Source organism: Methylobacillus methanolivorans (assembly GCF_054588515.1).
In genome coordinates this window covers 166,045-221,704 of sequence record NZ_BAAILT010000004.1, presented here as the reverse complement: position 1 = coordinate 221,704, position 55,660 = coordinate 166,045, and the positions used below count along the sequence as shown (strand labels likewise).

Genomic DNA, 55,660 nt, shown 5'->3' with positions numbered 1-55,660 from the left:
ATCGAGACCCCGGCCAGCCGGCCGGGTTGCCAATGACCACCGGTTGAAGCAAAATTCGTTGCTCTTGCAGACAACGGGCGAGTCAAGCCAAATCAACTTGCTGCAGTCGTAGAACTCACTTCTGTTGTCTGGCTGGACAACAATGTATCAGACTTGGTGCCAAACTGCAAATGGTGGGCTTGGTGCCGCAGAACGCAACTGCTTCGGACCGGACACACACCGTTGTCCGCCGCAGCCACAAGGAACGGAACGGATGTCACAAACAGGCCTGGGCGTCGCCCTCAAGACGCTACGCGAGCGCAGAACCCTCTCATTGCGCGAAATCGGTCAACTGTCTTCGGTGGACCATGCCTATGTCCACCGGCTGGAGTCCGGCGAAAAGACAAATCCGTCAGTGGACTTAGTCGAGAAGCTGCTGAAGGTTCTCAAACCAGGTGAAAGAGATGCTGCGCTGGTGATGTGGCTTGTCGACCATGCGGAGGCCGATCCCCGCCTTGTTGAATTCGTGCTGAACGATCCTTCCATCAGCATCGACATCTTTTCGGCTGCAGCAGGCGTGAGGCATCGTGGAAATACAAGGCCCGATCCCGCGACACTGATCGCCCGGATACAGCGAGCATTCGAGGACGAGGATGACTGAATATGGATGAAGCGGATGTCACACAGAAAGCACGGGCCTTTGTTGCGAAGGTTGATGTGTCCGGCATCCGAGAAGACCTGACGCCCTATGTGGTCGCGGCCAACGCCAAAGTCAAGAAAGAGGAGCTTAGTGAGGGGGAGTCCGGCTACACGATCACCAAGCCGAATGGCAAGCACGTGATCACGGTGAATTCGCTGGAGACAGAAGAACGCCAACGCTTCACCATCTGCCACGAAATTGCGCATATCGTCCTTGCGCTGGAATCGAGCCACGAAGAGGTGCCGTCCTGGTCCTATGCGAAGCGGCATCCGAACGAAATCGCATGCGACACTTTCGCCGCCGAGTTGCTGATGCCGTATCAGCAATGGCTATCGCTTGTGCCCAAGGAAGAACCTTCGCTGGAGCTGATCCAGGGCATGGCGGCGCTTTTCAGCACATCATTTCCCGCCGCTGCGTCGCGGTTCGCCTCCCTCAGCGACATCCCTTGCGCCTTCGTCACCATGGAGCGCGGTGCAGTGCGCTACGCGGCACGCTCCACCAGTTTGCGACAGGCTGGGGCTTGGATATCTCCCAGGTCTGCCATTCCTGTCGGCTCTGTGGCTCACCGTCTCCGTTCTTCAGGCAGCAGTGCTGCCGACACAGATGAGGTTGCACAAGACATCTGGTTCGACAACTGGGAAAAGGGCCTCGATCTCTGGGAACTCTCCAGGCACTACGCACGTACTGACACCACGACCTCGCTGCTCTGGTTCGACAGCGACGATTTACCTGAGGTCGAAGTGAACCGCTTCGGTGTACGCGTCGAGGACGACGGTGGCTTGGCTGAACTCACTGGGCAGCTACCGTGGCCGGGACGCAGCAGGCGCCGCTGAGACCATTTGCGTTCGTGTGTCTGAGTGGCCACATGGCCTCGAAGATGTAGGGTGGATGCAGTGTCAAAGGTCAAAAGATGTTTGGTGTCGATGAGTCGCCATGAAGAGTGAGACGGAGATTATCTTGAACCGCTTTCACAGATACTTCTTGAACGTCGCCGACGCGATGCACACCGCGACGCCGAGCAGCGCCGCGCTGGGCAGCAGGATCAGCAGCGGATGCACGCTGACCGGCAGCGCGAGGTAAGTGACCCAGGGCAGCACCGCCAGCGGCATCAGGCTGGCTCTCGCCCGGTGGTAGACGAAGCCCGATTCGCGGCCGGCGCCGAAGCCGCGCACGTCGCGGCGCACGAGCCCGTCCACCAGGCCGGTGAAGGCCGCCATCAGGAACAGCGGCAAGGTCAGGACCAGCACCAGCAGCCGCACGAGGAACACCAGCACTGTGTACGCCGAGGCGATCAGGTAGCTCTCGACATGCACGTAGAGCTGACCGATGTAGTAGCGGAAGTCCTGCGCCTGGCTGCGCGCGCCGGCACGCGATTGCGCCGCCGCGTCGCGTATCCAGTCCAGCAGGCCCGTTTTCACGAACAGTCCTTGGTAGGCCCACTCGACGAGCTGGAGGGCGCTGCGCCCCGGCTCCTGCACCAGCACGCTTTGCGTGAAATGCTCCGAGACCTGCGACAGCTCGTAGTTCAGCATGCCCTGCGCATGGCGCCAGCCCTGCTCGGGCCAGAAGAAGTGCATGCCGATGCACTCGATCGCGATGCACAGCACCAGCGAACCGGCCAACACCCCGAACAGCCGGAACGGCAGCGTGATGAGGCCTGCGATCAGGCCCTGCTGGCGAACCTGCTGGCGCTGGACGGCGACGGCGGGGTCGCTCATCCCGTGGCCCCTTCATCCGCGCTGGCCATCTGCTTGAAGTCGGCGAGCAAGTCGTCGGGCAGTGCTTGGTCCTGCAGTCCGGGAAGCCCATTGTTGTCCCACCAATCGCCGGCCTCGACGTAGTGCTGGCGCATGTAGCCGGCCAGCTCCTGCAAATCCTTGGGCATGGCCTCGTCGGGGTCGGGCGCCGGCAAGGGCATGCGCACCTTCCAGAGGTGCCCGCCCTCGATCAGTGCAAAGCACTGGCCCTTGGGCAGCCCGACCACGTGCGCCGGTTCAATCAGCGGCACGCTGTTGCTGCTGATGCGGTCCTGCGTGTTGGAGGTGAAGGCGGTGTTGCCGGTCGGGTCCGAGCTGTCGGTGGCGCCGCTCATCACCGTCGTCGTGTAGACCTCGACCTTGGGCAGTTGCCGCGTCAGCAGTTCGGCCGTGGCGGTCTCGCGCACGCGCAGCATGAACAGGTTGTTGAAGTTGCCCACCACCTGGCCCGCCTTCGCGCGGTTGCCGATGCGTGCCTCGATGTCCGAGAGGGTCTGCGTGTAGGCCGTGACCTGGACGCCCGCGCCGCCGCCCTTGTTGACCATGGGTATGAACTCGTCGCCCATGAGTTCGTTGAACTCGTCGGCATGGACGTTGATGGGCACCTTGATGCCCGTCGCGGCACCCGGCAGGCCGTCGTCGATGCCGAACTTGTAGATGTGACCCGCGACGGATACGAGGTCGGAGAACATCGAATTGCCGACCGCCGCCGCGACTTCCGCGTCCGACAGTGCATCGAGGCCGACATAGACCACGGCCCGCTTCCTGATGATCTGCATCCAGTCGAAGATCGGGCGTGGGTCGGCGAGGTCCGAATAGTTCGGCGCCAGCAACTGCGCGATCTTGCCGGTGGTCAGCTTCTCCAGCAGCGGTAGGAGCGATGCGACGATCTTGTCGAAGTACGTCCTGTCGTAGCGCACCGCGCTGCGCAGGCCGTCGAGCACAGGGTCGTAGATGCGCACCTGCGACAGGTACTGCTCCAGCGCGACGACGCGCTTCTCGCGGCCGATCATGTTGCGCGGGATGTTCTTGTCGTTCAGCTTGGCTTCGAGCTGGACGATGACCTCCCAGGCCTTGGGCTCGTTCCGGGCGAAGTAGTGCTGGGCGTACTCGATGAACAGCGCATCGATGTTGATGACATGGCGCTGGATCAGCAGGTAGTCGGGCCGCTGCCCCAGCTCGACCAACGCCCGCGCGATGATGTTGACGAAGCGCCAGGCGAACTCGCGGAACGCCGCGCTGTTGCCTTCACCGGAAAGCTGGCCGGCGATGCGCGTGGCAACTTCCGAGATGCGTCCGAAGCGGCCCACCGCGTTGTAGCGGGCGCTGATGTCCGGCCAGCCCAGGTGGAAAACGTAGAACTCGCCTTCGCGTCCGGCGCGCTTGGCCTCCACGTACATGCGCTTCAACAGATCCGCATCGCCCTTGGGATCGAAGACGATCACGACCTCGTGCTGTCCATTGACCTTGCGCCGGATGTCCTGCGTGATGAACAGCTCGGCCAGGCGGGTCTTGCCGACGCGCGTGGTGCCTAACACCAAGCTGTGGCCGACGCGCTCGGCCAACGGCAGGGTGACGTCGACCTCGTGCGGCTCGATGCCGTGCAGCCGCGGCAGGCCGCCCACCGGCGGCAGCGGCCGCGCCGGGTTCAGCGGGCTGTCCCAGGCCAGGGCCTTCGCCATCTTGGACAACGGGTACGGCGCGAACTCCAGGCGCTCTTCCATGCGCCGTGCCATCCGATAGATTGCCGTCGGCTCCACGTAGCGACGGAACTCCGACCGATACGTCTGCATCAGTCGGTGCGTGTGACGCTGGTCCCAGTGGAAGCCCCGGCCGACGAACAGCCGCTGCTGGCTGACCGGCACGTCGCGGCTGGTCATCACGTAGCGCGGCAGGCGCCGGATGTTGCGCCGGTAGCGCAGGATGGCCCAGGCGTCGCGAAAGCGCAGCGCGCCGAAGGTGAGGAAAGCGAGCGCGCTGCCCAGGCCCAGCAAGGGACTCAGCGCGAGCGACCACGGGGCCACCAGGCACAGAAACGCGGCGCCCGCACAGACCGCGACGGTGTATAGCTCCACCGCTGGCCGCAGCAAGACTTCGACGGCTTGGGACTGGGGCATGGCGGGTGCTTCACGTCACGTCAGGGCTCGATGCCGGTGGCGGTGATCAGCACCGGGTAGTGCTTGAGCCCCAAGCGCTGCGCCAGCTCGTCGCCCGAGGCCGGCGACAGCATCAAGCCCGGTGCGAGGCGACGCAGCGCGGCCAGGGCTTCGGGCGTCGCCACGTTGACCACCAAGCCCACGGCGCGTAGCGCCTGCAAGTCCTTGCCCCGTCGTTGGAGCCAGGCTCGTGAGCGGTCGTCGTCGCCGATCAGGAACAGCGGCGTCAGGCCCGGCGCGCGGATCACGCGGCGCGGCTCGTCGCCGGGTGTCAGCCGCATCGAGCGCACCGGCAGCATGGCCGCCTCGGCTTCGGCCGGGCCGCCAATGCGCGGCTTGGTTTGCGGCGTGGCTGGCTGACCGGGCTGCGCATCCTGCGGATTCAAGGCCCGGTAGTACGGCAGCGCCGAGGTGCCGCCTTTGTCCTCGACCACGATCAGCGGCGGGGAACTGTTCTTGGTAACGGGGCCGCGGTCCTGCGCGTCTGCGGTGGTGGCCAGCAGCGCCGCAGTCGCGGCGACGAGGATGCGGTTCATGGCATGGGACTCCGGGCAGAGGGAAGTGAGGCTCCCGGCCCGAGCACGCGGGTCAGGTGCTGGTGGACGCTGCGGCGGTAACGGGCGGCGGGCGCCCCGCCCGCGGGGCGGTGGTAGCGGCCGATGGCGACCAGCCAGTCCTCGCCCGGCGTGTGCTGCTCCTGCAGGATTTCCGCGGCGATGGCGAGGTTGCGGTATGGGTCGAGCAGCTCGCAGGGATGCGCGTAGCGGTGCGCGTGGTAGCCGAGGTTGACCTGGCCGAGGCCGGCGTCGATGCGGTTGACCGGCGTGCGGGCGAGCGCCCGGCGGATGCCGGCGCAGGCCTCGGCCCGCGTGGCATAGCGTTCGGCGCGGCCGGCGACGTTGAGCGTCCACGGCCACGGGATCAGCCGGCCGCGCAGCCGGGCGCCGCTCTCCTGCAGCGCCACCGCATACAGCACCGGCGACGGCACGCCCGCCTGCTGGGCGGCGAGCTGGTAGGCGGGTGGTGGCACCTCCTGGCCGAAGACGATGGCGGCATGGGCGCTGAGGCCGAGGACCAAGGCCGCGCAGCCTGCACGGCGGGTTACTGCCGCTGCCATTGGCCGTTGACCTCGCGCACCACGGCGGGCAGATCGCCGGGCAGGCCGAGCGACAGCCAGCGCCCGGCGTCATGGTTGAGCGTGATGGTGCGGGAGCGCACGCGGCCGGCGTCGATGCCGGCCTGCGTCGCCCACTGGCGGATGCGGGCGTCCTCCTGGCGGCTGCCGACCATGTAGAGGTCGAAGGCGGTGCCGGCCACCTGCAGCTGGCGCACGCGCTGCTCGCACGACGGGCACTCGGCCTTCACGAAAACCGCCAGCCGGCCCGAGCCCCGGTTGCCGGCGCCCGGCGCCTTCGCACCCGGCATGTTCACGCGCTGCTGTCCCGGATAGAGCCGCTTCCACGCCGCGTCGTAGGCCCGCTGGTAGGCCAGCGTCTTGCCCACGCGCTTCGATTCCGCCTGCACCTGCAGCTCCGCATAGCGGTTGCGTTCCTCGTCGCTGCGCGCCTCGATGCCCAGCGCCGTGAGCGGATCGAGGTTCGGGGAATAGATGCCCAGCGGCCCCTGCATCAGTTGGCGGTAGCGCGCCCACTCATCGGAGCGCAGGCCCCAATCGCGCGCCAGCCGTTCGTCCAGCGCGGCGTCGCTGCTGTTCTGAATCTGGGCGGGCACCGTGCGCGAGGACGCGACCGGCGCCGACTGTGCCGAGGCCGTGCCTGCCGTTCCTGCGACAGCGGCGAGGATGGCGGCGAAGCAGATCGCGGCGTGCTTCATGGCCGGCTCCTACGGCAGCGCGAGGCGCTGGGTCTGTCCATCCACGCGGAACACGGCGGCGCGCGCCTCGATCGCCAGCAGATGCCACGCGCCCACGGCATCGCCTTCGCGCAGCAGCCACACGTCCAGCACCGACGACGCCTTGGGTGCCGCCACCGACAGGAAGCGCTCGCCGCCGCGCAGCTCCACGCCCACGACGTTGAACGGCGGTTCGGGCACCTTGGGCTTGGCCGGCTCGGCGGTGCGCCGGGGTGCCGCGGCAGGCGCGGCGGTTCGCTTCATGCGAGCTTCGAGGTCGCCCATGCGCGCCTGCAGCGCCTGCAAGTCGCCGGCATGGGCGTCTGCGCCCTGGGTGTGCTCCACCTGTGCCAGGCGTTCGTCCAGCAACTTGCGGGCGGCCTCGAAGTCGGGTTGGGTGACGGGCTTGGGCTGGTTCTTCGAGGCCGCCGCCTGCTGTTCGAGTTCGGCGACGCGCGTGTTGAGCGCCTGCACGTGGGCATCCTGGGCGCTGGCCTGGCTTTGCTCGCTCAGGCGCGACAGGCCCACGCTGTTGACCACGGCCAGGATGCTCACGAGCAGCAGCCATGCGGCCGCTGTGATCTTCAACCAGCGCGCGCGGCCGGCGTTCTCGTCGGGAAGCTGCGGGATGGTCATGGCTGGGCCTCCTGGGGCACGTGGGAATCGGCGGGTTCGGCGGCCGGCGCGCTCGGTGCCGGAGCCGCGGGAATCGGGCTTGCGCTCGGCGCACGCGCAGTCGTCACGCGCGTGAAGCACACCGCGCGCGAAGCGTCATCGACGGACAACTCCCAGGCCGGGCCGGCGAGTGCCAGCAAGGCATCGCGCAGCGGCAGCGGCCCGAGCCGCAGGTGCGCCGCCGGCAGCGGCAACGCGTACAGCGCGGTCGCCTCCGTCGCGTCGCAGAGCCGGTAGCCGGTGCGCAGCAGCACGTGCCGAAGGGCATCGCCGACGCTCGCGTCCAAGATCGGCGGAATCGAAATCTCGATCACCTGTCGCAGCAGGTCGCGCTGTGCCGGTTCCGGCACCATCTCGACCAGCGTGTAGCGCCCGTAGCGGGCCACCGGGATCAGGCCCGGCTCGGGCTCCGGGGCGATGGTTCTGACCAACACCGCAGGCTCGGGGAGCGAGTCATGGACAGTGGGAGGGCTCGTCGTGCCCGTGGCGGCGCAGCCGGTGATGAGCACGCAGCCGGCCAGCAAGGCAGGCACAGCCAAGCGGTGAGCGACGCAGGTGAGTGGTTGCATGGGGCAATTCCCTGGAACACGGAGCCCTCACCATCGCCGCCGCGAAGCGTTCGGGCAGCAAACAAAGGGAACTGGCAGGCGCCCGACTTCATCGCGCGCCATCGATGCACGGAAAAAAGAAGCCGGCGCCCCGAAGGGCAGCCGGCGTGGGTGGGTGGATCAGGCCGCGACGAGTTGCCGGGCCAGTGCCACCTCGACGGAATCACCGTCCTGGTTCAGCACGTCCAATCCCGACTCGGGCACGTCTCCCGACGTGCTCTGCGAGACCATGATCTTTCGCGCCATCAGCCCCAGGCAGGTCATCTGCGAGGAAGCCGCGTAGCCGAGGTAGATCACGCGAACCGGCAGCTTCTGGCCGATGCGCCATGAGCGCCGGGCCGCCTGCTGCAGGCTGTAGACGTTGTAGCCCGACTGCATGAACACGATCGTCGGAAACTCCAACAGGTCCAGGCCGGTTTTCACCAGCTCGGGGTTCGTGATCAGCACGTCGATGCCGCGGTCCAACTGCTCGGCGATCCAGTCCTCGCGGCGGGAGGCATCCACGCTTGCGCGCAGCACCGCCACCTTGAAGCCTTCCTGCTCCAGCAGCACCTTCAAGCGCGACGTGGTGTCGCGCGTGCCGGTGTAGACCGAATAGACCAGCGTCTTGCGACCCGCAGCCTTCTCCTGCTTGCAGATCTCGATCAGCTCGCGCTCCTTGGGCATCACCTCCAGCTCGTTGAACTGAGCCGGAACGAAGGCCAAGGTCTGGCGTGTGCGCGGGTGCACCACCGTCTCCGACCGGAAGCAGCAATCCGGCCAGGCCAGCAGCACGTTGAGGACCACACCGAGCAGCGTCGTGTCGCGCTTGGCCAGCGCCTGTTTCAGCGCCGAGGTCAGACGAAACGACAGATCGCGATAAGCCGCGGCTTGCGCCGTGTCCATCGCCACCTCGCGGAACTCCTCGTCGTAGGACGGCAGCACGTTGCCGCCGATGTCCTTCAACTTGAGGAATACCGTGAACGGCAGGACGCAACGCAGCACGCCCTTCGGGCCGAAGCCCGGCGCCTTGACCGTGCGCACCGAGACCTTGCTGCCCTTGGCCGTCTTGTGCGCCGTGCCCGTGCTCTCGGAATAGATGTCCTTGAGGATGCCGTGATCCCTCATGAACGCCATCGCGGCCGAGGTCATGCTGCCGCTCTTGGTCGGGCGGTAGCCGTCTTCGATCATTCGCCCAGGCAGGGCTCGGAACAGCAGGTGGAACAGGTCGTCGCCGTAGCCGCCCATCAGCGTGCCAGTGAGCAGCAAGGCCTTGCGCGCCTTCGCTGCGAGCACGCCCATGGCCTGGCCTTGGGCGCTACCGCCGTTCTTGTACTCATGCGCCTCGTCGGCGATGAGCAGGTCGAACGTGCCTTGCGGCAAGTACCTTTTGATGAATTCGCTGGGCTGATACCCGCCCTCGCCGAAGCCGAACTCCATGTTCGCCATCGCCCGCTCCATGCGGTGCGCCTGACGATCCGAGAACACCAGCTCACCGTTGGCATCCATGAGGTTGATGAACTCGTGGATGTTGTCGCCCAGCATTGAGGCCAGGAAGCCGTCGCCGAACTTCTTCATCAGCTTATGCGCCGTGACCTCTCCGATGGTCGGGATGCGCTGCAAGGCTTTGAAGACGGCCGTGGACTGGTCGCTGGCGGACAGGCTCCGCGGTCGCATCAGCGTCCACAGCGGTGCGGCGCAATGGCTGCACCGGCGGCGGTAGTCCTCGGCTTCGAGTTCGACCGGGTTGATCGGCTCGCCGTCGAGATTGGTGATGACCTGGCCGCAGTCCGGGCATGCGCCCACTTCGCCGTGCCGCGTGCGCCGCACGTTGAAGACGGGCTTCCAGTGGAAACCCATGCGCATCCGCACGCGACCGAGAACGTAGAACTCCTGGCCGCGTACCGGCACGCCCAATTGCTCGCGCAGTTTGATGAGCTTGACCAGCGTGTCCGGGCCATTGAGCACCCAGACCTTGGCGCCGGCCACCGTCTCCTGGATTTCCCGGCGCCATTTGTAGACCAGGTGAGGCGGCGAGAGGATCAGCGTGCGGCGATAGCCTTCGGCGTGCAGCACGGCCGCCGTGGCGATGCCGACCGTGGTCTTGCCGCAGCCCATCTCGCCATTGACGATCGCGGCGCGTTCGCCGCGGTCGGCCAGCAGCTCGGTAACGGCATGCACCACCTCGGCCTGCGCGCCGAACAGCTTGCGCTTGAGACTGGCCAGCACGAGCTGGCGATGCGGCCGGGCCTGGCCGGTGTAGACGGGAGGGTTGGCGCGGTTGAGCGAGTCCAGCAGCTCGTCGCCGAATTCGGCAACGAAATCCTGAAGGCTCATCGCCAGGGGAGAAGCAGTCGCTTCGAGCACGTCGCTCTGGACGGGCGTGCCATCAGCGGCGGGAACGACTTCGGTATCGAGGGACATGGTGATGCTCCAAAGAAGATGGGGCATGCACCTCCCCCTGCGGGGCGATGGCATGCCCCGGGGTGGGAAGAGAAGAACGGCGCGAAGCCGCAGTGGAAGAACAGATCGACGGCGACCGTCAGGGAACAGCGATCAGCGGATGGTCAACACCTCGCCGCAGGTCGGCGAGCCTGGTGTCATGTCCCAGGCACGGATGACCGGCACGAACTTGTCGGTCAGGATGCGCGTCTCGGCCACGGAACCGTCGTCGCGCTCGGTGTACTCCGTGTGCAAGGTCTTCTCCTTGTGGGTGTCGCCTTTGACGACGAGCACGCGGCCCGTCTTGGACTTCACCACTCCGGAGATCGCACCTGCGGCGAGTGCCAAGGCGAGATGCCAATGCGATAAACCTCGCGCCGGGGACCGCAGCGACTGCTGCGCGGCGCCCAGGTGCGTGTCGAGCGTCGGCCAGAGCCCTTGCAGTCGGCCGACTTCCTCGGCGAACTGCTCGGGCTCCATCGTCACGCGGTAGAAGTGCTCCGGCTCGGCCGTGGCAGGCACCGTGTAGGGCAGGAACGGCCATTCGACTGGCAGCTCTTCCGCTTCGGCGTCGCCAAGACCTATCTGCAGCAGCAGCGCGCGCGTGGCCTTGACAGACTCCGATGCCTGGTCGCGCTGGCGAACCTTGCGACCGAAGATCACGACCTGCTTGAACTGCGTGTCCACCGCGCGGTAGATGCGCAACTCGGCGAAGTGCCGGGTCAGCCATCCGACCAGCTCGGCGTCGAGCACGTAGTGCGGGACGATGTAGATCAGCACGCCGCCGTACTGCAACAGCGGCAGCGCCTTCTGATAGAACAGCTTTTCCAGCCGAGCGCGGCCCTGGCCCTGGTAGCCGACGTTGCCGTTGGTGTCCTTGGACAGGTCGCCATACGGCGGGTTGAGCCACAGCAGGCCGAAGCTCTGCCGGCTGATCAGTGTGTCCATCAGGTCGCCGTGGATGCAGCGATCGACCAGTTGCCGGGCATGGCGTGCGCGCTCGGCCTCGTACTCGACGGCGAAGGCCTGGACCTGCTCGCGCCCGAGGGCGTGCGCGGCTTCGGCGATCGCCACGCCTTCGCCGGCGCAGGGATCGAGGATGCACAGCGGCCCGGCCGAGGCCTCGGCGGGCGCCAGTGCGGTGAGTGCTCTTTCGAGCGTGGGTTCATCCGTGGGGAAGTACCCGTTCTTGACGAAGTTGCGGGCGAGCCGCGGGAACATGAGGGCCATGGGAATCTCCTGGCATTGAAGATGAAGGGATGCGGACATGCGCGCGTGCATGTCCGGTGAAGGAACCTCAAGCCACCGCTTCGAGCGGTTGCGCCGAGGGGGTGCGGCTGGCGGGTGCGCCGCCGACGAGCGCGCCGCTGCGGATCAGGCCGCCCAGCACCTCGGTCAGCGTCGGCACGTCGATGGCGAGCCGATGGCCTTCCAGAGGCCCGAGGGCGAACGGCAGGCGCGTCAGCATCGACTTCGCCTGCAGCAGTTCCAGTACGCTGTCGCGCCAGGGATCGAGAAGCGGCAGCGGGCACGTGTCCCGCACCAGCGTCCACAGCCGGTCGAGCCGGTGCGTGGAATCGCGAGGCAGGAGCGCCAGTGCGCTGGCGTTGGCCTTGTCGGGTTTGACGCAGCGCCGATCGAACAGCCAGATGTTGGTCAGCGAGCCGAACAGCGTGCGCCGGTAGGCGCGTGCGCTGCGTTTCTCCAGGTTCTCGACGTTGCCGACGAAGACCGGGATGCTGGCGCCCTGCTCGGTGATGACGTGGAACTGATCCAGTCCCTGTTCGTCCCGGCCCAGGGTGAGGCGGGCCAGGAATTCCTGGACGGCGGTGTCGCGCGCCCAGAGGGAGATGAAGACCAGGTTGCCGTTCTCGTCACCGACGACGCCATCGGCCATCAGGTCGGGGCATTCGTCGATGCGATAGAGCGTCTTGGGGGAAGAAGGTGCAGGCATGGTGATGTCCTCGAAGTGAGCGGAGACAGCACCAACCGCGAGGGCAGTCACTGCCCCAGGGGGATGGAAGAAGACGCGGTGAGCGTCGTGGTGAAGAATCAGACCGTGCGTCGCAACGCACCGTAGCCTTGAAGGTCTGGACTACCTGGGCATGTTGTCGGCAACGCCGACGGACATGGGACATAGCCTGCGCCAAGGTGCGCCTACAGCGGGAGCGGAAAACCGACCCAGCGTCCAACCCTGTTTGCGCTGGCGCATCGCCCGCGGCCTGGAAGGACGGCCATAAAAGAAAACCGCCCCGGGAACACCGAGGCGGCAAAGATGACTGCTTGGCTCAGGGAGGAAAAGCCAGGGAGGTATGCAGTCGAACCGCAATTTTCGCGGCGGCAGCGAATTGCCGCATTAGGGTTACACCGAACCAAACTGAACGTGGTGCGCTGGCAGCACAGCGCCGCCAAAGAAAAAGCGGACCATGCCGCGAGGCACGATCCGCTTGTGGGTCAGGCTTTGAGCTGACGCAGGCCATCCGCGAGCAGCCAAAGCGCCCGGTTGAGCCGGACGTTCTGGTCGATGCTCTGAACGGGTCGCGTGCGCTGCTGGCGCCCGTTGGCGGCACGGCCAGTCAGGCCGCCCTTGACCAGGTTCTCCTGAACCCGGTTGAAGACCGACCAAAGATCGGCACGGTTGTCGTCGAAACGACGAGGCCGCAGGATCTGCGTCTCCGTGATGGGCAAGGCCTTGCCCGACTCGTCGTACTTCAAGGTCAGCGCCGACCTGGCGAAGACTTCGGCCTCGCCGTCGTCGAGGGTGATGACGCGCATGGCGTCGCGCGAGTCCTGCACGCGCTCGAAGCCGTGCAGCACCTCGTAGGCGCCTTCGATCACGTGATCGGTGACGTTGCCCTTGTGGGGCACGCGCACGTCGGCGAAGGTGTCGCCGCACACCAGGCCGTTGTGGCAGACGAATCTGAACATGCCCGCGAGCATCTGGTAGCTGCTGGTGCCGTCGTGCGAGTTGAGCAGGATGATCTCGTTCGCCTCGGCGCCGTTGATCTGGCTGGCGTGGCGAAGGCGCAGCATGTGCTTGGTGTAGTCGCGGCGATCCTCGTGTCGCACGCGGGTCTGGCACACCATGAACGGCTGGAAACCTTCTCTGCGCAGTTCGGTCAGCACAGCCGCCGTGGGGATGTAACTGTACCGTTCGGAGCGGCTTTCGTGCGGGGTGTCCGCGAAGATGGATGGGGCCACGGTGCGAATCTGATCGTCCGACAACGGATGGTCGGCGCGCAGCACCGGGGAACGAGGGGCGAAGCGAGATGCGAGTTGCATGATGATCTCCTTGCGGAATGGAGCAATCGGCATCCAGCGGCCGAGGCCGGATGCGTGCGATTGCGTAGGACGAAGAAAAGCCCTGCTGAACAGGGCCTGATGAAAGGGATGAAGAAGTGCGCCGCGTGAAGGCCGGCCTATGGGTTCGGAACCGGCTCCCAGCCGCGGCTGTGCGGGTTGAAGCAAAGCGCTTCCTGGCCTTTGAGGATCGGCGTGAAGCCGTCGAGAAAGACGTGTCGCAGGTACAGCGCGCGGTAGGTCAGTGCCTGCCACGCCTGTTCTTCGCTCAGGCCGTTGGCGATGAAGTGCTCGCGCAGTTCGTCGTCGTCGGAAACCTCGTTGTTGGCCAACTGGTCTTCGACGAAGCGAAGCAGCTCGGGCGGCAAGGACGACATGAGGGTGTCCATGTTCGCCTCAGTCGGTGGCTGCATCGCCGGCCGCTTTGCGCGTCGGCTGCTGGTGGAAGGCATGCACCCTTGCGCGCCAGGTGGCGCAGCGCTGCGGCGCCATGTCGAGATAGCGCAGCGGGCACGAGTAGCAGTACGGGTGCTCGGCCTCGACCAGGAACTTGTAGCCCCATTCGCGGCCCTCGCTTTCCAGCAGATGGCAGCCGATCAAGGTGGCCGACTCGCCGGGTGCGAGACCCAGGACGCCGGCCTGCTTGGCGGTGACGCGCGCCACCGTCCACAGCACGTTGCCGACCAGCGTGTGGTCGATGACCTCACTGCGCGACCGCTCGGTTTCCTCGGTTGCGGTCAGCTCGCGGATCAACTGATCGCGCGTCAATCGAACGAATGTCCAGCCCATGGAATGACTCCTGTGAGAAAGGGCCGGAGTCCTCCCGCCGGGGAAGGAGCCCCGGCGGGTGGTGGAAAGCCGCAGGCATGCGGCGTGAAATGGCGATGGGATCAGACCCTGGTGAGGTGCCAGTCCTGGGACAGCGGAGCGAACTCGTAGCCCAGGTCGCCGAGGCGGTCGCGCTGCTGACGCAGCACGCGCCGATCCACGGTGGCATCGAGCTTGACGACATCGCCCAGCGGCCAGAGTGTGCCGAACAGCGCCGCGTCGCCGTCGTCGTCCGCATGGGCCGTAGCCTCGGCAGACGCAGCAGCCGGCTCGCTGCCGAACGGCGTGGTATCGACCAGCGGGTCGCGCGAGCTGCGCGCCTTCTTCCGGCCGGCCGCCTTGGGGGCGGTCGTCGGCGTCGGCGTGGCGGTCTGCGCTTCCTCGTCGATCGGATCGACTTCCTGCGGACTCAGCCGGCGGGCGTCGTCACGGCTCAGGGCGTCGATGTTGGACAAAGTCATCCCACCCAGGAGGGCGCGGATCTCAATGACCATGCGGCCGTTGGCGGTGTACGTGGACGGGCGAATCTCCGCGATGGCGAAATCGCCCTCGTACTTGCCTTCGGCGTACTGGTCGAGTTCGGCGTTCTTCACGACGAACTCGCCGATGGAGGTCGCAAGGCGCCCGACGTTGAAGTCGCCGTTACGGCCGTGGATGGTCTTGATGGCCAATTGGCCGGGAATGGTGATCATGAAGAACTCCTGCGGACGAAGCTGCGATCACGCACACGGCCGTCATGGCGACGGTCGCATGCGCACGCGAGTGGGAGAAGACAAGGCCCCGGACTCAATTCAGAGTCGGGGCCTTGCGGATCAGAACGACTCGGCAACTTCCAATGCAGGCGCATCGGCAGTGGCTTCGTCGGCAGCTTCGGCGGCGGGCCTGGCGGGCTCGAACGCAGCGGCTTGCGGCTCAGCGAACGTCGCGGGGACATCCGTGTTACGCACGTCGCGTTCGTCGCGCTGGTCGGCATCGGTCGGCTTGGGCTCGGCCTTGTAGACGAGCTTGCCGTCGACCTTGATCCAACCGACGAACAGCAGGCGGGCCTTGAAGCTCACCCCCTGCTCGCCGGCACGCTTGCCCTTGGAGTAGGTGAAGGTGTCGGCCCACAGGTCGCCCAGACGGAAGCCGATCATCACTTTCTTCTCGGCATCGACCGCTTGGATGCAGCGGCGCACGAGGTGCTGCGCTTCGGAGCCCGAGACGCGCGTGTCGAAACGCACGTAGGCCACGTCATCGCTGGGGCCGTTGAGCGCCGCGATGTCGCAGGCCAGGAACGCATCGCCTTTCTTGGGCTTCACTTCGCGGATGCGATTGAGATACCCGAGTCCGGTGATGTGCAGGTCGAAGTAGGACTTGTCGGTGGAAGTGGTCATGGTGAATCTCCTGAGAACAATGAGGCGGAGACACACCCGACCCAAGGCGGGGAAGGTGTGGAACCCCCGCGTGGGTTGAAGGAACAGCTTGGGTGGCATCACCATCGGGAGAACCGATGGCTGTTCGCGCTGGGATGCCGGAGCGAACTGGTTGATCAACGCGGTCGGAACCGCGTCGCAGTCTTGAAGATCGAGACTGCCTGGGCATGCTGCTGACGGGCGTCAGCGGAACATGGCGGCAGCGTGGCGCCAGGCGCGCGCCCGCGCGAGCGGCAATCGGCACCGGCGGCTGTCCGCATTAGTGGCACCCTCTCGCCACCGGGTTGGGCAGGTACTGCCGCTTGCGGACCAGCATCTCGAAGGGCTCGCCCGCGCGGCTGGCGGTATCGAAGTCCACCACCACGAAGCCCGGTTCGATGGGCCGGTACTCCAGCCAGTGGATCGGCACTTGCCAGTGCTCGGCGCAGTCGCGCACGAAGCGCAAGGTGGCTTCCACTTCTTTTCCGGTGTTGGCGAAGCAGACGACGGCATCTGCGGGCAGGCCGCCGTTGGCTTGCAGCACGCGCCAGAGCATGTACGCGCTGGTGCGGCCGCCGCTGAAGCTGATGCAGGTCGGTTGCTCGATCTTGAACGGGTCTCGCATGCAGGCGTCACCAGGCGGTGGCACCGGCAGATGCCGGCGTGAGCGGCCCGAGCCGGACTGGAGACGAGCGCGTGCGATGCGGCCATGGGCCGCGGCACGAGATAAAGAGAAGCCCCCGTGAAGGGGGCTGGGAAGCAGTACGGTCAGTGGCCGGCCGGTGCAGCGGATACCGCCTGCATCGACAGGTGCGTGACCGTGGCCGACACTTCGAGGTCGTCCTCGCTGTGCAGGATACGGGTGAGGACCCGTTCCTGCAGGGCGAAGAACTCGCCGAAGTCGTCGCCGCCGAATTCGGCGCGCGCCAGTTCCCACCAGTCGTCGAACGCATCGACATCGGGGTTGCAGCCCACGGCGTAGGCGATGGTCTTGCGCCGCCCATCGGGCCGGCTCTCGCCGTGCTCGGCCATGAAATACACGCCCTGGTCCTTGACCAGGATGACGCGGCACTGGTTGGCCGCCGCCTCGGCAAGCACGGGCCGAAGCTCGGTGCCTTTGAATCGAACAGTCATGGAAGTGGTCTCCAACGGTGAAGGAAGAAGGTTTCCCGCCGCGAGGACGGGAAGCCGCTTGGGGACGTGAGGGGATCAGTGCTGGACGGGCTTGCGACCGGACAGGCGCTGTACGCGGATGAGGCGCCAGCTCCCGTCGTCGATCAGCCGCTCCAGCACCTGGCCCAAGGTGTCGAAGAACACTTCATCGACCCGCTCGACCAGCTCGCCTTCGCGATGCAGCTCCACCGCGTAGGTGTCGAGGCCGCGTTCGTAGAGCACGGTGACGCGCCCCTGGAACTTCGCCGAAGCGACGGTGAAGCCGATGGCCGGCGGCGTGGCGATGATGTTGCTGGGGCTCGGATCGACCACCGTGAAGTCCCGCGCGCCGGCATCCACCAGCAGGTGCGTGATGCGGCGGAATCCATCGGGCGCGGGCAACTGCTCCAGTTGGTGGATCAGCTCCTGCAGCTCGGGGCACTGCGGCTCGGGGATCGGCAGCTTGGCCGGCGCGGAACCCAGGATGAGCCGCTTCACCGTGTACGGCTGGCCGTCGGCGGTGAACTCAGTGCTCTCCTCGGGCGTATCCGCGCGCAAGCCGTCGAAGCGGCGCCGCGCATACGGTTCGACCTGCACCTTGGCGCCTTCGTCGGGCACGTCGGTGACGAGGGCCTTGTCGAGCACCGCGAACTCGGCCCGCCCCGTCTTGACGACGATGGCCTCGTCGGTGGTGGCGATGACCTTGCCCTCGAAGGGCTTGGGATCAACGTGGAAGCCCAGCGTCGAAACCTTGGGCTGGCCGTCGAAGATGTTGAACTTGAAGCTGCGGACGTTGGAAGGCACGTGGCCGCGAACCAGCGTCGGCATCTGTGCGCGGATGGCTTGGGTATCCATGGAAGACTCCTTGTGGCAACCAAGGGACTTCCGCCCGCAAGGGAGGTGTGTCCCTTGGGGGTGAGGTGGATGGACGCGACATGCGCCCGGAGAAGGAATAGCAACCAGCACGGCGAACCGTGCCGCAGCCTCGAAGGTCTCGACTGCCTGGGCATGCTTGCCGGCAACGCCAGCGAACATGCGAGCAGCGTGCGTCAGGCGTGGGCCAGCGACGCGGGGGAATCGGCACTGCGCGTCCACCGGCTTCGTCCAGAAAGAACACGAGCCCCGCGTGGGGGCTCGAAAGGTGGTGTCAGTCGTCGTAGATCGGCAGGCCGTCCAGCACCTGCGCATCGGCATCGAAGACCAGCATGCGCACGTCGGCGAGCGCGGCCAGGTGCAGCACGTGCATGAGGGATTCCGGCATGCCCTTCTTGCGATGCTCCTGCATCAGCCGCTTGGCCGTGATGCCTTCGACCGCGCGCAGGTTCTCGTCGGTCCAGGGCGTGGCGATCAGCTTCAACCCGATGGCCGGGCCGTACGGGATGCGGAAGGCGACGAACAGGAACAGCGTCGGCGTGGCGATGTCCGCCAGTTCGGCGAGGAAGCGGTGTGCGTCGGCGTCGAGGTGCGCGCTGCTGATTTCCCAGCACCGGCTGTAGTAGCCGGTTTCATAGCGCAGGCGCCGCACGACTTCCCGCGCCGCTTCTTCGGAGTAAGTGTCGCCCACGTGCAGTGGCTTGCCGTCTTCCTCGGCCATCACGGCATAGACCACGTTGCGGGCGAGCCCGTGGCTGCGGCATTGCGCCTGCAACTCGTTGGGGACCACCTGGTCCTCGGTGATCAGCACGAAGTCGTCCGAGAAGATGCAGGCCCGCCGTTCGACCTGGCTGTCCGGCAGATTCGACTGCGAAGGATGCAGCGGCAGGTAGGTCAGCGGGCAGTCGTCGTCGTAGGAGATGGCGAGCAGCCGCTGGACGGACAGGCCGTCGTAGCCGCGGACAAAGGGATTGTTGTTCGAGTAGGACATGGGATTTCTCCAGCAGGGGATGGCCGAGGCAATCCCCTGCTGGGGATTGAACCCCAGCGGGTGGATGAAGTGGCAGCCGGTCAGCCGGCAGCGGTAGAGGACGGGTCGCCCAGCGCCTTCAACAGGTCGAGCAGGCCGCCATTCGCAAGCTGGTACAGGCGGTTGTAGTCGTCGCCGGTCGGCGCCTGCTCCAGGCGATCCAGCCGCGCATCCAGGTTGAGGATGCTCTGGTGCACGTTGCGGGCGATGCTCAGCGCGGAAGGTTTTCCGGCCGGCTTAGGTGCATCGAGCACCGAAAGGACTTCAGCGGGCGATGGGTAGCGGCAGTCGGGTCCGTACTCGACCGGGAACACCTCGCGCCCGGTCAATCCGGTATTCGGGGTTCCGCTGCTGACATGCAGCACATACTCGTCGGGCACATCATTGCCGGCGTAGTCGAACACCACGATGCGCGGCTTGCGCACGTCGGCCGGCCAGCCTTCAAGGATGACCGCATCGATGTCGTCGTCGGTCACGAGCAGACCGATGGAAAAGTCAGGGGACATGAATCACTCCTTTCAAGAAAAGGAGGGACATGGCCCCATGCAGGGACGCATGTCCCTCGTGGGGTGGGAAGAAAAGAAGAACGTCGGCAGGCCGCAGCGCGGCTCACCAGCCGTTGTAGTTCAGCGTCAGGTCGGCGACGACCTTGCGCCGTTCCAGGTCGAGGCCGCCCAGGTCGGACAGACCCTCGAAGCCGCAACGCTTGAGCATCGCACCGCCCTCGCGGGCGTTGTAGAAGCTCACCATCGCGGACAGGAACATCCGCTGGCCGCTGCTCAGGACGCCGAGGGCATCGTTGAGCATCAGCAGCTTCGGCCGCAGATCCCACTTGGTGGTGGCACGCTGCAGGCCTTCGCGGGTGCCGTCGCCGAACCATTCGGCTCCGGCGATGTCGACGCCGCGTTTCCACGCCTCGAAGAAGGCTTGGGGCGCGGCGGCGAAGTGCTGGTGTTCCAGCTCGATCTGATCAAGTACCTCTTGAGGCAGGGCACGGTTCATGACATGGGCTCCTGGTGGTTGGACATCACGGGTGGAGGCGCTGCTGCCAGCGGCCCGTTTGCAGGGCGTGCTCGGCGGCGTGGTGCGAGCGGAAGTAGCTGACCGACTCCCGCGAGACCGGGCCGTCCGCATCGGCGGTGCCGATGTAGTGGCCGGCTGCGCTGCACAGCACTTGCAGGGGCAGGCGCTTGCCGACGCAGGCCAGGGCCTGGTAGCCGATGGATTCGGCTCGGGCCTGTTCAGCACTCAAAGGTGCCGATGCGAGCGCAAGGGACATGGTTTTCTCCTGTTGGTTGAAGACCGGGAGCACCACGCCCTGACGGGAGCGGATACCTCCCGAAGGGTTGAACATGAAAAGCACCCGCGTCGTGGCGACGCGCGTCCGCGGTGGTCGGTGCGAAGCGGACTGGATCGGTCAACGCGGCGAACCGCGTTGCAGCCTTGAGGACCGGGGCTGCCAGGGCATGGTGCTGACGACCGTCAGCGACACATGCGGGAAGAATGAAAGCGCGGCGGCACTCCGTCGCTGATCAAACGGAACCGAACGCCGTCCAGTTTGGGCCGAGCGCTGGCAAGAGCAGCGATGCACGATTCCGTTCGCCCACGACAAAGGCGCCGAAGCCTCGCAAGGCTTCGGCTGGAGAGAAATCAATCCACCTGTGGGCTGCAAGCAGGCCAGGCCATCGTCAAAGCCATTCGCTGCGTCAGCAATCTCACCCGGCCCGTTTCGTGGCTGGGGGCCGGAATCCTCTGGCGTGCATCCACACACAAAGGGAGCCCGTTGTTCCGCCGGCGGGCACCGGCACCGAATACCGTCGACCGCAAGCGGTCTCCTGGCGCCTCGCAGTTTTGCACACCAAGGCGTCAGGAGACCGCTCGCGTATCGGCGGAAGCACCTCGATCAGGGGAACCGCGGCGAACGCGATCCGGGGAGAAATGACCTTCTCGCCCAGCAGGCCGTGATGGGCCTGCAGGACGCGCACACCGTTGCAGAAGGGAACGCGCGCTGGGGAGTCCCGCGGGGTGCGGGAGGTTTGCCCCGCCGTCGGCAGCAGCCGGCGTGGCAGAGGGAAACGTGGGCGTCAGCTCGCCTTCGGAGACCGACGCCGCGGGCTTGGCGCTGCGGGCTTGCCTGTCGCGGTTTCGACCGGCTCCGTGCCCTTGCAGTCCGGGTAGCGGCTGCACGACCAGAACGCGCCGTTCTTGCCAGTGCGCTGGCGCATCGGGGCGCCGCACTGCGGGCAGCTCGGCGCGGGCGGCAGCTTGAGGGGGAGCGTTGCGCCGCGGTACTGCTGCACGAGCTGGGCGACCCAGGCCGATTGCTTGGCGATGAAGGTGTCCAGCGTCATCTGGCCGGCCTCGATCATGTCCAGCGCCTGCTCCCACACCGCCGTCGTGCCCGGATCGGCGATGGCCGCCGGCACCGCGTCGATCAGCGTGAAAGCCGCATCCGATGCGCGGATGGCACGGCCCTTCTTCACAAGATAGCCGCGTGCCAGTAAGGCGCTGATGACGTTGGCGCGCGTGGCCTCGGTGCCGATGCCCGTGGTGTCCTTGAGCTTCTGCTTCAGGCGTGGGTCGGTCACGAGCTTGGCGACGCCCTTCATGGCTTTGACCAGCTCGCCCTGCGTGTAGGGCTTGGGCGGCAGCGTCTTCAACGCCTTCAGATCGACCTGGCCGACCTGGCAGGAAGCTCCAGCACGCAGCGCCGGCAGCACCTGGCCGCGCTGCGCTTCCTCGCCGTCCGCGTCGTCGGGCTCCGGCGCCGCCAGTACCTGGCGCCATCCGGCCACCGCGATCTGCTTACCGACCGCGACCAGCGACTGCCCGCCGCACGTAAGCTGCGCCACCGTCCGGTCGAATTCGTGGTGCGGCAGGAACTGCGCGAGGTAGTGGGCGCGGATCAGCCTGTAGACGGCCAGCTCCTTGTCGCTCATCGCCGAGAGGTTCGCCGGTTCCAGCGTGGGAATGATGCCGTGGTGCGCCGTGACCTTGCCGTCGTTCCAGGCCCGCGAACGCTGCTGGCGATCCAGGCGGTCGATCAGCGGGCGCAGGCCGGGGTCGGTCTTGAGCAGGCTGTCGAGTACGGTGGGCACCTCGGCCAACATGCTCTCGGGCAGGTAGCCTGAGTCCGAGCGCGGATAGGTGGTCGCCTTGTGCGTCTCGTACAGCGCCTGGGCAATGTCCAGCGTCTCCTGCACGTCCAGACCCAACTGCTTCGAGCACACCTCCTGCAGCGTGCCGAGGTCGAACGGCAGCGGCGGCCCTTCGCGCACGCGCTCTGTTTCCACCGACAGCACCTGGGCGGCACCGGCCGCGCGCAGGCGCTCGGCAGCCTGCTGCGCCACCGGCTGTTGCAGGCAGCGGCCGGCGTCGTCGGTGCTGCCCTGCGGCGGCGTCCAGCTTGCGACGAAGGACTGGCCCGCATGTGAGAGTGCAACCTCGATGGCCCAGAACGGCACCGAAACGAAACGCGCGATCTCGCGGTCACGGTCCACCACCAGCTTGAGCGTCGGTGTCTGCACGCGCCCGACCGACAGCACGCCGGTGTAGCCGGCCTGGCGCCCGAGCAACGTGAACAGGCGGCTCAGGTTCATCCCGATCAGCCAGTCGGCACGCGATCGGGCGAGCGCGGAGAAGTAAAGCGGCAGCGTCTCGGCGGACGGCTTGAGCGTGCCCAGGGCCTTGCGGATCGACGCATCGTTGAGCGCCGACAGCCACAGGCGCTGGATCGGGCCGCGGTAGCCGCACAGCTCGATGATCTCGCGGGCAATCATCTCGCCCTCGCGGTCGGCGTCGGTCGCGATCACCAGTTCGCCCGCCTTGGCGACGAGCTGCTGCACGACCTTGAACTGCGCCGCGGTCGCCGCCTTGGGCTCGACACGCCAACGCTCGGGAAGAATAGGCAGTTGCTCGATGCCCCAGCGCTTGTACTGCTCGCCGTAGCCTTCGGGCGGAACCGCTTCGACCAGATGACCGATGCACCAGGTCACGACGACACCCGCACCGCTGTAGCAGCCGTTGCCGCGTTGGCCGGCGCCCAGCACACGGGCGATGTCCTTGCCCTGGGACGGCTTCTCGCACAGGAACACGCGCATGAAGCCTCCTTGGAAGTGTGCGGTCATCGGATGGCCCCAGCTTGGCCGGGCCAGCGGATGACGGCAGCAAGGAAGCCGATTGGCGCAGACACCGCTTTGTGATCGGCAGGCGATGCGTTGCCGCAGCGGCATGCGCGAAGCCGCAACGGCTGGCGCAGCGGGAGCGTCGTTTCGGGAGGGCGGCTGGAACCCGGTGGAACACCCTGGAGCTATCCCCTGGGGATAGCTGGTGCATGGCGGGCGTCTGACGGTTGCTACAGCCGCCCCCTGCGGGGAATCAGCCCTTGGCCTTGGTTTCCTTCGGCGCCTTCGTCCCCTTGGTCTCCTTCGGCGGCGGTACTGCGGCCTCGGGTTCCAGCGTCCTGGCGCTGAGGGTCACGGCCTGGATGCGGTACGGCAGAATGCCGATGCGGCGGGCCTCGATCTTGAAGGTCGTGCGCTCGTTGTCGTCGGCGTCCTCCCACTCGTCCTTCACCGTGCGGCCTTCTACCAGCACGCGCATGCCCTTCTGGTACAGGTCTTTCCAGTGGTCGGCGTCGCGGTGCCACAGCTCCACCGGCGCCCAGAAGCCGCCGCGGTCCTCGAATTCACCGTCCTTCTTTGGGATCGGGTTGTCGAAGTAGACGTTCAGGCGCAGCAGCCGGCGCGGCTCGTCGTTGCCGTTAGGGAATTCGCGATAGTCCGGCGCGGAACCGATGTTGCCCTCGCCGACGAAGTGCGTGCTCATGGAGACTCCTTGGGGGTGGTGGATGGAACCGACGCGGCATGCCCGTGGACACGTCGCAGGTAAGCCGCTTCGGCCTGCGCGGCCTTGCTGGCGCACTCCTGGGCCTGGCGGCCCAGCGTGTGAAGGAGGCTGATCTGCATGTTCAAAGCGATGCGCTGCAGCTCCATCGCGTACAGGTCGTCGATCAGCGAGGCCGGCGTCGCCGGGCGGTCGAGCAGCGATTCCCACAGCGCCACGCCCATGGAAGAACGGTCGTGGTTGCGCCAGCGCAGGAAGGTCGTGCCTGCGCCAGTGGTCTGCTGGGCCAGTTGCACGTCGAGCAGCGAGAAGGGGTAGGCCCGCGCCTGTTGCAGCACGCGCCGCTGCGCCAGCCCGATTAAGTCGTCGCGCAGCGCCGTGCACTGGTTGGCCCAGGCCTCCAGACTCCCCTTACCTTTAAAAGGCTGTAAAAGGCCTTTTAGGTAGGAGCCGTGTTTCAGGCGCTGGAAGTCCGCCTGTTCCAGCGGCAGGAAGCGCGCCGGTTGGCCGGTGGAAGACGATGCAGTCATGCCTTCGTGCCTTCGCCGTCATGGTCGTGGTCGTCGTCCGCCACGTCGGCTGCGCCAGCGCTGGGTGCGGCATCCGCGGCTGTACCAGGCTTGCCCGACCGCCGTGCGATCGGTGGCGCAAAGCGCGAGCGGCGCGTGCCTTCGAGCACGTCCTGCGGCAACTCGCCGAACTTCTCCAGCGCCGCCCGCGCCACCGCGTTCTTCGAGGCGAAGTCGTCGCGCGTCGCGCCGGAGTAGCGGTACTGCTGTGCCAGCGAGAACAGGCTGCGCAGCGCATGCGCGCCGTCGTTGAGCCAGCGTTCCAGCGTGCTGCGGTCGATCAGCGCGGTGTGGTGGGCGAGGATCAGCTTGCGGGCCAGGTCGTCGTAGTCGGCCAGCAGGTACACCGCCATGAAGCCGAGCTGCGCATTGACGAACAGCGGCAGCTTCACGGGCTGCACGTTCATGTTCTCGCCCAGCGACAGCGCGGGCGGCACGTCGGCCAGCGCCTGGTCCACCTGCTCACGCAGCGCCTGCAAGCTGTCCTTGGTCTGCGTCAGCTTGTCCTCGATGCGCAGCATCCAGAAATCCGAGTAGGGATCGTCCTGCTCGGCGCCGCGCTTCATCTTGTTCATCACGCTGATGTAGCCGTTCAGGCCGATGATCCCGGGCCGGCCCTCGGCAGGCGCTCGGCCATGCCAGATGCGTGAAGCGTGGTGGGTGTGCAGCGTCAGCGACATCGCGCTGCGCAGCGATCCGAGATTCAACTGCAGGGGCGGCTGGGATTCATTGGCCATGGTGACGACTCGCGGTACGGGAACGAGCCGCCAGCATCGGCATCGCCCGGAAGGGCGTCAGTCAACAAACCGCAGCGGGTGCGCTCCCGGTTGTCGCCCCGGAAGGTCGCGTGTTCCGTCTATCCCCAGGGGATAGGTCCGCGCCGGGCTGCGACCGTGCGACGCATGACAGAACCGAAGCCGATGCCTGGAAGGCTTCGTGTCCCAGCTATCCCCTGGGGATAGCTGCTCAGGAATCGCCCAGGGTTGAACGCAGTTTCGCCAGGTAGGCCCGCGCTGCCTCGCGGCCAGGGCCGTTCGGCGCGGGCGGTGGCGGTGCAGACGGTGCCGGTGCGGCTGGCCGTGGCGGCGGCGCAGGCGGCGTCGATGGCGAACCGCCTTCGCCGGCCCAGGCCTTGAACTCGCCGCGGATCGCCTTCTGGATGATGCCGAACAGATAGCCGGCCGGGTTGCGTACCGCGCTGTTGCGGCAGCGCGCATCCCATTCGTCCAACACCGCCTGCCGCAGCGACTCGTCCACCTGCTGCAAGGCCACCATCGCGCCGCTTTGCTGCTCGTCCTTCAAGCGCAGCAGGCGCTCGGGCAGGCGCAGGTGCTGCAACGACTTCGCGCGCGGTACTGTACGTACTTGATTTATACGATCCATACGTACAGTACGGTCCTCCTTCGGATTCCGAAGTGAGCCGTCTGGCGCGGATTTCAGCCCTGCTTCGGATTCCGAAGACGGGCCTTCGAGATTCCGAAGCAGGCCGTCCTGGCCTTCTTCGGATTCGTGATCCACAGGCGCTTGTGGATAACTCGCGTCCGCCCATTCGTTGCGCGCCATGCGCTGTGCCAGCACCTGCAGCCGCGTGGGCAGCGTGCGGCCGTTGAGCATCGGGTCTTCGGCGATCTCGCGCAGGGTGTTCATGCCGACGATCTGCACCGCCTTCGCCGCATGGGTCAGCGCCTGGCCGACCAGGCCGAGGTAGTCGGGGTCGAGCTGCATCGCCTCGAAGGGTGTCAGCGGTTCGTCGTGCAGCATGTAGAGGTTGCTCAGGATGCGCCCGGTCTTCGGGTCGCGGCGCCGTCGCACCAGGCTCAGCCAGCGCGTCAGCCGCAGCAGCGTCAAGGCGCGCGCCACGGTCTCGTGCGAGGCCTGCGCCGCGCAGGGCATCGAGGCGAGGTAGGGGCGAAGCTGGTCGTAGGTCGGGAACGCCGTCACGCCGTCGCTCTGGAGCTGCAGGCGGAGCACCTGCCAGGCGTTGCGCTCCAGCGGCGTCAGGCGCCGGTCGAGGAACAGCGCACGCGGCACGCTCTCGTGCCGGTTGCCGCTGTAGAGGAAGCCGTCGCTGACCGGCGCGGCCGGCGATGCAGCAGCAGCGCCGCGCGGGGCTGGCGGTGTCGGTGGTGCCCGTGGCACCAGTTCCCGCAGCGCGTCGTCGAACAGTGCCGACAGCGCCACGGGGCCATCGCGCCGGGGTGCGCCGCCGGTCGCCATGGCCTACACCAGCCCCTGGTCGATCCAGTTGCGTATCGCCGACCAGATCACCGACATCGGCAGGTTCAAGGTCTCGGCCAGGTCCATGGTCAGCGTCAGCATCGCCACCTCATCGTCCAGCGCGATGCCGCGCTCCATGACGCCGGCCTTCCACTGCTTCCACAGCGCCGTGTCCTGCGCCTCGTCCAGCACCGGATGCCGCCCCTTGCGCTTGGGCAGGCCGAGGATGTCGCGGCGCAGGGCCACCTCCTGGTGCGTAAGCCCGTAGAAGCGGCTGACCATCTCCGTGCTGGCGCCCAGGCGCAGCATGCGGTCGACCGTCGCGATCTCTCGCTCCACGTCGTGCACTTGGCTCAGCAGCCGCTTCAGCACATCGCGGTTCACCGACACCGAACACCACGACACCGTGGCGTTCACCAGCATGCTCACGAGTTCGGGGTGCTTGAGCGCGTCCAGCTCCTCCTCGCCGAAGCCCATCGCCTTGCAGCGCCGCAGTTGCCCATTGCGCAGGTCGTGCAGCGCCTGTGCGATGACGGCCTGGTTGAGCGGATGCGGTGCCGACATGATGGCCTCTGCTCAGGCGCCGTGGCCGGGGTTGCTGGAGGCCGCGCCGGTCTCCAGATCCAGCAGTCGGCGCGCCATGCGCAGCAGCCGGAACAGCTTTACCAGCCCGGCATCGCTCAGGCGCGGATATGCGCCGCCGCCATGCAGCAAGGCCGCTAGGTCGTCGGCCAGCCGGGCGCCATCGAAGCCGGGGGCGGGTCGGGGCGCGGCGCACAGCGCATGCAGCAAGGTCAGCACCGCACACGCGAACGGAGGCAATGAGCGCACCGCCGGGGGCGCCACGCAGACGAAGCCCATGCCGCCTTCGCTGGGTTCGACCTGCCCGGCCACGTCGGCTTCCTCGGCGATCTCGCGCGCGAACTGCGCGATGTGCACCCGCAGCCGATCCGGCACATCCAGGCCGGGCTCGATGTACCAGACATCCGAGATGGGGTATAGCCCGCCCGCCTGCACAGGGATCGCGCGCAGCGCGTCGGCCTCGAAGTCGGGCAGCTTGTCGCCCATCTGATCGGCCACCATGCGCTGGATGGATTGCAGGCGTTCGGTGGTCGGGGCCGGGGACACGATGTGACCCTGCAGGCGTTCGTCATCCTGCTGCATGCCCTTGTCGCTGGCGGCCGGCGTGGAACCGGCCTGCGCAGCCTGGCCAGGGCCAGGCTCCGACGACTGCACCGAGGGGCCGGGCGGCAGCGAAGGCGGTGACGGTGGTCGCGGTGGCCCGGCCGGCACCGCAGGTCTTGCCGCCTGCAGCGGCGCAGGATCGCTGGTCAATGCGCGCTGCCGGCTCTCGCTGTCGTCGATTTCCAGGCTCAGCGTGTCGTAGTCCGCTTCCAGCAGCTCGGCCATCTGGCCGACCAGCTCGTCCTGCACCCGCTGCGGTGAGAAGTTGTCGGGCTGCGTGTCGAACTGCGCCAGCACGTCCTGGAACAGCGTAGCGAAGTCCATCGACAGGTTGCGCCTCAGGGCACGCCGCTCCCAGGTGCGTTCGCAGGCCTTGCGCAGCACCGCGAGCCGTTCCACCTGATGCCGGCCGAGCCCGCCGTACAGCAGCGTGGGGATCGCCGGGAGCAGGTAGTGCACGGCGTCCTGCATGCGGCTGATGTGCGACTGCGGCAGCGGGAAGCCATCGGCCGTAAGCCGCCGCGCCAGCTCGCTCTGCGACAGCGGCTGGCCGCTGTCCCGCCCCATTTCCTGCTCGTAGAACTCGCGCGCCTTCTCCACGCCCAAGGCCCGCTCGATGAAGCTGAGCCCGCCGCGCAACTCGTTCTCGGCCAGGTGCCCGGTCAGCATCACCACTTCGCCGCGCTGCGGCCACGGGCGGAACAGGCAGGGGATGCGGAAGAACCGTTCGTCTTTCGTCTCGCTCCACAGCTCGCGCAGGATCGCCAGGCGCGTGTTGCCGCCGTTGCGGATGATGTAGTGCGGTTCGCCGGGCCGGCGCGTGATCGCGGGCGGCGCATCGAGCCCGCGTTCGCGGATCGAGGCCTTGATGTCCTCGTAGGCCGGGTTGCGCGTCACGCGCGGGTCGTGGTCGTAGGGGCGCAACTGGTCCAGCGTCACCACCATCGGCGTGTCGGCGATGGGGTCGCTCAGGGCCGCGACCGAAGGGCCGTTGCGCTCGAAGCCCGAGGCCAGCAGATTGGCGGCCATGTCCTGCGGCGTCAGGTCAGCCACGGCCATTCTCCTGAGATGCTGCAACACCCTGGGCCGCCTGTCGGTCGGCGCGGCGAAGCTGCGCACGGGCGTTGCGCTCGGCGCGGTGGTCGCTCGCCGTCGAGCTGGTGTAGATCGGCGCGCAGCCTTGCTTCGTGAACAGCAGGTGCCCGCCGCGGGTGCGCACCACCTTCCAACCTTCTCCCAGGGCGAACTCGATCAGCCCTCGCAGCCGCTTGTGGCCGCGGGCCAGGTCATGTGCGCTGGCCATGGCCGGCCCCTCCCGCGTCGCCTCGGCCGGTGACGAGCGCAAAGCGCTCCTGCCACGCCGGGAACAGCTCGCCGGCCAGCGCGCGCATGGTCTCCAATGCGGCAGGTGCCGTGCGGCCCGCCGGCTGGCGGTATTCCACCCGATGCACCGGCAGTCCGCGCGTCGCGGCGCGCTGATAGGCTTCAATCGCCGGCACGTCGGTGTCCAGCACGCGCACGCCAGGCTGCTCCTGGAATACCTGACGCAGCGCCTGCTGGATCAGCCGCGCATTCGACGACACCGGATGCACGCGGTTGATGAGCAGGTGCAGCGGCGGCGGCTCGATGCCGAGGTGGCGGTACGGCGCGATGTCCTCGATGAGTTGCAGCGTGCCGCGCCGCAGCTCGCGCGCCGCGAGGATTTCCGGCGTCACCGGCGAAAGCGCCAAGTTCGAGGCCAGCACCGCCATCTCCAGCAGCACGCTGCGCGCGCCCTGGGTGTCGATCAGCAGCAGGTCGTAGTGCGGCGCCAGCGTGGGCAGCAGGTGGCGCAGCCGCAATCTGCCATCGGGCGCGTGCAGCAGCAGCGTGTTCAGCTCGCCGCGGTCGTCGTTCGAGAGCACCAGGTCAAGCCGCTCGATCGCGGTGCGCGACACCAGTTGCTCGGCGCGCTGCTCGTTGTAGGCCAGCATCTCGTAGATGCCGGCCGGCGCGCGCTCGGCCAGCGTGAAGTAGCTCGACAGCGTGGGCTGCACGTCCAGGTCCAGCAGCAGCACGCGCAGCCCGGTGTCGGCTGCGAAGCCGCCCAGGTTGGCCGCCGTCGTGGTCTTGCCGACGCCGCCCTTGGTCGAAATGATGGACACCACCTGCATGGGCCTCTCCCGGTTGAATGGCATGTACCGAGGAAAAGCGTCAGGCGCGCTCATCGAGGCGATCGGCGATCCATTGCTCGACCTCCGCCGAGTCCCAGCCCACGGCGCGCACGCCCAAGCGCAGCGCCTTGGGGAACTTGCCTTCTTTCATCAGGCTGTAGATGTGCGCGCGCTTGAAGCCGGTTTTGGCCTCGACTTCGGCGCGACGCAGGATGCGGTGCTCGGCCGGCACTGCCGGCGCGGTGGTCTGCGAAGACATGAGAGACACTCCTTGACGCTCACTGGCGCTGTTCGGAAAGTGCCTCGTATTCAATACACCGCGGTCGCCGAAATCACTGCAATTGCAGAAGCAGCGACTGCAATTGCAGTGCGCCGCATCGGCATCATGCTGGCCGCGTCGTCAGCGCGACGCCTCCAGGTGGCGCCGCGCCTGCGCGAGCTTGCTCCACAGCGTCCGCTCGCTGAGACCCGGCCGCCCCTCATGGTGTGCGATCAGCGCGCTGACCACGGCATCCATGCTGCGGAACGACGAATAGGCCGCGCCTGACGGCGAATTGCCCAGCAGCAGCGTCAGCAGTCCGCCGATGATGTTGAGGTAAGTCGTCTCGCTGCGCAGGCCAGGCTCGCGCGCCTGTTCGTCGTTGGCCGCGCGCGTGGCATGTTCCTTCGCCAGTGCTTCGTGCGCGGTGCGCAGCGTTTCATGCACCAGGGCAAGTTCGGCAAGTTGCGACTTCGCTGCTTCGCGATCGGCCAGCAGAATGTTGAGCGTGTCCACGCTCACCGCCGGATGCACCGCGCGTTCGATGCCGTCAAACAAAAACCCCGGCCGATCGCCGGGGTAGAACTGCGACATCCACGCTTTCAAGTCCACGTGGCGCACGGTCAGCTCGGGGTCGTCGAGCGCCGGCCGCTGCGAGTCCAGCACGATGCCGGCCTTGCCACCGGGCAATTCGCCATGCGTCAGCGCGTCGAAGATGCGCTCGGCATACAGGCGCAGCAGCGGCCAGCGCGGGAATTCGCCGGGCTCCGGCATGGCACGCTGCTCCAGCGCTTCCAGAATACGCTGCTCGAAGCGCAGGAGACCGCACCAGCGGACGGCCGCCTCGATCGGTCGGTAGTACGTCTTTGCGCCAAAGGCGTGGCTGCTCGATTTCGGCATATCGCGCTCTTCCCATCGTCGGATCGACACATGGCAAGCGCGCGCGGCCCACATGGGCGCAGCGATTGCCCAAAGAACCCGATGAAGCGCGAGCCGGTCGGCATCGTGGTGGACGTTGGGTGCGGCGATGTCGCCGAGCGTTACGCAGGGGGCAAACCTCCTTGCGGTGCCCGCTACACCTCAACCATAATGCACCTGCGAAAAATCTTGTTACCGGCGCAACGGTCTGAAAAGCCGCGCATCCAAGTTCGATCAGGAAGGGATGCTGCGCTTTACCGGAAAACCAGGGCAAAGTTTTCGTAGGAATACGGGCGGGGTAAAGCGCCAATGCGACTTCCGGCTGAGCCGGTTTGCATCCAGCAAGGGCTCATGCGTTCTGCGTCACTGCTGTGACCTCGACAGCTTGAAGGTGCCTTGCTTGATGCCGGGTGGATAGGCCCGATTCGCCATCCATGCCCGTGACGCAAAAGGTCGGCCGCCGATGCAATGCGGGTCAAGGTCCAGACCGAAAGGGAATCGTACCGTCCAAAATCCCCGCGTCACATCGGGCGTTGATCGGTGCCTTGCGGGCGTCCGACACGCTCCACGCGGTCGATGAACTGCCGCAGCGGCTCCATGATTTCGCCTTCGGGTCGCAGTAGATAGGTCGTCAGCGAAGCGGTCTCGTCGGCCAGCGGCCGCACGACGACATCGGCCTGATGGCAACCCGCCAGATGCGCCGCGCTCGAAAAGCCCACGCCGTAGCCGGCGGCCACGAGGGCCAGCATCAGGGAATGGGTCTTGACGTACTCGGCTACCGTCGGCTGCGCATCCACCGTGCGGAGCAGCCGTTCGCGCTGCCGGCTGCAACCTTCGCAGACCTGGGGATCGCACAGCACCAGCGGATAGCTCGCCACTTCCTCCAGCGGCACTTCCTTGAAAGCCAGCAGCGGATGCCTGGCGGGCAAAGCCACCACCAGCGGGTCTCGCCACACCGGCATGGCGACGATGCCGGCGTCCATTTCACCAGCCAATGCAAAACCTGCGTCATACAAGTCGTTGCGCAGTCCAGTCACCAACTGCGCCAGTGGCGTTTCAAATATCCGAATGCCGACCTGTGGTGCCTCCTCGCGGCAAAGCGCAAGCAACGCCGACAAGCGGGCCTGCCCCATGTCACCAGATAGTGCGATGCGCAGCGTGTTCCGCTGGTTCGCTGCGGCGCGTGCCTTGGTCTGCGCTTGCTCGAAGGCCAGCAGTACGCGCCGGGCTTCTTCGAGGAAGACCTGTCCCGCCGGTGTGAGACGAACACTGCGTGGCAAGCGGTTGAGCAGCGGCACCCCTAAATCCGCCTCCATCTGGCGGATCGTGCGCGACAGTGGAGACTGTTCGATGTGCAGCCGTCGAGCAGCCCGGCCGAAGTGCAGTTCCTCGGCTACGGCGATGAAGCAGCGAAGATGGCGTAAGTTCATGCTTTCTCCCTACCGATGTGATCAGTCCATATCATCGTAGGGAGCCGAATAGTGCGGAGGATTCACCTCTGTATCGAGATGAGAGCCATCCTGGGGGGTGATGCTCGGATGCTTTTCGCCCATGTCAGCGCCTACGGCGAAGCTCTCGTTCGAGATCGCCCAGCTGCGACGCCTGAAGTTCGGCAAGAAGAGCGAGCAGCTCGATGCCGAACAACGCGCGCTGTTCGACGAGGCTCTGGACGCCGACCTTGCCGCGGCTGAGGCGCAGCTCCAGGAACTGCTGGGCAAGAAGAAGCCGCCGGCTACGCCTGGCGCGATGCCTAAGCGCACCGCCTTGCCGGCGGACCTGCCGCGCGTGGACTGCCACCACGAGCCCGAGAACACTCGCTGCGCGTGCGGCTGTGCGCTCAAGCGCATCGGCGAGAAGCTGGACAACACACCGGGCGTATTCACGGTCGAGTGCCACATCCGCGGCAAGTGGACCTGCGCATAGGTGCCGAACGCTGACCCAGGCGCCGGTCCCGGCGGAGATCATCGCCAAGGGCATCCCCACCTGCGGGCTGCTCGCGTAGGTGCTGGTCGCAAAGGACTCCGACCATCTGCCGCTTACATGGTCGTCCCTAGGCAAGCAGGAATAAGCTGCGTGAGTGAATCGGGAGGTTTGCGTAGCTGATGGCTGGCCAGCAGCGTCTGCGCCGGCGGCTTCACCGGCACGAAGCGCATGTGCGGGCGGGTTGCCGCCTCGCAGATCGCTGCGGCATCGGCCGCACCGTTCTTGCGTCCCTTGCCGGCCATGCGGTAGGGCGTGACGAAGTGGCCTGCAATCAGCCGCGCATCCAGCCCATAGCCGCGCAGCTTGCGTGCCCAGTGATGCGCACCGCCGCAGGCCTCCAGGGCCACCAGGCAGCCGGGAGGCAGCTCCGCGCACCAGGCCGCAAACTTGTCAGCGGCCAGCGCCTTGGCAACCACCACGCGCGCATCCACCGCATGCACCTAGATAACCCGCTTGGCCAGATCCACCCCGACTCGGGCAATCTCGTTCATGGACTTCCCCTTTCACATGGCTGCAGACTGATGACTTGGGAAGCACCATCGCGGTGGCAGCCAACATTTGTTTCCTGGCTGCTTACGATTGAGTCACATCAATCGGCCAGCAGGTCGCTGGATGTTGACTCTTGACTTTCGGCATATTAGGCGCACTATCTTGCAAAGTCTTGCAAGAATTTCCTCGAGCGAGGCCGCGTGACGACGGAACTTGTGGGGGTGGTATGACAGCGCGCCAGCAGGCGATCTTCACACTCGACGAGTTGGCTGCCTACTTGAAAGTCGGCAAGCGGACGCTTTACCGGCTCGCTTCGCACGGGGAGATTCCGGCCTTCAAGGTCGGCGGGACGTGGCGGTTTCGTCAAAGTGAAATCGATCGATGGATCAATGATCAGATCCAAGCAGGCAGAAAGAAGGAGGTGATACGCACAGATGAGCAGCCGAAGTCAGCGAAACATCCCGTGTTGCCTGGGCGCGCTATCCATAGCCGCAGGCAAACGGATTGAGTGAGTCTTCAATTGATTTCTGGAGGTATGACATGGACATTGATTTCAAGAAATTGGCTCCCTGGAACTGGTTCAAAAAGGAGCAGGAAGAACAACAGAGCACTGCCTCGCTGCCGGTGCAGCGCAATGACCTGCCGGTGGCGGGTGGGCCCGTCAGTCCCATCCTGCAATTGCATCGCGAGATCGACCGCCTGTTCGACGACGCGTTTCGAGGCTTCGGTTTCCCGACGCTGGCCATGCCACGCTGGCCGTCGGACTGGCCGGGCATGCTGAAGCCGGCGCTGGACATCCAGGAGACCGACAAGCAGTACAAGATCGCCCTGGAAGTACCCGGCATCGAGGAGAAAGACATCCAGATCACGCTCGACAACGACGTGCTGCTGGTGCGCGGTGAAAAGCGTCAGGAGCAGGAAACGAAAGACGGCGGTTTCCACCGGGTGGAGCGCTCCTACGGCAGCTTTCAGCGCGCTCTGAACCTGCCGGCCGATGCCAACCAGGACACGATCAAGGCCGCTTTCAAGAACGGCGTGCTCACGATCACGATGGAAAAGCGCGAGGCCAGTACGCCCAAGCAGGGGCGCTCGATCCCGATCAACGGCTGACGCGGGGCAGCGCGTTTTTCTCAAAAACCACAAAAGGATGAGGCTTCGTGATCGGCGGCGTCTCATCAAATCCATCTTTACAGGAGCATCAGCATGGCCAGAAAACAATGCCAAGTCTGCGGCCAGCCCGCCACGGTGCGGGTGGAAGCCAATCTCAATGGTCGCCACAGCACCATGCTGTTGTGTGACGAGCACTATCGCCAATTGGTGCGCCAGCAAAAGCGCACCGTCTCGCCGCTCGAAGCGTTGTTCGGCTCACGTAGCGGCCTGTTCGAAGACTTCCTCGGCAGCGACTTCTTCCGCATCGGTGACGACGCACCGTCCATGGCGGCCGATACCGACGAGGTGGTCGATGCCTCGTTCGGCGAACCCGCCCCGGCTGCTACGGGCACTGCGCGCCGTCGCGGCAGTGGGCTCGCCAGCCGCATCAGCGAACAGTCCGAGGCTTTGTTGCAGGAGGCCGCCAAACATGCCGCCGAATTTGGCCGCCCCGAAGTCGATACCGAACACCTGCTGCTGGCGCTATCCGACAGCGACGTGGTCAAGACCATCCTGGGGCAGTTCAAGATCAAGGTCGATGACCTCAAGCGGCAAATCGAATCCGAAGCCAAGCGTGGCGACAAGCCGTTCGAAGGCGAGATCGGCGTGTCGCCACGTGTCAAGGATGCGCTCAGCCGTGCTTTCGTGGCCTCCAACGAACTCGGCCACTCTTATGTCGGGCCGGAGCATTTCCTGATCGGGCTCGCCGAGGAAGGCGAAGGTTTGGCGGCCAACCTGCTGCGCCGTTACGGCCTCACGCCGCAAGCGCTGCGCCAGCAGGTAAGCAAGGTGGTCGGCAAAGGGGCCGAGGATGGCCGCGCCGAGACGCCGACCAACACGCCGGAACTCGACAAGTATTCGCGCGACCTCACCAAGATGGCGCGCGAGGGCAAGCTCGATCCGGTCATCGGCCGCGCGCAGGAGATCGAGACGACCATCGAAGTGCTGGCCCGGCGCAAGAAGAACAACCCGGTGTTGATCGGTGAGCCCGGCGTCGGCAAGACCGCCATCGTCGAAGGGCTGGCGCAGCGGATGGTCGCCGGCGAAGTGCCCGAGACGCTGCGCGACAAGCGCCTGGTGGAACTCAACATCAATGCCATGGTGGCCGGCGCCAAGTACCGCGGCGAGTTCGAGGAGCGCGTGCAGAAGGTGCTCAAGGAAGTGACCGAGCACCAGGGTGAGCTGATTCTCTTCATCGACGAGGTGCACACCATCGTCGGTGCCGGCCAGGGTGGCGGCGAAGGCGGGCTGGACGTGGCCAACGTGTTCAAGCCGATGATGGCGCGCGGCGAGCTGAACCTGATCGGCGCCACCACGCTCAACGAGTATCAGAAGTACATCGAGAAGGACGCCGCGCTGGAGCGTCGCTTCCAGCCGGTGATGGTGCCCGAGCCGACCGTGGCGCAGACCATGATGATCCTGCGCGGCCTGCGCGACACGTTCGAGGCGCACCACAAGGTCAGTATCACAGAGGACGCGATCATCGCCGCCGCCGAGTTGTCCGACCGCTACATCACCGCCCGCTTTCTGCCCGACAAGGCAATTGACCTGCTCGACCAGGCTGCCGCGCGTGTGAAACTGTCGGCCACGGCCCGCCCAGTGGCCGTACAAGAGCTGGAGTCCGAACTGCACCAGCTGCGGCGTGAGCAGGACTATGTGGCCTCGCGCAAGCAGTACGACAAGGCCGCCGAGCTGGGCAAGCACATCGAGACCAAAGAGGCCGAACTCAAGAAGCTTGTCGAGGAATGGGAACGCGAGCGCGCCTCGGGCAGCGCCGAAGTCAAAGCCGAGCATGTCGCGCAGATCGTCTCGCGCCTGACCGGCATTCCGGTCAACGAGCTGACGGTGGAAGAACGCGAGAAGCTGCTGCATCTGGAGCAGCGGCTGCACGAGCGCCTGGTGGGCCAGGACGAAGCGGTGCGCGCGGTGGCCGATGCCGTGCGTCTGGCGCGCGCGGGCCTGCGCGAAGGCGGCAAGCCAGTGGCCACCTTCCTGTTCCTCGGGCCGACGGGTGTGGGCAAGACCGAACTCGCCAAGGCGCTGGCCGAGTCGATCTATGGCGATGAAGGTGCGCTGCTGCGCATCGACATGTCCGAGTACGGTGAACGCCATACCGTGGCACGCCTGGTGGGCGCGCCTCCGGGCTATGTGGGCTATGACGAGGGGGGGCAGCTCACCGAGAAAGTGCGGCGCAAACCCTACAGCGTGTTGTTGCTCGATGAGATCGAAAAAGCGCACCCCGACGTCTACAACATCCTGTTGCAGGTGTTCGACGACGGGCGGCTCACCGACGGCAAGGGCCGGGTGGTGGATTTCACCAATACCATCATCATCGCCACCTCGAACTTGGGCTCGGACATCATCCAGCGTCGGCTGAAGGCCCGTGGCGCCGCCGGCGAGGAATACGAGAAGACCAAGTTCGAGGTGATGGACGTGCTGCGCGGACACTTCCGCCCCGAGTTCCTCAACCGCATAGACGAAATCATCGTCTTCCATGCGCTGGGCAAGGAGGAGATCCGCCATATCGTCGGCCTGCAGCTCGATCGTGTGGCCCGCAACGCCGCCAGCCAGGGCGTGACGCTGACCTTCGATCAGACCTTGATCGATCACTTCGCGGAGGAAGGCTACAAGCCCGAGTTCGGCGCGCGTGAGCTCAAGCGGCTGATCCGCAGCGAGCTGGAGACGGCACTGGCGCGCGAGATGCTGGGTGGCGGTATCGGCAAGGCCGATCACGCCAGCGCCCGCTGGGACGACAAGGCCGAACGGGTGGTCTTCGAGCGCCAGGAGCCACCCGCGAAGCCGGCCGAGCCTGAGAAGCCCGATGCCGCGAACGCGGCCGAGACGCCGCCTAGCGACGCGAGCAAGCCTGCGCGCAAGAAGAAGTCAGCGGGCGGCGAATCTTGAGTCATGGGGAGGCTGTCGTGTCCGACCCCAACGGGCTGACATGGGCAGCCACCCTCGTGTCGCTGGCGGTCGCTATCCCCACAGCGGGGCACGCGGTCATCTACAAGCGTGACCCTCGATCGGCCACGCTGTGGGTACTGCTGATCGCCTTGTTGCCGCTGGGCGGTTCGCTGCTGTATGGGCTGTTCGGCATCAACCGTTACCAGCGGCGGGCGCGGCGGCTCTTCCCGGGGGCAGATCCTGCTGTTCGGCAGGACCTCTCGCCCACGATGCCCGAGGCTGTATCGCCGCCGCTTGCCGGTCTGGCCCACCTGGTGGGACGCGCCACCGGCCAGTCGCTGACCGGCGGCAACCGCATCGAGCCGCTTGTCGATGGCGAGCAGGCCTACCCGGCCATGCTCGCCGCCATCGAATCGGCGCGGTACAGCGTCGCCTTGGCCTCGTACATCTTCGACAGCCAAGGCATCGGGGCGCAGTTCGTCGATGCGCTGCGCCGGGCTCATGAGCGCGGCGTGCAAGTGCGGGTGCTGATCGACGACGTGTATGCCCGCTGGACGCCCCGCAGCGCCTACCGCGCCTTGCAGCGCGCCGGCGTTCCGGCGGCGACGTTCAACCCGACGTTGATTCCCGCGCGCCTGCATGCCGCGCATCTGCGCAATCACCGCAAGCTGCTGGTGATCGATGGCGAGACGGGTTTCACCGGCGGCATGAACATCTTCAGCCCGTATTGGCGGCCCGATGCGCCGGGCCGGGCCTGTCACGATTTGCACTTTCGTCTGCGCGGGCCGGTGGTTGCGCATCTGATGCGGTGCTTCACCGACGATTGGTGCGATACCACGGGCGAGCGGCTCAACGAGGGTCTCTGGGGCGAACCGCCCGCAACGGCTGATGAGCAAGGAACCTCTTGGGCGCGCGGCATCGAGGCCGGTCCCGATGAGGCCCTGGACCGGCTGCGCTGGACCTTCATGGGCGCTTTGAGCGCGGCGAAGCATTCGGTGCGCATCTGGACACCTTACTTCGTGCCCGATCAGCCGATGATCGCGGCGCTAAGCACGGCCGCGTTGCGCGGCGTGCGTATCGACGTGCTGACGCCCGCAAACGGCGACCATCCCACGGTGCAATGGGCCGCACGCGCCCACTACTGGCAGGTGCTGGAGCACGGTGTGCGCATCTTCGAACGGCCGGGCCCGTTCGACCACAGCAAGCTGATGCTGGTAGACGGAGCGTGGTGCTGCCTGGGTTCGGCCAATTGGGATGCGCGCAGTTTGCGCCTCAACTTCGAGTTCAATGTGGAGGTGTACGACACCGTGTTGTCTACGCGGCTGTCATCCCTTTTTGATGCCGCTCGTGATGCGTCGGGCGAGATATCGGCGAAGGCGTTGCGCGCCCGCCCGCTGGCCATCCGCTTGCGCGACGGGGTGGCCCGTCTGTTCACCCCCATTCTCTAGCGGCACGACTTGCGAGGAACATTGCCCATGGAAAAGAAAGATCAATGGAACATTGGCTACTGGATCGTCGCCGGCCTGTTGCTGCTGACGCTGCAGAACTACTGGCAGGCGGCCAAGACCGTCGAGCCCGTGCCCTACAGCGAATTCGAGAAGGCGCTGGCCGAGGGGCGCGTCGCCGAAGTGCTGGTGTCGGACCGCACGGTCACCGGGCGCCTGAAATCGCCGGACAGCCGGGGCAAGACCACCATCGTGGCCACTCGCGTCGAACCCGACCTGGCCGAGCGGCTGTCCAAGTACGACGTGCCTTACGCGCGGGTGGTGGAAAGCACCTGGCTACGTGATGTGCTCTCCTGGATTCTGCCGGCGGTGGCCTTCTTCGGCGTCTGGTTCTTCCTGTTCCGCCGCTTCGCCGAGAAGCAGGGCATGGGCGGCTTCCTGAGCATCGGCAAGAGCCGTGCCAAGGTATTCATGGAGAAGAACACTGGCGTGACCTTTGCCGATGTCGCTGGTGTCGATGAGGCCAAGGCCGAGCTGGTCGAAATCGTCGATTTCCTCAAGAATCCGCAGGATTACGGCCGCCTCGGCGCGCGCATCCCGAAAGGTGTGTTGCTGGTTGGCCCGCCCGGCACGGGCAAGACCCTGCTGGCCAAGGCCGTGGCGGGCGAGGCCGGGGTACCGTTCTTCTCTATCTCCGGCTCGGAGTTCGTCGAGATGTTTGTCGGCGTGGGCGCGGCGCGGGTGCGCGACCTGTTCGAGCAGGCGCGCGGGCAGGCGCCGGCCATCATCTTCATCGATGAACTCGACGCGCTGGGCCGTGCACGCGGCGTCGGCGGGCCCATCGGCGGCCACGACGAGCGTGAGCAGACGCTCAACCAGCTGCTCACCGAGATGGACGGCTTCGACAGCTCGGTGGGGCTGATCATCCTCGCCGCCACCAACCGCCCCGAAATCCTCGACCAGGCGCTGCTGCGCGCCGGCCGCTTCGACCGCCAGGTGCTGGTGGACCGGCCCGACAAGAAGGGACGGCTGGACATCCTGAAAGTCCACGTCAAGAAGGTGACGCTGGCTCAGGATATCGATCTCGAACAGGTGGCTGCGCTGACCACGGGCTTTTCGGGTGCAGACCTCGCGAACCTGGTCAACGAGGCCGCGCTGGCCGCGACCCGGCGCAAAGCGTCCGCCGTGGAGTTGCAGGATTTCACCGCCGCCATCGAGCGCATCGTGGCGGGCCTGGAGAAGAAGAACCGAGTACTCAATCCCAAGGAGCGGGAAACCGTGGCCTATCACGAGATGGGCCATGCGCTGGTGGCGCTGGCGCTGCCCGGCACCGACCCCGTGCACAAGATCTCGATCATCCCGCGCGGCATCGGCGCGCTGGGCTACACGCTGCAACGCCCCACCGAAGACCGCTTCCTGATGACGCGCGCCGATCTGGAACACAAGATCGCCGTACTGCTGGGCGGTCGTGCGGCCGAGAAGCTCGTGTTCGGCGAGCTGTCCACCGGGGCTGCCGATGACCTCGCACGGGCAACCGACATCGCCCGCGACATGATCACCCGCTTTGGCATGGACGAAGGACTGGGCTACATCGCCTTCGAGGCGCAGCGGCCACGCTTTCTCGATACACCGGAACTGGCCCACGGCGGCTGCCGGGTGGCCGAATCGACCCAGGCGCGCATCGATCAGGCCATCCGCGACATCGTGATGGGCGTGTTCGAGCGCGCCTACCGGATCCTCGACACCAACCGCGCGGTGCTGGAGCGTTGTGCGCGCGAACTGCTGGCGCGGGAAACGCTCGACGAAAGCGATATCCGTCAATTGACTCAAGGACTTGTTCGGAACTGAAAACAGTAGTAGGTGCCATTCAGAGTAAGCCGGTGGCTCTGTTCGGTGCGTCATCCAATTCGCCGGCATTGTTCAAGGAGAACCGATATGTCTGCATTGACTCCGTGGGACCCCTTCCGGGAACTGGATGAATTGCAAAACCGCCTGGCGACGATGTTCGGACGAATACCCCAGCGACAGGGCGCCCGTACCGGCAACGAAGCCATGACCACGGCGGACTGGGCACCAATGGCGGACATCAGCGAGGATGAGAACGCTTTCCTCCTCAAGCTGGATCTGCCGGAGGTCCCCAAGGATGCCGCGCGCGTCAGCGCGGAAAACGGCGTGCTCACCATCAGCGGCGAGCGCAAACTGGAAAAAGAGAAGCAGTGCAAGAAGTTCCACCGCATCGAACGTGCGTATGGCCGCTTTGTGCGCAGCTTTGTCTTGCCTGACAACGTTGATCCGACCAAGGTGACGGCTGATGAAAGACGGCGCGCTGGGAGTGCGGCTTGTCAAGCCCGAGCAAGCCAAACCGAAACAGATTGAAATCTCAGTCAACTAACTTTAATTAGGAGCCCAAGATCATGAATATCAAACAGCCCCAATCAACCTTCTCCGCACTTGCCCTGGCGGTCGTCGTCGGACTGAGCGGACCGGCTCAGGCCCAATCGGCGGCAGGTTCTAGCCCAGGTGCTGCAGCACCCTCTGCCGCATCCAAGGCGGCGCAGCCACAGGTAGATGACAAGGCCGCCCGGGAAGCCGAAAAAAAGCGTGCTGAGCTCACTCAGGACGCCATCACGGCGCTCACCAAGACCCAGGAGGCTTTGACACTCCTTGATGCAAAGAAGACCAAGGAGGCGCTCGCTGCGCTGGAACTGGCCAGCGGAAAGCTGGAACTGGTATTGGCACGCGACGCCAAACTTGCTTTGGCGCCGGTCGATGTACGCGTCATCACCCACGATATCCACGCCAACGTGGAATCGGTGAAGAAGGCGGTCAAGTTGTCTCGGGAGTTCTTGGGTGATGGCGAGGTGCAAAAGGCCCGGCCCATCGTCGCCAATCTGGCCAGCGAAATCGTGATCGAAACCGGCAACCTGCCGATGGCAACGTACCCGGCAGCGATCAAGTCGGCCGCACGGCTCATCGACAGCGGCAAGATCGACGACGCCAAGGCGGAACTCGCCCGAGCACTGAACACGCTGGTGGTGACCTCGGTCGCCTTTCCTCTGCCCGTGCTACGGGCTGAAGCCGCGATGGCAAAAGCTGAAAAGCTGGCCGAGACCGACAAGCGCGATGCCAAGCAGAACGAGGAGCTCAGCACCTTGCTGTCGTCCGTGCGCACGGAGATCGAGATGGCGCAGATCCTGGGTTATGGCAAGAAGGCGGATTTCAAACCCATCTTCGATCATGTGAAGTCCATTGAGCAAAAGTCGGCTGGTGGCAAAAGCGGCAAGGGATGGTTCGACGAGTTGAAGACGCGCCTCCAAAAGCTGTTTTGAGATGATGAAGGGGCCGACTGTTCGGTCGGTCAGTCTCGCGATGTTCGCAGTCAGCCCCAATAGATTCGCCTATTTTCACTAACTCATACGAGGCATATCACCATGAATGAGCAAACATCGAATCCCAATGCGACGAACAAAGAAATAAGCGAACAGGCCGCGGTAAGCAGCCTTCCTGTCAGTCCAGAGGCCAAGGCTGAAGTCGTCACGGAGGTACAGCCTGAGGTTCAGAAGGAAACGGACTCGCAGGCGGCAGACAAACGTAAACAAGTCCTCGATGAGGCCGTCTCGGCCTTGTCGCTGACCAAATCAGCGCTGGCCGCACTTGACGGCAAGGACGCTGCACGCGCATTGGCAACGCTGGCCGAAGTGACGGGAAAGCTGGAGCTGATCGTTGCGCGCGAACCCACGCTCGCCCTGGCCCCCGTTGATGTGCGCACCATCGTGCACGACTTGTTCGCCAACACGCAAACCATTGAGGCGATGACCGACGAGGCGCTGGATGCCCTCAAACATGGCGAGGTGCAACGGGCACGTCACGTGCTGGCTTTGCTGGCCAGTGAAATCGTGATCGCGGTCACCAACATCCCTCTGGCGTCCTATCCCGCAGCCGTGAAGTCAGTCGTGCCGCTGATCGATCAGGGCAAGATCGAAGAAGCCAAAGCCGCGCTGCAGTCAGCGCTCAGCACGCTGGTCGAGGAGCGCAGCGTGCTTCCGCTGCCCGTCCTGCGTGCGAAGCTGCTCCTGAAGCGCGCCGAGACCTTGGTAGAAGATGGTCAGCGGAGCGAAGCGTCCAATGAGCGCCTGGAGACATTATTGAACGAAGCGCGGCAGCAGTTGGAAATGGCAGAACTGCTGGGCTATGGAAAGAAGAAGGACTTTGAGCCCCTGTATGCTGAACTCAAGAAAGTCAAGCAAAAGACGGCTGGGGGAGGCGGCGGAAAAGGCTGGCTCGATGAAATCAAGGCAAAACTGTCCAAGTTGTTCTGAAACCGCTGGATAGGGCCTAAGAGGGGCGCGTCGCGCCCCTCTCTTGTCCCATGAGTGTTTGATTTTTTATTTTGTATAGATCTTTAGGAGATATTGCATGAACACAGACACCATCGCTAATTCCAATGCGGATGACCCCACCAAAGCACTGTGTTCGCTGAGCCAAAATTGGTGGCTTTTTGTGCTGCGCGGTGTCTTGGCATTGATTTTTGCAGCCCTTGCGTTCTGGATGCCACAATCGGCTCTGTTGGCCATGACCATCATGTTCGGCGCATTTTCCTTCGTCAATGGCGCTTTCAACTTGGTTGCAGCGGTGCGCCATATCCAGAAAAAAGAGCGCTGGGGCTGGCTGCTGTTCAGCGGCATTGTCGGCATACTTACGGGCGTCGTCGTCCTGGTTGCTCCTTGGGTCGCCACGATAGTCTTGGCTTCTTTTTTATGGGCTAGCGTGGGCTTCTGGGCGATTTTCACCGGTGTGCTGGAGATATCCGCCGCCGTTCGGCTGCGTCAAGAAATCAAGGGTGAAATTTGGCTTGCCTTCAGTGGACTGCTCTCGATTGTCCTTGGCGCTATCGTCTTGTGGATATTTTTTTCCCGTCCGGTCGAGTCATTCCTGGCCGCAGGCTGGCTGTTGGGCTTCTATGCGGCAGTCTATGGTGTCACGCTTTTGTTCTTGAGTTGGCGTCTTCGCAAAACGCGCCAGGGATAAGAGCGGGTCAAACTAAATTCTATGGATATGAGCATCCTCGATTCATACCTCCATAGAAATGACATCGAAGGAGTCATACATGCAGATGCAATATAGCTATCGAGCTATCGACAAAGAGTTTCATGAACCTTGGCAGAGAGCTTTGGGAAATGTGATCGAGCACGCCCTCAAGCCATTGCTCGACAAACACACTAAAGATTCAGTGCGACTTCAAATCGTCCTTGATCGCGACAAGATCAAGCGGCAATTTCTGGCCAGTGGCTATATGCACCTGCCCGGCAAAAAGACTGTCAGCGTTACTGCATCACATGACGAGCTGACGCCCCTCGCGCAGATGCTCGCACAGTCGTTGTTCCGTCAGGCCAAGAAGCATTTTGACCGACTGCATGCTCAGGATCAAATCAAGCGCAAAGCACGACGCGAGCGCTTGCGCGAGCTCAAGGTGCGGATTGCCGCAAAACCCGCGTCAGCCGCCCATGAGGCCGAGGCGACCCGAATGCCTCTACTGTCGAAACTTGAGGCTGTCGCAAGGCGTGAGCTGGCTTATCTGCGTGCCGTCGGCGATTTACCGCGCGATTATCCGACGCTGCGCGACGTGGTGGATGAAGCGATTGTCCAAGCTGAGGTGGAATGGCAATCCGTGCCGGAAGAAAAAGCGGCTTACATCGGTCTTCTGAAGCATCTGTTCGCCGTCCTGGATCACGAAGTGGCAAACAGCCGGCAATTTGGCGAATTCGTTTCTCTGGACGCGCCGGTCGAAGCGGATGCCCAGGACGTCGCCGAGGCCATGGTGGAAGAGGAAGTCTTCGAATTTTATCAGCCCGATGACACACTCAGGCTGGCCGATATCATCGCTGACAGTCAGCATCCCGATGCCGCAACGATCGCGGAACAGGAGGAGCTAGTTGATCGGTCGAGCGAGTTCGCTTTTGCATTCGACCTGCTGAAGGACATGCCGCGTTTGTGGCGGCGCATTTTTCTGCTTCTCCGTGTGGACGGGCTGGATGCCAGCAGCGTCTCTGAAATCCTGCTGATTCCTAGTCAGGAAGATACTGTCCAAAGGTGGCTCATGCAGGCCGAAGCGTTCATCGCTGCTCATTTGGAAGAGGCCGGAGTAAGCAAAGACGGGAACGATTGGCTCCAAGGCGTTGATTGGTCGGCATTGTCTGTGACTCGAAGCGCGGCAGCCTCACTGTGGTCCAAGGAGGCGAACCATGAAGAATGATCTTCACCTTGTCTGCCCGCATTGCCAGTCCATCAACCGCGTACCGACTGCGAAGCTATCGGAACATCCCAACTGCGGCCGCTGCCAGCAGCCCTTGTTCACGGGCGAACCCATCGAGTTGACCACGGCGACGTTCTCGCGCCACGTGGAGCGCAGCGACCTGCCACTGTTGGTCGATTTCTGGGCACCTTGGTGCGGGCCGTGCAAGATGATGGCCCCGCAGTTCCAGCAAGCGGCGCGCCAGCTCGAACCCAGGGTCAGGCTGGCCAAGGTCAATACCGAGGCAGAACCCCACCTGGCCGCGCAGTTCGGCATCCGCAGCATTCCGACGCTCGCCCTGTTCCAGGGTGGGCGGGAGATCGGGCGTCAGGCCGGCGCCTTGGGCGCGCAGGACATCGTGCGCTGGGCATCTGCACAGGTGGGGCGCTGACCGATGCAGGACTTGCTCGGCGCCACCCTGATCCTGCTGGCGGCATGCAGCCTCGCGGCGGTGGCGACGGCGGCGTTCAGAGTGCCCGCCTTGCTGGGTTACCTCGCCGCCGGCGCCTTACTGGGCCCCTCAGTCACCGGCGTGATCGCGCCGGGAGAAGCGCTTGATTTTCTGTCCGAGCTGGGAGTGGCGCTGCTGCTGTTCATGGTCGGACTGGAATTCTCCCTCGGGCACTTTTGGCTCACTCGCAAGACCGTACTGGTGGCTGGCAGTTTGCAGATGGTCGTTATGGCCGCACCTCTGACCCTGATGCTGATGGGGTTGGGGCAGCCAGCTCAGAGCGCTGCGCTGCTCGGCGCTGCGGCGGCCATGTCTTCCACGGCGCTGGTCAGCCGGCAGTTGGCCGACCAGGGTGAACTCACCACACGCCATGGCCGCAGCGCCATCGCCGTGCTGGTCTTTCAGGATCTGGCCAGCGTGCCCCTGCTGGCCCTGCTGGCGATCTGGGCGCGCGGCGAGTCGCCGAAGATCGAGAGCGTGCTGCTCGAAGTGTTGGGCGTGCTGATGTTGTTCGCGGCAGCGGCCCTCGCCTCCCGTCGTCTGTTGCATGGCCTGCTGGGCTGGGTGGCGCGGCAGGGCCACGAAGAATCCTTCGTGCTGGTTTCCTTGTGCGTGGTGGTGGCTGCCGCCGCTGCTGCACACGCGGTCGGCGTATCCGCCGCCCTGGGTGCGTTTTTGGCCGGCATGGTGCTGGGCGAGAGCGACTTCCGTCACCACATGGAAAGCCACCTCAAACCGTTTCGCGATGTGTTGTCGGGGGTGTTCTTCGTGACCATCGGCCTGCAGTTGGACGGAGCGCAGATTCTTTCGGCACCGCTGGCGGTGCTGGCGTGGCTGGCAGTGCTGGTACCGGTCAAGATCGGGCTCAACACCCTGGCCTTGCGGGCGACGCGCCTGTCCGCCCTCGATGCCTGGCGCACGGGCATAGCGTTGGGGCATGGCGGCGAGTTCGCCCTGCTGTTGTTGGGCATGGTCTTGCAGCAGCATCTGATCCCCGCGACCGTCGTACAACCCATGCTGGTCGCGCTGGTGCTCAGCATGGCCTTGGCACCGCTGCTGATCCGCCATCACGATGTACTTGCCCGGTTCTTGAGCCGCACCGGCGGCGTCATTCAGCCACCCCAGGCTGAAGAAGTCGAGATCGCCGCGCAGACGGCGCGATATCGAGACCATGTCATCGTTTGCGGCGCGGGCGAGCTTGGCCTGACAGTCAGCGAGATTCTTCGCCACGCCGGCGTGGCGCATCTGCTGCTGGAGGCGGACGCGCAGAAGGTCGAGGCCGCGCGTGCCGCCGGCGCGCCGGTGTTCCATGGCGATGCCAGTCGGCCCGATACCTTGCTGGCTGCCGGCTTGACGCATGCGCACATGGTGGTGCTGACGTTCGCCCATGCCCAGCAAGCGTTGCGCATCGCCCAGGCGATTGCCGAGCGCCGTCCGGCGCTGACCTTGTGGGTGTCATACAGAAGTACGACCGCGGCCGATGCATTTCGCGCCATGCCCAACGTGCGCGTGTACCAGCAATCCTTTGCCGCAGCTATTGGGCTGGCGGAACAGGTGATGTCGACGCTTGGCATGTCGACCGAGCTGATTGAAGGACACATCAGCGCAATGCGCCGCCGTCACGACAGCAGCCGTTTTCCAGGGAGTTCATCGTCATGAAATCAACACGCCTTAACCCATTTCAGGTCTTGCGCGACCAATTGGCCATCATGAGTTTTTACGAGCGCTTCGAGCAGGTCGTCGCGCTCGTGCTGTCGGCGGTGATTGCCGTCATCATCGTGGTGTCGCTGTTCCAGCTCATCTCCATCGTCTTCACGCTGCTGGTTCTCGATGCCTTCAATCCCCTGGATCACAAGGTATTCCAGAGTGTGTTCGGCATGATCATGACGCTCTTGATCGCGATGGAGTTCAAGCATTCCATCGTGCGCGTGGCGCTGCGTCGGGACAGCATCATCCAGGTCAAGACCGTGATCCTCATCGGCCTGATCGCGCTGGCGCGCAAGTTCGTGATCCTCGACCCCGAGGCGAGCCCTGGCAAGATCGCCGCGCTTGCAGGCGCCACGCTGGCGCTTGGTGCCACTTACTGGCTGCTGCGCGAGCGCGACGACCGCGCCGCCGAGACATCTGAGCATGACCCGTCATCATCCCAGTGACCCGCGCGCGGCGTTGTTGCAACACCGCTGGCTCAACCGCCTGCAGACCGGACTGTTGGTCCTGACCCTGGTCGGGATCGCAGCCGCAGCAGGGAGACTGCCGTTTGGGGAAGGCGGCCTGTGGCTCGCGCTGTTTGCCGTTGCAGGTGCGTTGCTGCTGGAACCGGTAGCCGCGTCGGCGCTGAGCTTGCGCCTGTACCGCGTACGGGCCTTGCACCCGCAAGAAGCCCACGAGATGTGGGCCCTGTTGCGCGAGCTGTCCGTCCGTGCCGGTTTGCCCGCAACGCCGGTGCCGCACTACGTGCCCAGTGCCGTCGTCAACGCCTTCGCCACCGGATCGAAGCAGGAGGCATCGATCGCCCTCACCGATGGCCTGCTGCGCAGCCTGAGCCCACGCGAGCTGGCGGGTGTGCTCGCGCACGAGATCGCGCACATCGCCAGTGAGGATCTGCGCGTCATGGGGCTGGCGGATTCCGTCAGTCGCTTCACGAGCCTACTGGCCCTTATGGGACAGATCGCGATCCTGCTGAGCCTGCCCGCGCTGCTGGTTGGCGCGGCGGAGGTCTATTGGCCTGGTTTATTGTTATTGGCCGCATCGCCCCAGCTGGCCCTGCTCGCACAGCTCGGCTTGTCTCGCGTGCGTGAGTTCGACGCTGACCGCCTCGCTGCGGAACTGACTGGCGACCCGCAGGGGCTGGCGTCCGCGCTGGCGAAAATCGAGCGGGTCAGCCGCTCCTGGCGCGCCTGGTTGTGGCCGGGATGGGGCAATCCCGAACCCTCCTGGTTGCGCACGCATCCGGCCACGCAAGAACGCATCTCACGCCTACTGACGTTGGCGCCTGGGCCAGCATCAGCGTTGCCACTCCACGCGCCCCATTTCTTGCCGGAATCCGCTTTGACGCCGCGCCCACCGCGCTGGCGCCCGAGCGGGCTGTGGCGCTGATTGCCTATCAACAGGAGACTTCTCATGGCCTACCCCGACCCGTACCAACGTCCCGCGCCGGACCACTTCGTCCGGCGCTGGCTCTTCATCACCGCCTGTATTGCCGCGCTCATGCTGCTGTGGCAGTTCCTGCCCGCCATCGAGGCCTGGTTCAGTCCGCGCGAGGCGGCAGAACGCACTGTGACGGCGCGTGGCGATCTGGCGGCGGACGAGAAAGCCACCATCGAACTGTTCGAGAAATCGCGCGCCTCGGTGGTCTACATCACTACCGCACAATTGGTACGCGATGTCTGGACGCGCAACGTCTTCTCCGTGCCGCGCGGCACTGGCTCGGGCTTCATCTGGGACGACGCCGGCCACGTCGTCACTAACTTCCACGTCATCCAGGGCGCGTCCGAAGCCACCGTCAAACTGGCCGACGGCCGCGACTACCAGGCCGCACTGGTGGGGACGAGCCCCGCGCACGACATCGCTGTGCTCAAGATCGGCGTCGGTTTCAAGCGCCCGCCGGCCGTGCCGGTCGGCACCAGTGCCGACCTCAAGGTGGGTCAGAAGGTGTTCGCTATCGGCAACCCCTTCGGCCTGGACTGGACGCTCACCACCGGCATCGTCTCCGCGCTCGACCGCTCGTTACCCGGAGAAGCGGGCGGCCCGGCCATCGATCACCTGATCCAGACCGACGCCGCCATCAACCCTGGCAACTCCGGTGGGCCGCTGCTCGATTCGGCAGGAAGGCTCATCGGCATCAACACGGCGATCTATAGCCCCTCCGGCGCCTCGGCCGGGATTGGTTTCGCCGTGCCGGTGGACACCGTCATGCGCGTAGTCCCGCAACTCATCAAGACCGGTAAGTACATCCGTCCGGCGCTGGGCATTGAGGTGGACGAACAGCTCAATCAGCGCCTGCTGGCGCTGACTGGAAGCAAGGGCGTGTTCGTGTTGCGTGTTACCCCTGGTTCGGCAGCGCACAAGGCCGGCCTCGCGGGTGTCGAAGTCACGCCGCAAGGCATCGTGCCGGGCGACCGCATCATCGATGTTGATGGCCAGGCGACGGACGATGTGGCCAAGCTGCTCGCGCGGCTAGACGACAGGAAGGTCGGCGATGTGGTGGTCTTGTCAGTGGAGCGGGCCGGCAAATCGCGCGAGGTGCGTGTGGAGCTGCAACCCGGGAATTGATTGAACTGAACCTGTGGATCAGGCGGTAGTGCAGCGTCGCGGCGATTGAGGTTCTCAGGTCTTCGGCCAGGTAGCGTTCCGCCTCAACCTCCGTAATTTTCGGATGCGATCTGCCTATCCGAATAGGCAAGCATGCAACGCCGGAACCTCTTGCCAATCATCGAAGGAGAAAGCGAGGCGCAATCCGCATGAGGTGGACGCAGGCCAGGAACGAGGCAAACAGGAGGCCGCATTGGAACTCAGACTACTGCGCTATTTCGTTGCGGTCGCGGAAGAACTGCATTTCGCGCGAGCGGCCGAGCGCCTTGGCGTAGAACAATCGCCTGTGTCGCGCGCAATGCGAAATCTCGAAGCCACGCTCGGCGTGCAGTTGTTCGACCGCAGCGCGCACCAGACGCGACTGACCTGGGCCGGTCAAGTGTTCCTCGGTGAGTGCCGGCGCGTGCTGGCCACCGTGGAGCAGGCGGTGAGTGCCGCAAAGGCGGCGGCGCAGGGCTATCAGGGTTATCTGCGCATCGCCATCTGCGACAGCTTGGCGCAGCCCCACATTGCCACCTTGCTGGCGCGCAGCCGCGAGGAAGAGCCCGAACTGGAGATTCGCGTCTTCGAGCTGCCTTTCGCGCAGCAGCTCAAGGGCCTGCACAACGATCTGCTGGACATCGGTTTTGCGCTGTCGGACGCGGTGAGCGAAGGCCTTGTCGCCGAGCCCGTGTGGACCGATCCTCTGTCGGTGATCGTGCCCGTGCGCCACCCCTTGTTGGCGCACGCGGAAGTGCCATTGGATGAAGCCTTGAAGTTTCCGTTGGTACTGTGCCATCCGGACGCGGGATCGGGCTGCCACCACCAGATCCAGGCGGTGCTTCAAGGTGCGTCCAAGCCGCTCAAGCTGGTAGATCAGGTGACGAGCCTAGGCGTGATGCTGACTCTGGTCGGTGCCGGTTATGGCCTAGGTTTCGCCATTGCCTCGCAGGTGCAGACCCTGAACCGCCCCGACATAACCGTTCGCCCCTTGGCCGGCACGCCGCCCATGCTGTCCACCTACCTGCTGCGCCGCAGCGCCGAACCCTCTGAGCCCATGAAGCGGTTTCTGCAGCGCGCCCGCGAGGAGTTCCTGCCAAAGGGAGATAAACCGGCCTCGTGACGTTGAGCGCTCGGGTACATTGGCTACTGCTGGCTGTCCATGGCTCGCACTGGACTTGCTCGGAGCGCGCGTTGACCAAGCGTGGTTTTTCAGTCCATAATTATGTCCATCTCGGTTCGCCGAGTGCGGAAAACTCGTTATCAATCAACGAGTTGGGAACACGATGATGTTCCCTTCACCCGCTCCATTACTGTCAGTTTCTTTACATCCCGCTCCATGTCTACGCGGGCGTCCTCAAGCCTCAACAAAAGCGTCATGGTGCCGTCATTACCATCATTCACCATTTTTCATTTTTACACCTGCAAATGACACCCCTTTCACACCCGAGCTTTATACCGCATCTCCTGCTGATGATCATGATGATATTCGGGTTGGGCTACGCGACAGTGCGGGCGGACACCATGGACAACTCACTCCATATCAGTGGTTATATAGAAGCTTATTATCAACGCGACTTTAACCGCCCCAGCAATCACCGCCGCCCGGACTTTATCTACAGCCATAGTCGGGCAGATGAGCCCAGCATCAACCTAGCGTTGGTGCTGGCCACATACAATACTGACAAACTCAGAGCCAATCTTGGCATTGCAACAGGGACCTATATGCGTGCCAACTATGCAGCGGAATCTGGGTTATTGAATAATCTTTACGAAGCGAATATTGGGCTCAAACTTTCAGACCAACATGATCTGTGGCTGGATGTCGGCGTGATGCCCTCCCACATTGGTTTTGAAAGCGCGATCGGTAAGGACAACTGGACAGTTACACGTAGCCTCGTAGCAGAAAACTCGCCTTATTTTGAAACGGGGGCCAAGCTGACGTACACCACGGCAGACGGAAAATGGCTGGTGAGCGGTTTACTCTTGAATGGCTGGCAACGCATCCAGCGTGCCGACGGCAACACCACCCCCGCGTTTGGCCACCAGCTCACCTACAAACCCAATGACAAAGTCACGATCAACAGCAGCTCATTTATTGGCAATGACAAATCTGACCGCGAACGCCAGATGCGCTATTTCCACAACCTTTATGGGCAGTTTACCTTGAACCGGACATGGAGCCTGCTTGCCGCACTGGATCTGGGCGCAGAGCAAGCCACCAAGCACAGTGCCAGTTACCATACCTGGTTTGCTCCAGTGGTGATCGTGCGCTATACAGTATCCGATAAGCTAAGTTTGGCAGCACGTGCCGAATATTATCAAGACAAGCATGGTGTCATTGTCAGCACAAACAATAGCAATGGTTTCAGGACTGTTGGCTACTCGGCCAACGTGGATTATGCCATTACACCCAATTTGCTCTGGCGTACCGAGATCAGGAAATTCGATAGCCGGGATGCTATCTTCATCAAGGGCAATGAATCGATGGCATCTACCAACTTCACAGCATTGACTTCGCTCGCTATCAGTTTTTAACCAGGCTGCACCAGCCACTTAACGAACACCCACGCAGCCTATATTGATTCATGATGACCGTCATACAACGCCGCCAGGCATTATTCACCTTCTTTTTGCTAGCCGGGATAGCCGTAGCCTCCTGGGTCACACGCACACCGGCAATCCGGGATCAGCTAGGGGTGTCCATCGCAGAAATGGGCCTGATATTGTTCAGCATTTCGGTGGGAGCAATGAGCGGAGTGCTCAGCTCCGGCAAGCTCGTGAAGCGCTGGGGCACCAAGCCTGTCATCCGTGCAGGGATGCTCACCATGTGGCTGGGCCTGGGCATCATGGCACTGGGTCTGGCATCCAGTCTGGCACTGATGGTGGCGTTGGGCCTGATGCTGTTCGGGCTGGGCATAGGGCTGGGAGAGATCGCACTCAATGTTGAAGGCGCTGAAATTGAGCGCATCATGCACCGTCCAGCGCTTGCCATGCTGCATGCCGGGTTCAGCTTAGGCACATTCCTGGGAGGCATGCTCGGCATTGCCCTCACCAGCATTCATTTCCCGGTGACCTGGCACCTTGCGCTCACAGCACTGGCAGGTATCCCAATGACATTATGGGGGCTACGTGCCATACCAGGTGGTGTGGGAATTGAGTCCGCAAGTGAAGTAGATATAGACGATGCCAATACCCAGCCATTCAAGCCTTGGCGCGATACTCAATTGATGTGCATCAGCCTGATTGTGCTAGGCATGGCATTGGCAGAAGGATCCGCAACCGACTGGATTCCCATCCTCATGGTTGATGAACATCATGTCAGCGCAGCCCTCGGCTCCATGGTCTATACTGGCTTTGCTGGCATGATGGCGCTCGGGCGCTTCAGCGGACACTTTTTCCTCACACACTTCAGCAGGGTGTCGGTGGTGCGTACCAGCGCACTGCTAGGCCTCATCGGGATCGGCATGGTCATCTTTGCCAACCACCCCTATATTGCGGCAATCGCCGTACTGTTCTGGGGCTTGGGCACATCCCTGGGCTTTCCGCTGACGATTTCCGCTGCTGGCGATACCGGTCACCATGCCACGGCACGTGTCAGCATAGTTGCCACAGCCGGATATGTTGCCTTTCTGGCAGGACCGCCATTACTAGGTTTCATCGGGGAGCATTATTCTTTACGCCATGCCTTGCTGGTAGTGCTGTTCTTTGTAGGATTGGCATTTTTTCTGGCTCGTGCCGTCGCCCCGCGCATGAAAGAGCCGCACTCGCGATAAACATGCCATGTTGCCACATTTACCTAGTTTTACTGCCGGGTACTTTTACCCGCGCTTACGTCATAAGCACAGTGATGTAGCGATGGTTATCGCAATGACTTTCTTACCGATATTGTCGTTAATGGATATTCGAAATATCAATCAATGTCATCAGATGCTTCTATCTTTTCTATCTGCCTGTATGATAATAATGAAACTGATCCGCTAGCGGAAAAAGTATGGCCTGCCTATGAACCTCATGCAATAGCAGTTGTGACTAGTACCCCCCCTGGACTAAGAACGAAGATAATTATGAAGACCCTCAACCTCGTTGATACCGCCAAGGTAATGATCCTGGATGACCAGGCCGTCAGCCGCTCCATCCTATCCAAGATTGTCAGAAACCTTGGTCGAGGTATCAAAACCTTTGAGTTTTCCTCCCCGACAGAAGCCTTACTCTGGGCGCAGGACAACACCGCAGACCTGCTGCTGGTGGATTACGAAATGCCTGGGATGAATGGTCTGTGTTTCATCAATGAAATCACCCGCCTGCCACAATATCAATCCGTTCCAACCATCATGATCACCATCAAGCAGGATGTGGAAATCCGCTATGCGGCGCTTGACGCCGGGGTGACGGATTTCCTCACCAAGCCGGTCGATATGCATGAGTGCATGGCGCGATGCAAAAACCTGATCACCCTGCGTCAACAGCGACTGACACTGGAAGATAAAAGCCGCTTGCTGGAAAGCATGGTGAGGGAAGCGACCGAAAACATCCTCATGCGCGAGAAAGAAACATTGATGCACCTTGCACGTGCGGGGGAGTATCGCGACTACGATACAGCACAGCACTTGTTGCGTATGTCGCTGTATAGCCGGGTGCTGGCAGAGGCCCTAGGCTTCCCTGAAGAGGAGGCTGAGCTGATTGAACTAGCTGCGCCATTACATGACATTGGTAAAATTGGTATCCCCGACAGCGTATTGCTCAAGCAAGGTCCATTCACGCCAGAAGAGAAGAAGATCATGCAACGCCACCCGCTGATTGGTTATGAAATCCTGCAAGGTAGCCCATCGAAATATTTGCAGAAAGGCAGCGAGATTGCCTTGGCACACCACGAGAAATTCGACGGGTCAGGCTATCCTTATGGCATGTCTGGCCATGAAATCCCACTGTCCGCACGTATCGTAGCGGTAGCTGATGTATTTGATGCATTAACCAGCCACCGTCCATACAAGAAGGCATGGAGTGTCGATAGCGCCATCGATTACCTCATCGCCGAAAACGGCAAGCACTTCGACCCGGAACTGATCAAACTCATCCCTGATGTACGCATGCTGTTCGAGGAAATCCATAAGCGCCATTCTTCCTGAGGTTATAAATTTCCACCCCAGGGGCTTGAATATAACTTTATCTAAGCGCAACCTATACACTCTCACAACCGACGCAGGGAACTGCAGCATGATTGCAGTGAACACCAACTTTTAGACACGTTGACCAGCATGATGTCATTAATGCAACCCTTGAAGCGGGCCAGGCAATACTGGCAGCACCTCCGCAGGCACTGCGACCCGCTGGAGTTGGAGCAAGCCAGCATCCGCATTTGGCTTTGCATGGCATTTCTGGTGTTCCTGGTGTATCGAGAAATAAGCGAGCCCGCATCCATCAGCGGCTCCTTCCCCTTGGCCATTCCCATGACAGTCGTATTCCAACTACTGTCCTTCGTACTCTTCGCACTGATCCTGTTTACGCGTCAACATGCTACGTTACGCAGGCTTTCCGGCGCATGGCTTGATATCGGGTTGCCCACCATGTTCATGGCCATGACCGGCGAGCTAGGGGTGATCCTGGTCGGAGTATATTTATGGGTCACTTTTGGCAACGGCTTCCGCTTTGGCAACAAATACCTGTTCCACTCGCAGTTCCTCAGCGTTGTCGGCTTTCTCTATACCATCAACATCAATCCATTCTGGTTGCAGCATCAGGCTATCAGCTACAGCTTGTTGCTTATGCTCGCCGCTTTGCCGATTT

The 55,660-nt window shown here is 64.2% G+C and carries 55 protein-coding genes and 4 pseudogenes; 24 read left to right on the top strand and 35 right to left on the bottom strand.

The window, feature by feature from the left end; translation table 11 throughout:
• Positions 1-253: 253 nt before the first annotated feature.
• Positions 254-640, top strand: coding sequence for a helix-turn-helix domain-containing protein (locus LG202_RS10975; protein ID WP_003454804.1), 387 nt, complete (start codon positions 254-256; stop codon positions 638-640).
• Between the two features lie 2 nt (positions 641-642).
• Positions 643-1,512 (top strand): ImmA/IrrE family metallo-endopeptidase, encoded by an 870-nt coding sequence (locus LG202_RS10970; RefSeq protein ID WP_003454806.1) that lies wholly within the window; start codon positions 643-645, stop codon positions 1,510-1,512.
• Positions 1,513-1,647: 135 nt separating this feature from the next.
• Here the strand turns inward: LG202_RS10970 and LG202_RS10965 are convergent, their stop codons facing one another.
• From LG202_RS10965 to LG202_RS10855, 23 genes are all read right to left on the bottom strand, one after another.
• Positions 1,648-2,397, bottom strand: coding sequence for a TIGR03747 family integrating conjugative element membrane protein (locus LG202_RS10965; protein WP_004265580.1), 750 nt, complete (start codon positions 2,395-2,397; stop codon positions 1,648-1,650).
• Complete coding sequence (gene traD / locus LG202_RS10960; RefSeq protein ID WP_021194022.1) at positions 2,394-4,553, bottom strand: type IV conjugative transfer system coupling protein TraD; 2,160 nt, start codon at positions 4,551-4,553, stop codon at positions 2,394-2,396. Before traD ends, LG202_RS10965 begins: the two co-directional genes overlap by 4 nt.
• Before the next feature lie 20 nt (positions 4,554-4,573).
• Positions 4,574-5,128 (bottom strand): integrating conjugative element protein, encoded by a 555-nt coding sequence (locus LG202_RS10955; protein WP_004265578.1) that lies wholly within the window; start codon positions 5,126-5,128, stop codon positions 4,574-4,576.
• A complete protein-coding gene (locus tag LG202_RS10950; RefSeq protein WP_004265577.1) occupies positions 5,125-5,670 on the bottom strand; it encodes a transglycosylase SLT domain-containing protein in 546 nt (181 codons plus the stop codon). Before LG202_RS10950 ends, LG202_RS10955 begins: the two co-directional genes overlap by 4 nt.
• A 23-nt stretch (positions 5,671-5,693) precedes the next feature.
• On the bottom strand, positions 5,694-6,425 hold the full coding sequence (locus tag LG202_RS10945; RefSeq protein ID WP_004265574.1) for a TIGR03759 family integrating conjugative element protein: 732 nt from the start codon (positions 6,423-6,425) through the stop codon (positions 5,694-5,696).
• Between the two features lie 9 nt (positions 6,426-6,434).
• Complete coding sequence (locus tag LG202_RS10940) at positions 6,435-7,079, bottom strand: hypothetical protein (RefSeq protein ID WP_004265569.1); 645 nt, start codon at positions 7,077-7,079, stop codon at positions 6,435-6,437.
• A complete protein-coding gene (gene pilL2, locus LG202_RS10935) occupies positions 7,076-7,687 on the bottom strand; it encodes a PFGI-1 class ICE element type IV pilus protein PilL2 (protein WP_016451646.1) in 612 nt (203 codons plus the stop codon). The genes LG202_RS10940 and pilL2 overlap by 4 nt, the downstream gene beginning before the upstream one ends.
• 159 nt (positions 7,688-7,846) lie before the next feature.
• The gene (locus LG202_RS10930; RefSeq protein WP_016451645.1) at positions 7,847-10,129 is read right to left on the bottom strand and encodes a helicase-related protein; all 2,283 of its coding nucleotides are present in this window, start codon (positions 10,127-10,129) and stop codon (positions 7,847-7,849) included.
• A gap of 132 nt (positions 10,130-10,261) precedes the next feature.
• Positions 10,262-11,377, bottom strand: a complete 1,116-nt coding sequence (locus LG202_RS10925; protein WP_004265560.1) for a DUF6094 domain-containing protein — start codon at positions 11,375-11,377, stop codon at positions 10,262-10,264.
• Between the two features lie 67 nt (positions 11,378-11,444).
• Positions 11,445-12,101 (bottom strand): hypothetical protein, encoded by a 657-nt coding sequence (locus LG202_RS10920; RefSeq protein ID WP_004265557.1) that lies wholly within the window; start codon positions 12,099-12,101, stop codon positions 11,445-11,447.
• A 500-nt stretch (positions 12,102-12,601) separates the two neighbouring features.
• Positions 12,602-13,429 carry a DUF932 domain-containing protein gene (locus LG202_RS10915; protein WP_169340760.1) on the bottom strand — a complete coding sequence of 276 codons (828 nt, stop codon included), beginning with the start codon at positions 13,427-13,429 and terminating at the stop codon, positions 12,602-12,604.
• 137 nt (positions 13,430-13,566) lie between these two features.
• The gene (locus LG202_RS10910) at positions 13,567-13,836 is read right to left on the bottom strand and encodes a hypothetical protein (RefSeq protein WP_003454871.1); all 270 of its coding nucleotides are present in this window, start codon (positions 13,834-13,836) and stop codon (positions 13,567-13,569) included.
• A 7-nt stretch (positions 13,837-13,843) separates the two neighbouring features.
• Positions 13,844-14,236, bottom strand: coding sequence for a hypothetical protein (locus tag LG202_RS10905; RefSeq protein WP_079435567.1), 393 nt, complete (start codon positions 14,234-14,236; stop codon positions 13,844-13,846).
• A 101-nt stretch (positions 14,237-14,337) separates the two neighbouring features.
• Positions 14,338-14,967 (bottom strand): DUF3275 family protein, encoded by a 630-nt coding sequence (locus LG202_RS10900; RefSeq protein WP_003454876.1) that lies wholly within the window; start codon positions 14,965-14,967, stop codon positions 14,338-14,340.
• Between the two features lie 120 nt (positions 14,968-15,087).
• Entirely contained in the window at positions 15,088-15,651 is a 564-nt protein-coding gene (locus LG202_RS10895) for an STY4534 family ICE replication protein (RefSeq protein ID WP_079435568.1), read from the bottom strand.
• 298 nt (positions 15,652-15,949) lie between these two features.
• Complete coding sequence (locus LG202_RS10890; protein WP_003454883.1) at positions 15,950-16,294, bottom strand: hypothetical protein; 345 nt, start codon at positions 16,292-16,294, stop codon at positions 15,950-15,952.
• Between the two features lie 143 nt (positions 16,295-16,437).
• Positions 16,438-16,803 (bottom strand): DUF3085 domain-containing protein, encoded by a 366-nt coding sequence (locus LG202_RS10885; protein WP_003454886.1) that lies wholly within the window; start codon positions 16,801-16,803, stop codon positions 16,438-16,440.
• 75 nt (positions 16,804-16,878) lie between these two features.
• A complete protein-coding gene (locus tag LG202_RS10880; protein ID WP_003454887.1) occupies positions 16,879-17,676 on the bottom strand; it encodes a hypothetical protein in 798 nt (265 codons plus the stop codon).
• A gap of 292 nt (positions 17,677-17,968) precedes the next feature.
• Positions 17,969-18,685, bottom strand: a complete 717-nt coding sequence (locus tag LG202_RS10875; RefSeq protein WP_016451644.1) for a DUF5983 family protein — start codon at positions 18,683-18,685, stop codon at positions 17,969-17,971.
• An 80-nt stretch (positions 18,686-18,765) separates the two neighbouring features.
• Positions 18,766-19,230: a hypothetical protein gene (locus LG202_RS10870; RefSeq protein ID WP_004265538.1), complete on the bottom strand. Its 465-nt coding sequence runs from the start codon at positions 19,228-19,230 to the stop codon at positions 18,766-18,768.
• Positions 19,231-19,333: 103 nt separating this feature from the next.
• Entirely contained in the window at positions 19,334-19,726 is a 393-nt protein-coding gene (locus tag LG202_RS10865) for a hypothetical protein (RefSeq protein ID WP_003454890.1), read from the bottom strand.
• A 25-nt stretch (positions 19,727-19,751) separates the two neighbouring features.
• Positions 19,752-20,078 carry a hypothetical protein gene (locus LG202_RS10860; protein ID WP_431606019.1) on the bottom strand — a complete coding sequence of 109 codons (327 nt, stop codon included), beginning with the start codon at positions 20,076-20,078 and terminating at the stop codon, positions 19,752-19,754.
• Between the two features lie 730 nt (positions 20,079-20,808).
• Complete coding sequence (locus LG202_RS10855) at positions 20,809-22,824, bottom strand: DNA topoisomerase III (RefSeq protein WP_004265528.1); 2,016 nt, start codon at positions 22,822-22,824, stop codon at positions 20,809-20,811.
• A gap of 79 nt (positions 22,825-22,903) precedes the next feature.
• Here LG202_RS10855 and LG202_RS10850 point away from each other — a divergent pair, with 79 nt between their 5' ends.
• On the top strand, positions 22,904-23,050 hold the full coding sequence (locus LG202_RS10850; RefSeq protein WP_230348440.1) for a hypothetical protein: 147 nt from the start codon (positions 22,904-22,906) through the stop codon (positions 23,048-23,050).
• A gap of 51 nt (positions 23,051-23,101) precedes the next feature.
• On the opposite strand, the gene LG202_RS10845 is transcribed toward LG202_RS10850, so the two are convergent.
• From LG202_RS10845 to LG202_RS10795, 11 genes are all read right to left on the bottom strand, one after another.
• Positions 23,102-23,551 (bottom strand): single-stranded DNA-binding protein, encoded by a 450-nt coding sequence (locus tag LG202_RS10845; RefSeq protein ID WP_006410649.1) that lies wholly within the window; start codon positions 23,549-23,551, stop codon positions 23,102-23,104.
• Positions 23,548-24,099: a DUF3158 family protein gene (locus LG202_RS10840; RefSeq protein WP_079435571.1), complete on the bottom strand. Its 552-nt coding sequence runs from the start codon at positions 24,097-24,099 to the stop codon at positions 23,548-23,550. The genes LG202_RS10845 and LG202_RS10840 overlap by 4 nt, the downstream gene beginning before the upstream one ends.
• The gene (locus LG202_RS10835) at positions 24,096-24,875 is read right to left on the bottom strand and encodes a PFL_4669 family integrating conjugative element protein (RefSeq protein ID WP_003454895.1); all 780 of its coding nucleotides are present in this window, start codon (positions 24,873-24,875) and stop codon (positions 24,096-24,098) included. The genes LG202_RS10840 and LG202_RS10835 overlap by 4 nt, the downstream gene beginning before the upstream one ends.
• Positions 24,876-25,104: 229 nt before the next feature.
• Positions 25,105-26,355 carry an STY4528 family pathogenicity island replication protein gene (locus tag LG202_RS10830; RefSeq protein ID WP_059889447.1) on the bottom strand — a complete coding sequence of 417 codons (1,251 nt, stop codon included), beginning with the start codon at positions 26,353-26,355 and terminating at the stop codon, positions 25,105-25,107.
• 3 nt (positions 26,356-26,358) lie between these two features.
• Complete coding sequence (locus LG202_RS10825) at positions 26,359-26,919, bottom strand: DUF2857 domain-containing protein (protein WP_003454899.1); 561 nt, start codon at positions 26,917-26,919, stop codon at positions 26,359-26,361.
• 12 nt (positions 26,920-26,931) lie between these two features.
• The gene (locus LG202_RS10820; RefSeq protein ID WP_079435581.1) at positions 26,932-28,593 is read right to left on the bottom strand and encodes a ParB family protein; all 1,662 of its coding nucleotides are present in this window, start codon (positions 28,591-28,593) and stop codon (positions 26,932-26,934) included.
• Positions 28,586-28,843 carry a hypothetical protein gene (locus LG202_RS10815; RefSeq protein ID WP_003454921.1) on the bottom strand — a complete coding sequence of 86 codons (258 nt, stop codon included), beginning with the start codon at positions 28,841-28,843 and terminating at the stop codon, positions 28,586-28,588. Before LG202_RS10815 ends, LG202_RS10820 begins: the two co-directional genes overlap by 8 nt.
• Positions 28,827-29,693, bottom strand: a complete 867-nt coding sequence (locus LG202_RS10810; protein ID WP_003454923.1) for a ParA family protein — start codon at positions 29,691-29,693, stop codon at positions 28,827-28,829. The genes LG202_RS10815 and LG202_RS10810 overlap by 17 nt, the downstream gene beginning before the upstream one ends.
• 40 nt (positions 29,694-29,733) lie before the next feature.
• Positions 29,734-29,952 carry an AlpA family transcriptional regulator gene (locus LG202_RS10805; protein WP_003454927.1) on the bottom strand — a complete coding sequence of 73 codons (219 nt, stop codon included), beginning with the start codon at positions 29,950-29,952 and terminating at the stop codon, positions 29,734-29,736.
• A 141-nt stretch (positions 29,953-30,093) separates the two neighbouring features.
• Complete coding sequence (locus LG202_RS10800) at positions 30,094-30,852, bottom strand: hypothetical protein (protein WP_003454930.1); 759 nt, start codon at positions 30,850-30,852, stop codon at positions 30,094-30,096.
• A 539-nt stretch (positions 30,853-31,391) separates the two neighbouring features.
• Positions 31,392-32,300, bottom strand: coding sequence for a LysR family transcriptional regulator (locus tag LG202_RS10795; protein WP_012761385.1), 909 nt, complete (start codon positions 32,298-32,300; stop codon positions 31,392-31,394).
• Between the two features lie 139 nt (positions 32,301-32,439).
• Here LG202_RS10795 and LG202_RS10790 point away from each other — a divergent pair.
• Positions 32,440-32,869 (top strand): annotated as a pseudogene (locus LG202_RS10790) (transposase domain-containing protein); the annotation flags it as partial.
• Between the two features lie 121 nt (positions 32,870-32,990).
• On the opposite strand, the pseudogene LG202_RS10785 reads toward LG202_RS10790, so the two are convergent.
• Positions 32,991-33,224, bottom strand: a pseudogene (locus tag LG202_RS10785) (IS110 family transposase); the annotation flags it as partial.
• A 344-nt stretch (positions 33,225-33,568) separates the two neighbouring features.
• Between LG202_RS10785 and LG202_RS10780 the strand changes: the two are divergent.
• The 20 genes and pseudogenes from LG202_RS10780 to LG202_RS10685 all read left to right on the top strand — a co-directional run.
• Positions 33,569-33,850: a helix-turn-helix domain-containing protein gene (locus LG202_RS10780; protein WP_019373850.1), complete on the top strand. Its 282-nt coding sequence runs from the start codon at positions 33,569-33,571 to the stop codon at positions 33,848-33,850.
• 32 nt (positions 33,851-33,882) lie between these two features.
• The gene (locus LG202_RS10775; protein WP_016446189.1) at positions 33,883-34,452 is read left to right on the top strand and encodes an Hsp20/alpha crystallin family protein; all 570 of its coding nucleotides are present in this window, start codon (positions 33,883-33,885) and stop codon (positions 34,450-34,452) included.
• 93 nt (positions 34,453-34,545) lie between these two features.
• The gene (clpK, locus tag LG202_RS10770) at positions 34,546-37,395 is read left to right on the top strand and encodes a heat shock survival AAA family ATPase ClpK (RefSeq protein ID WP_128664145.1); all 2,850 of its coding nucleotides are present in this window, start codon (positions 34,546-34,548) and stop codon (positions 37,393-37,395) included.
• Between the two features lie 17 nt (positions 37,396-37,412).
• Positions 37,413-38,843 (top strand): cardiolipin synthase, encoded by a 1,431-nt coding sequence (cls, locus tag LG202_RS10765; protein ID WP_169340764.1) that lies wholly within the window; start codon positions 37,413-37,415, stop codon positions 38,841-38,843.
• 27 nt (positions 38,844-38,870) lie between these two features.
• A complete protein-coding gene (ftsH, locus tag LG202_RS10760) occupies positions 38,871-40,688 on the top strand; it encodes an ATP-dependent zinc metalloprotease FtsH (RefSeq protein ID WP_230348439.1) in 1,818 nt (605 codons plus the stop codon).
• An 87-nt stretch (positions 40,689-40,775) separates the two neighbouring features.
• Positions 40,776-41,232 (top strand): annotated as a pseudogene (gene hsp20-GI / locus LG202_RS10755) (small heat shock protein sHSP20-GI).
• A gap of 22 nt (positions 41,233-41,254) precedes the next feature.
• Positions 41,255-42,169: a heat resistance protein YfdX1 gene (gene yfdX1, locus LG202_RS10750; RefSeq protein WP_169340766.1), complete on the top strand. Its 915-nt coding sequence runs from the start codon at positions 41,255-41,257 to the stop codon at positions 42,167-42,169.
• Between the two features lie 102 nt (positions 42,170-42,271).
• The gene (gene yfdX2, locus LG202_RS10745; protein ID WP_230348438.1) at positions 42,272-43,159 is read left to right on the top strand and encodes a heat resistance protein YfdX2; all 888 of its coding nucleotides are present in this window, start codon (positions 42,272-42,274) and stop codon (positions 43,157-43,159) included.
• Positions 43,160-43,256: 97 nt separating this feature from the next.
• The gene (hdeD-GI, locus tag LG202_RS10740) at positions 43,257-43,868 is read left to right on the top strand and encodes a heat resistance membrane protein HdeD-GI (RefSeq protein WP_169340767.1); all 612 of its coding nucleotides are present in this window, start codon (positions 43,257-43,259) and stop codon (positions 43,866-43,868) included.
• A 79-nt stretch (positions 43,869-43,947) separates the two neighbouring features.
• A complete protein-coding gene (locus LG202_RS10735; RefSeq protein WP_169340768.1) occupies positions 43,948-45,093 on the top strand; it encodes an RNA polymerase sigma factor in 1,146 nt (381 codons plus the stop codon).
• Complete coding sequence (gene trx-GI / locus LG202_RS10730) at positions 45,083-45,523, top strand: heat resistance system thioredoxin Trx-GI (RefSeq protein WP_012761376.1); 441 nt, start codon at positions 45,083-45,085, stop codon at positions 45,521-45,523. Before LG202_RS10735 ends, trx-GI begins: the two co-directional genes overlap by 11 nt.
• A gap of 3 nt (positions 45,524-45,526) precedes the next feature.
• Positions 45,527-47,242, top strand: coding sequence for a heat resistance system K+/H+ antiporter KefB-GI (kefB-GI, locus tag LG202_RS10725; RefSeq protein ID WP_169340769.1), 1,716 nt, complete (start codon positions 45,527-45,529; stop codon positions 47,240-47,242).
• On the top strand, positions 47,239-47,736 hold the full coding sequence (gene psiE-GI / locus LG202_RS10720) for a heat resistance protein PsiE-GI (protein ID WP_031329106.1): 498 nt from the start codon (positions 47,239-47,241) through the stop codon (positions 47,734-47,736). Before kefB-GI ends, psiE-GI begins: the two co-directional genes overlap by 4 nt.
• A complete protein-coding gene (locus LG202_RS10715) occupies positions 47,714-48,679 on the top strand; it encodes a zinc metalloprotease HtpX (RefSeq protein ID WP_169340771.1) in 966 nt (321 codons plus the stop codon). The genes psiE-GI and LG202_RS10715 overlap by 23 nt, the downstream gene beginning before the upstream one ends.
• 24 nt (positions 48,680-48,703) lie before the next feature.
• The gene (locus LG202_RS10710) at positions 48,704-49,855 is read left to right on the top strand and encodes a S1C family serine protease (protein ID WP_004265443.1); all 1,152 of its coding nucleotides are present in this window, start codon (positions 48,704-48,706) and stop codon (positions 49,853-49,855) included.
• Positions 49,856-50,087: 232 nt separating this feature from the next.
• Positions 50,088-50,996 (top strand): LysR family transcriptional regulator, encoded by a 909-nt coding sequence (locus tag LG202_RS10705; RefSeq protein ID WP_021194016.1) that lies wholly within the window; start codon positions 50,088-50,090, stop codon positions 50,994-50,996.
• Between the two features lie 356 nt (positions 50,997-51,352).
• Complete coding sequence (locus LG202_RS10700) at positions 51,353-52,411, top strand: porin (protein WP_230348437.1); 1,059 nt, start codon at positions 51,353-51,355, stop codon at positions 52,409-52,411.
• A 50-nt stretch (positions 52,412-52,461) separates the two neighbouring features.
• Positions 52,462-53,649 (top strand): MFS transporter, encoded by a 1,188-nt coding sequence (locus LG202_RS10695; protein ID WP_230348436.1) that lies wholly within the window; start codon positions 52,462-52,464, stop codon positions 53,647-53,649.
• Positions 53,650-53,940: 291 nt separating this feature from the next.
• Positions 53,941-55,002 (top strand): HD domain-containing phosphohydrolase, encoded by a 1,062-nt coding sequence (locus LG202_RS10690; protein ID WP_230348435.1) that lies wholly within the window; start codon positions 53,941-53,943, stop codon positions 55,000-55,002.
• 141 nt (positions 55,003-55,143) lie between these two features.
• A pseudogene (locus LG202_RS10685) lies at positions 55,144-55,660 on the top strand (ATP-binding protein); the annotation flags it as partial.

Excerpts from the sequence above, each read along its gene's own strand:
- LG202_RS10955 (WP_004265578.1), bottom strand. The coding sequence starts at position 5,128 with ATGAACCGCATCCTCGTCGCCGCGACTGCGGCGCTGCTGGCCACCACC.
- LG202_RS10815 (WP_003454921.1), bottom strand. The coding sequence starts at position 28,843 with ATGGCCAGCGCACATGACCTGGCCCGCGGCCACAAGCGGCTGCGAGGG.
- LG202_RS10700 (WP_230348437.1), top strand. The coding sequence starts at position 51,353 with ATGATGATATTCGGGTTGGGCTACGCGACAGTGCGGGCGGACACCATG.
- LG202_RS10890 (WP_003454883.1), bottom strand. The coding sequence starts at position 16,294 with ATGCGAGACCCGTTCAAGATCGAGCAACCGACCTGCATCAGCTTCAGC.
- LG202_RS10840 (WP_079435571.1), bottom strand. The coding sequence starts at position 24,099 with ATGACTGCATCGTCTTCCACCGGCCAACCGGCGCGCTTCCTGCCGCTG.
- LG202_RS10875 (WP_016451644.1), bottom strand. The coding sequence starts at position 18,685 with ATGTCCTACTCGAACAACAATCCCTTTGTCCGCGGCTACGACGGCCTG.
- traD (WP_021194022.1), bottom strand. The coding sequence starts at position 4,553 with ATGCCCCAGTCCCAAGCCGTCGAAGTCTTGCTGCGGCCAGCGGTGGAG.
- LG202_RS10920 (WP_004265557.1), bottom strand. The coding sequence starts at position 12,101 with ATGCCTGCACCTTCTTCCCCCAAGACGCTCTATCGCATCGACGAATGC.
- ftsH (WP_230348439.1), top strand. The coding sequence starts at position 38,871 with ATGGAAAAGAAAGATCAATGGAACATTGGCTACTGGATCGTCGCCGGC.
- LG202_RS10865 (WP_003454890.1), bottom strand. The coding sequence starts at position 19,726 with ATGAACCGTGCCCTGCCTCAAGAGGTACTTGATCAGATCGAGCTGGAA.
- LG202_RS10915 (WP_169340760.1), bottom strand. The coding sequence starts at position 13,429 with ATGCAACTCGCATCTCGCTTCGCCCCTCGTTCCCCGGTGCTGCGCGCC.
- LG202_RS10860 (WP_431606019.1), bottom strand. The coding sequence starts at position 20,078 with ATGTTCAACCCTTCGGGAGGTATCCGCTCCCGTCAGGGCGTGGTGCTC.
- LG202_RS10975 (WP_003454804.1), top strand. The coding sequence starts at position 254 with ATGTCACAAACAGGCCTGGGCGTCGCCCTCAAGACGCTACGCGAGCGC.
- LG202_RS10830 (WP_059889447.1), bottom strand. The coding sequence starts at position 26,355 with ATGGCGACCGGCGGCGCACCCCGGCGCGATGGCCCCGTGGCGCTGTCG.
- pilL2 (WP_016451646.1), bottom strand. The coding sequence starts at position 7,687 with ATGCAACCACTCACCTGCGTCGCTCACCGCTTGGCTGTGCCTGCCTTG.
- psiE-GI (WP_031329106.1), top strand. The coding sequence starts at position 47,239 with ATGAAATCAACACGCCTTAACCCATTTCAGGTCTTGCGCGACCAATTG.
- LG202_RS10690 (WP_230348435.1), top strand. The coding sequence starts at position 53,941 with ATGAAGACCCTCAACCTCGTTGATACCGCCAAGGTAATGATCCTGGAT.
- clpK (WP_128664145.1), top strand. The coding sequence starts at position 34,546 with ATGGCCAGAAAACAATGCCAAGTCTGCGGCCAGCCCGCCACGGTGCGG.
- LG202_RS10885 (WP_003454886.1), bottom strand. The coding sequence starts at position 16,803 with ATGACTGTTCGATTCAAAGGCACCGAGCTTCGGCCCGTGCTTGCCGAG.
- LG202_RS10855 (WP_004265528.1), bottom strand. The coding sequence starts at position 22,824 with ATGCGCGTGTTCCTGTGCGAGAAGCCGTCCCAGGGCAAGGACATCGCC.
- LG202_RS10905 (WP_079435567.1), bottom strand. The coding sequence starts at position 14,236 with ATGGGCTGGACATTCGTTCGATTGACGCGCGATCAGTTGATCCGCGAG.
- LG202_RS10795 (WP_012761385.1), bottom strand. The coding sequence starts at position 32,300 with ATGAACTTACGCCATCTTCGCTGCTTCATCGCCGTAGCCGAGGAACTG.
- LG202_RS10825 (WP_003454899.1), bottom strand. The coding sequence starts at position 26,919 with ATGTCGGCACCGCATCCGCTCAACCAGGCCGTCATCGCACAGGCGCTG.
- LG202_RS10710 (WP_004265443.1), top strand. The coding sequence starts at position 48,704 with ATGGCCTACCCCGACCCGTACCAACGTCCCGCGCCGGACCACTTCGTC.
- LG202_RS10835 (WP_003454895.1), bottom strand. The coding sequence starts at position 24,875 with ATGGCCAATGAATCCCAGCCGCCCCTGCAGTTGAATCTCGGATCGCTG.
- LG202_RS10780 (WP_019373850.1), top strand. The coding sequence starts at position 33,569 with ATGACAGCGCGCCAGCAGGCGATCTTCACACTCGACGAGTTGGCTGCC.
- LG202_RS10925 (WP_004265560.1), bottom strand. The coding sequence starts at position 11,377 with ATGGCCCTCATGTTCCCGCGGCTCGCCCGCAACTTCGTCAAGAACGGG.
- LG202_RS10805 (WP_003454927.1), bottom strand. The coding sequence starts at position 29,952 with ATGTCTTCGCAGACCACCGCGCCGGCAGTGCCGGCCGAGCACCGCATC.
- yfdX2 (WP_230348438.1), top strand. The coding sequence starts at position 42,272 with ATGAATGAGCAAACATCGAATCCCAATGCGACGAACAAAGAAATAAGC.
- LG202_RS10800 (WP_003454930.1), bottom strand. The coding sequence starts at position 30,852 with ATGCCGAAATCGAGCAGCCACGCCTTTGGCGCAAAGACGTACTACCGA.
- LG202_RS10930 (WP_016451645.1), bottom strand. The coding sequence starts at position 10,129 with ATGTCCCTCGATACCGAAGTCGTTCCCGCCGCTGATGGCACGCCCGTC.
- LG202_RS10810 (WP_003454923.1), bottom strand. The coding sequence starts at position 29,693 with ATGCAGGTGGTGTCCATCATTTCGACCAAGGGCGGCGTCGGCAAGACC.
- LG202_RS10970 (WP_003454806.1), top strand. The coding sequence starts at position 643 with ATGGATGAAGCGGATGTCACACAGAAAGCACGGGCCTTTGTTGCGAAG.
- LG202_RS10845 (WP_006410649.1), bottom strand. The coding sequence starts at position 23,551 with ATGAGCACGCACTTCGTCGGCGAGGGCAACATCGGTTCCGCGCCGGAC.
- LG202_RS10940 (WP_004265569.1), bottom strand. The coding sequence starts at position 7,079 with ATGACCATCCCGCAGCTTCCCGACGAGAACGCCGGCCGCGCGCGCTGG.
- LG202_RS10715 (WP_169340771.1), top strand. The coding sequence starts at position 47,714 with ATGACCCGTCATCATCCCAGTGACCCGCGCGCGGCGTTGTTGCAACAC.
- LG202_RS10945 (WP_004265574.1), bottom strand. The coding sequence starts at position 6,425 with ATGAAGCACGCCGCGATCTGCTTCGCCGCCATCCTCGCCGCTGTCGCA.
- LG202_RS10870 (WP_004265538.1), bottom strand. The coding sequence starts at position 19,230 with ATGTCCCCTGACTTTTCCATCGGTCTGCTCGTGACCGACGACGACATC.
- LG202_RS10900 (WP_003454876.1), bottom strand. The coding sequence starts at position 14,967 with ATGATCACCATTCCCGGCCAATTGGCCATCAAGACCATCCACGGCCGT.
- trx-GI (WP_012761376.1), top strand. The coding sequence starts at position 45,083 with ATGAAGAATGATCTTCACCTTGTCTGCCCGCATTGCCAGTCCATCAAC.
- yfdX1 (WP_169340766.1), top strand. The coding sequence starts at position 41,255 with ATGAATATCAAACAGCCCCAATCAACCTTCTCCGCACTTGCCCTGGCG.
- LG202_RS10965 (WP_004265580.1), bottom strand. The coding sequence starts at position 2,397 with ATGAGCGACCCCGCCGTCGCCGTCCAGCGCCAGCAGGTTCGCCAGCAG.
- LG202_RS10880 (WP_003454887.1), bottom strand. The coding sequence starts at position 17,676 with ATGGATACCCAAGCCATCCGCGCACAGATGCCGACGCTGGTTCGCGGC.
- LG202_RS10695 (WP_230348436.1), top strand. The coding sequence starts at position 52,462 with ATGATGACCGTCATACAACGCCGCCAGGCATTATTCACCTTCTTTTTG.
- LG202_RS10910 (WP_003454871.1), bottom strand. The coding sequence starts at position 13,836 with ATGGACACCCTCATGTCGTCCTTGCCGCCCGAGCTGCTTCGCTTCGTC.
- hdeD-GI (WP_169340767.1), top strand. The coding sequence starts at position 43,257 with ATGAACACAGACACCATCGCTAATTCCAATGCGGATGACCCCACCAAA.
- LG202_RS10735 (WP_169340768.1), top strand. The coding sequence starts at position 43,948 with ATGCAGATGCAATATAGCTATCGAGCTATCGACAAAGAGTTTCATGAA.
- LG202_RS10775 (WP_016446189.1), top strand. The coding sequence starts at position 33,883 with ATGGACATTGATTTCAAGAAATTGGCTCCCTGGAACTGGTTCAAAAAG.
- LG202_RS10895 (WP_079435568.1), bottom strand. The coding sequence starts at position 15,651 with ATGACCACTTCCACCGACAAGTCCTACTTCGACCTGCACATCACCGGA.
- kefB-GI (WP_169340769.1), top strand. The coding sequence starts at position 45,527 with ATGCAGGACTTGCTCGGCGCCACCCTGATCCTGCTGGCGGCATGCAGC.